Source organism: Runella aurantiaca (genome assembly GCF_003339505.1).
GTDB lineage: Bacteria > Bacteroidota > Bacteroidia > Cytophagales > Spirosomataceae > Runella > Runella aurantiaca.
This window is the reverse complement of the sequence record NZ_QPIW01000025.1, coordinates 1-57671: the sequence shown is the minus strand read 5'-3', so window position 1 is coordinate 57671 and position 57671 is coordinate 1. Positions and strand designations below refer to the sequence as shown.

At 45.1% G+C, this 57671-nt stretch carries 59 protein-coding genes (1 of these 59 running past the window's edge); 32 read left to right on the top strand and 27 right to left on the bottom strand.

The window, feature by feature from the left end; translation table 11 throughout:
- Positions 1–788, bottom strand: partial view of an AI-2E family transporter gene (locus tag DVG78_RS22970; protein WP_114463426.1) — the 5' portion only. Its footprint begins 406 nt before the window's first position; 788 of the gene's 1194 nt are visible here — the first part of the coding sequence; it begins with the start codon at positions 786–788; the stop codon falls past the left edge of the window.
- Between the two features lie 147 nt (positions 789–935).
- Here DVG78_RS22970 and DVG78_RS22965 point away from each other — a divergent pair, with 147 nt between their 5' ends.
- On the top strand, positions 936–1190 hold the full coding sequence (locus tag DVG78_RS22965; protein WP_147277158.1) for a hypothetical protein: 255 nt from the start codon (positions 936–938) through the stop codon (positions 1188–1190).
- Between the two features lie 105 nt (positions 1191–1295).
- Here DVG78_RS22965 and DVG78_RS22960 read toward each other — a convergent pair whose 3' ends face one another.
- The 3 genes from DVG78_RS22960 to DVG78_RS22950 all read right to left on the bottom strand — a co-directional run bounded on the left by DVG78_RS22960 (position 1296) and on the right by DVG78_RS22950 (position 3444).
- On the bottom strand, positions 1296–1955 hold the full coding sequence (locus DVG78_RS22960; RefSeq protein ID WP_158550079.1) for a porin family protein: 660 nt from the start codon (positions 1953–1955) through the stop codon (positions 1296–1298).
- A gap of 155 nt (positions 1956–2110) precedes the next feature.
- Positions 2111–2869: a ThuA domain-containing protein gene (locus DVG78_RS22955; RefSeq protein ID WP_310589134.1), complete on the bottom strand. Its 759-nt coding sequence runs from the start codon at positions 2867–2869 to the stop codon at positions 2111–2113.
- A 131-nt stretch (positions 2870–3000) separates the two neighbouring features.
- Positions 3001–3444 (bottom strand): sterol desaturase family protein, encoded by a 444-nt coding sequence (locus DVG78_RS22950; RefSeq protein ID WP_114463372.1) that lies wholly within the window; start codon positions 3442–3444, stop codon positions 3001–3003.
- 248 nt (positions 3445–3692) lie between these two features.
- Here DVG78_RS22950 and DVG78_RS22945 point away from each other — a divergent pair, with 248 nt between their 5' ends.
- Entirely contained in the window at positions 3693–5417 is a 1725-nt protein-coding gene (locus DVG78_RS22945) for a M3 family oligoendopeptidase (RefSeq protein ID WP_114463371.1), read from the top strand.
- A 63-nt stretch (positions 5418–5480) separates the two neighbouring features.
- Here DVG78_RS22945 and DVG78_RS22940 read toward each other — a convergent pair whose 3' ends face one another.
- On the bottom strand, positions 5481–5903 hold the full coding sequence (locus DVG78_RS22940; protein ID WP_114463370.1) for a PIN domain-containing protein: 423 nt from the start codon (positions 5901–5903) through the stop codon (positions 5481–5483).
- Positions 5900–6130: a hypothetical protein gene (locus DVG78_RS22935; protein WP_114463369.1), complete on the bottom strand. Its 231-nt coding sequence runs from the start codon at positions 6128–6130 to the stop codon at positions 5900–5902. Before DVG78_RS22935 ends, DVG78_RS22940 begins: the two co-directional genes overlap by 4 nt.
- A 142-nt stretch (positions 6131–6272) precedes the next feature.
- On the opposite strand from DVG78_RS22935, the gene DVG78_RS22930 reads away from it, so the two are divergent.
- The 3 genes from DVG78_RS22930 to DVG78_RS22920 all read left to right on the top strand — a co-directional run bounded on the left by DVG78_RS22930 (position 6273) and on the right by DVG78_RS22920 (position 8461).
- Complete coding sequence (locus DVG78_RS22930; protein ID WP_229598296.1) at positions 6273–7637, top strand: M28 family peptidase; 1365 nt, start codon at positions 6273–6275, stop codon at positions 7635–7637.
- Between the two features lie 230 nt (positions 7638–7867).
- Positions 7868–8050, top strand: coding sequence for a type II toxin-antitoxin system HicA family toxin (locus tag DVG78_RS22925; RefSeq protein WP_114463367.1), 183 nt, complete (start codon positions 7868–7870; stop codon positions 8048–8050).
- A 6-nt stretch (positions 8051–8056) separates the two neighbouring features.
- Positions 8057–8461 carry a hypothetical protein gene (locus DVG78_RS22920; protein WP_114463366.1) on the top strand — a complete coding sequence of 135 codons (405 nt, stop codon included), beginning with the start codon at positions 8057–8059 and terminating at the stop codon, positions 8459–8461.
- Here DVG78_RS22920 and DVG78_RS22915 read toward each other — a convergent pair.
- The 5 genes from DVG78_RS22915 to DVG78_RS22895 all read right to left on the bottom strand — a co-directional run bounded on the left by DVG78_RS22915 (position 8458) and on the right by DVG78_RS22895 (position 15486).
- On the bottom strand, positions 8458–9948 hold the full coding sequence (locus DVG78_RS22915; RefSeq protein ID WP_114463365.1) for a DUF1501 domain-containing protein: 1491 nt from the start codon (positions 9946–9948) through the stop codon (positions 8458–8460). The two genes, DVG78_RS22920 and DVG78_RS22915, sit on opposite strands and share 4 nt — an antisense overlap.
- Before the next feature lie 44 nt (positions 9949–9992).
- Complete coding sequence (locus DVG78_RS22910; protein WP_114463364.1) at positions 9993–12728, bottom strand: CHAT domain-containing protein; 2736 nt, start codon at positions 12726–12728, stop codon at positions 9993–9995.
- Positions 12729–12795: 67 nt separating this feature from the next.
- Entirely contained in the window at positions 12796–14094 is a 1299-nt protein-coding gene (locus DVG78_RS22905; RefSeq protein WP_114463363.1) for a S8 family serine peptidase, read from the bottom strand.
- 101 nt (positions 14095–14195) lie between these two features.
- The gene (locus tag DVG78_RS22900) at positions 14196–14888 is read right to left on the bottom strand and encodes a tetratricopeptide repeat protein (RefSeq protein ID WP_114463362.1); all 693 of its coding nucleotides are present in this window, start codon (positions 14886–14888) and stop codon (positions 14196–14198) included.
- A 7-nt stretch (positions 14889–14895) separates the two neighbouring features.
- Positions 14896–15486 (bottom strand): RNA polymerase sigma factor, encoded by a 591-nt coding sequence (locus DVG78_RS22895; protein ID WP_114463425.1) that lies wholly within the window; start codon positions 15484–15486, stop codon positions 14896–14898.
- 260 nt (positions 15487–15746) lie between these two features.
- Between DVG78_RS22895 and DVG78_RS22890 the strand changes: the two genes are divergently transcribed.
- From DVG78_RS22890 to DVG78_RS30415, 10 genes are all read left to right on the top strand, one after another.
- On the top strand, positions 15747–16139 hold the full coding sequence (locus DVG78_RS22890; protein ID WP_147277157.1) for a T9SS type A sorting domain-containing protein: 393 nt from the start codon (positions 15747–15749) through the stop codon (positions 16137–16139).
- Between the two features lie 170 nt (positions 16140–16309).
- The gene (locus tag DVG78_RS22885) at positions 16310–17398 is read left to right on the top strand and encodes an ATP-binding protein (protein WP_114463360.1); all 1089 of its coding nucleotides are present in this window, start codon (positions 16310–16312) and stop codon (positions 17396–17398) included.
- A gap of 196 nt (positions 17399–17594) precedes the next feature.
- Complete coding sequence (locus DVG78_RS22880; RefSeq protein ID WP_114463359.1) at positions 17595–18230, top strand: response regulator transcription factor; 636 nt, start codon at positions 17595–17597, stop codon at positions 18228–18230.
- A gap of 41 nt (positions 18231–18271) precedes the next feature.
- Positions 18272–18661: a hypothetical protein gene (locus tag DVG78_RS22875; RefSeq protein WP_114463358.1), complete on the top strand. Its 390-nt coding sequence runs from the start codon at positions 18272–18274 to the stop codon at positions 18659–18661.
- Positions 18662–18769: 108 nt separating this feature from the next.
- Positions 18770–19672 (top strand): hypothetical protein, encoded by a 903-nt coding sequence (locus DVG78_RS22870; RefSeq protein ID WP_114463357.1) that lies wholly within the window; start codon positions 18770–18772, stop codon positions 19670–19672.
- A gap of 3 nt (positions 19673–19675) precedes the next feature.
- A complete protein-coding gene (locus DVG78_RS22865; RefSeq protein ID WP_114463356.1) occupies positions 19676–20587 on the top strand; it encodes a hypothetical protein in 912 nt (303 codons plus the stop codon).
- Positions 20588–20765: 178 nt separating this feature from the next.
- Positions 20766–21587, top strand: coding sequence for a nuclear transport factor 2 family protein (locus DVG78_RS22860; RefSeq protein WP_114463355.1), 822 nt, complete (start codon positions 20766–20768; stop codon positions 21585–21587).
- Positions 21588–21792: 205 nt separating this feature from the next.
- Positions 21793–22188, top strand: coding sequence for a T9SS type A sorting domain-containing protein (locus tag DVG78_RS22855; protein WP_114463354.1), 396 nt, complete (start codon positions 21793–21795; stop codon positions 22186–22188).
- Positions 22189–22301: 113 nt separating this feature from the next.
- Complete coding sequence (locus DVG78_RS22850) at positions 22302–23030, top strand: collagen-like protein (protein WP_147277156.1); 729 nt, start codon at positions 22302–22304, stop codon at positions 23028–23030.
- A gap of 32 nt (positions 23031–23062) precedes the next feature.
- Positions 23063–23779, top strand: coding sequence for a collagen-like protein (locus DVG78_RS30415; protein ID WP_114463352.1), 717 nt, complete (start codon positions 23063–23065; stop codon positions 23777–23779).
- A 76-nt stretch (positions 23780–23855) separates the two neighbouring features.
- Here the strand turns inward: DVG78_RS30415 and DVG78_RS22840 are convergent, their stop codons facing one another.
- Both DVG78_RS22840 and DVG78_RS22835 read right to left on the bottom strand, forming a co-directional pair.
- Complete coding sequence (locus tag DVG78_RS22840; protein ID WP_114463351.1) at positions 23856–24407, bottom strand: Uma2 family endonuclease; 552 nt, start codon at positions 24405–24407, stop codon at positions 23856–23858.
- Between the two features lie 67 nt (positions 24408–24474).
- Complete coding sequence (locus DVG78_RS22835; protein ID WP_114463350.1) at positions 24475–25590, bottom strand: alkane 1-monooxygenase; 1116 nt, start codon at positions 25588–25590, stop codon at positions 24475–24477.
- 219 nt (positions 25591–25809) lie between these two features.
- Here DVG78_RS22835 and DVG78_RS22830 point away from each other — a divergent pair, with 219 nt between their 5' ends.
- From DVG78_RS22830 to DVG78_RS22815, 4 genes are read left to right on the top strand one after another with little or no spacing between them, the layout of a single operon-like run.
- On the top strand, positions 25810–26559 hold the full coding sequence (locus DVG78_RS22830) for a hypothetical protein (RefSeq protein ID WP_114463349.1): 750 nt from the start codon (positions 25810–25812) through the stop codon (positions 26557–26559).
- A 9-nt stretch (positions 26560–26568) separates the two neighbouring features.
- Positions 26569–26982, top strand: coding sequence for a hypothetical protein (locus tag DVG78_RS22825; protein ID WP_147277155.1), 414 nt, complete (start codon positions 26569–26571; stop codon positions 26980–26982).
- A complete protein-coding gene (locus DVG78_RS22820; protein ID WP_114463347.1) occupies positions 26979–27998 on the top strand; it encodes a sensor histidine kinase in 1020 nt (339 codons plus the stop codon). Before DVG78_RS22825 ends, DVG78_RS22820 begins: the two co-directional genes overlap by 4 nt.
- Positions 27967–28686 (top strand): LytR/AlgR family response regulator transcription factor, encoded by a 720-nt coding sequence (locus tag DVG78_RS22815; RefSeq protein ID WP_229598295.1) that lies wholly within the window; start codon positions 27967–27969, stop codon positions 28684–28686. The genes DVG78_RS22820 and DVG78_RS22815 overlap by 32 nt, the downstream gene beginning before the upstream one ends.
- Positions 28687–28695: 9 nt before the next feature.
- Here DVG78_RS22815 and DVG78_RS22810 read toward each other — a convergent pair whose 3' ends face one another.
- The 5 genes from DVG78_RS22810 to gcvP all read right to left on the bottom strand — a co-directional run bounded on the left by DVG78_RS22810 (position 28696) and on the right by gcvP (position 34143).
- Positions 28696–29019: a DUF5615 family PIN-like protein gene (locus DVG78_RS22810; protein ID WP_114463345.1), complete on the bottom strand. Its 324-nt coding sequence runs from the start codon at positions 29017–29019 to the stop codon at positions 28696–28698.
- Positions 29003–29245, bottom strand: a complete 243-nt coding sequence (locus tag DVG78_RS22805; RefSeq protein ID WP_114463344.1) for a DUF433 domain-containing protein — start codon at positions 29243–29245, stop codon at positions 29003–29005. Before DVG78_RS22805 ends, DVG78_RS22810 begins: the two co-directional genes overlap by 17 nt.
- A gap of 51 nt (positions 29246–29296) precedes the next feature.
- On the bottom strand, positions 29297–30607 hold the full coding sequence (locus DVG78_RS22800) for a cryptochrome/photolyase family protein (RefSeq protein WP_114463343.1): 1311 nt from the start codon (positions 30605–30607) through the stop codon (positions 29297–29299).
- Positions 30608–30667: 60 nt separating this feature from the next.
- Positions 30668–31084: a CBS domain-containing protein gene (locus DVG78_RS22795; RefSeq protein WP_114463424.1), complete on the bottom strand. Its 417-nt coding sequence runs from the start codon at positions 31082–31084 to the stop codon at positions 30668–30670.
- A 179-nt stretch (positions 31085–31263) separates the two neighbouring features.
- Positions 31264–34143: an aminomethyl-transferring glycine dehydrogenase gene (gene gcvP, locus DVG78_RS22790; RefSeq protein ID WP_114463342.1), complete on the bottom strand. Its 2880-nt coding sequence runs from the start codon at positions 34141–34143 to the stop codon at positions 31264–31266.
- 195 nt (positions 34144–34338) lie between these two features.
- Here gcvP and DVG78_RS22785 point away from each other — a divergent pair, with 195 nt between their 5' ends.
- Positions 34339–36018: a GH39 family glycosyl hydrolase gene (locus tag DVG78_RS22785; protein ID WP_114463341.1), complete on the top strand. Its 1680-nt coding sequence runs from the start codon at positions 34339–34341 to the stop codon at positions 36016–36018.
- Between the two features lie 15 nt (positions 36019–36033).
- On the opposite strand, the gene DVG78_RS22780 is transcribed toward DVG78_RS22785, so the two are convergent.
- The 5 genes from DVG78_RS22780 to ygiD form a co-directional block, all read right to left on the bottom strand.
- Positions 36034–37509: a polymer-forming cytoskeletal protein gene (locus DVG78_RS22780; protein WP_147277154.1), complete on the bottom strand. Its 1476-nt coding sequence runs from the start codon at positions 37507–37509 to the stop codon at positions 36034–36036.
- 34 nt (positions 37510–37543) lie between these two features.
- Positions 37544–39061, bottom strand: coding sequence for a 4-hydroxyphenylacetate 3-hydroxylase family protein (locus tag DVG78_RS22775; RefSeq protein WP_114463339.1), 1518 nt, complete (start codon positions 39059–39061; stop codon positions 37544–37546).
- A 170-nt stretch (positions 39062–39231) separates the two neighbouring features.
- Complete coding sequence (locus tag DVG78_RS22770; RefSeq protein WP_114463338.1) at positions 39232–39987, bottom strand: enoyl-CoA hydratase/isomerase family protein; 756 nt, start codon at positions 39985–39987, stop codon at positions 39232–39234.
- A gap of 47 nt (positions 39988–40034) precedes the next feature.
- Positions 40035–41207, bottom strand: coding sequence for a hydroxymethylglutaryl-CoA reductase (locus tag DVG78_RS22765; protein WP_114463337.1), 1173 nt, complete (start codon positions 41205–41207; stop codon positions 40035–40037).
- A 146-nt stretch (positions 41208–41353) separates the two neighbouring features.
- The gene (gene ygiD / locus DVG78_RS22760; RefSeq protein WP_445508810.1) at positions 41354–42178 is read right to left on the bottom strand and encodes a 4,5-DOPA-extradiol-dioxygenase; all 825 of its coding nucleotides are present in this window, start codon (positions 42176–42178) and stop codon (positions 41354–41356) included.
- Between the two features lie 219 nt (positions 42179–42397).
- On the opposite strand from ygiD, the gene DVG78_RS22755 reads away from it, so the two are divergent.
- Entirely contained in the window at positions 42398–43384 is a 987-nt protein-coding gene (locus DVG78_RS22755; protein ID WP_114463335.1) for an aldo/keto reductase, read from the top strand.
- Between the two features lie 47 nt (positions 43385–43431).
- On the opposite strand, the gene DVG78_RS22750 is transcribed toward DVG78_RS22755, so the two are convergent.
- Entirely contained in the window at positions 43432–45636 is a 2205-nt protein-coding gene (locus DVG78_RS22750; protein ID WP_114463334.1) for a glycoside hydrolase family 20 protein, read from the bottom strand.
- Positions 45637–45842: 206 nt separating this feature from the next.
- Here DVG78_RS22750 and rhaM point away from each other — a divergent pair, with 206 nt between their 5' ends.
- Together rhaM and DVG78_RS22740 are read left to right on the top strand one after the other, a co-directional pair.
- Positions 45843–46157 (top strand): L-rhamnose mutarotase, encoded by a 315-nt coding sequence (rhaM, locus tag DVG78_RS22745; RefSeq protein ID WP_114463333.1) that lies wholly within the window; start codon positions 45843–45845, stop codon positions 46155–46157.
- A 47-nt stretch (positions 46158–46204) separates the two neighbouring features.
- Complete coding sequence (locus DVG78_RS22740; protein ID WP_114463423.1) at positions 46205–47554, top strand: Gfo/Idh/MocA family protein; 1350 nt, start codon at positions 46205–46207, stop codon at positions 47552–47554.
- 52 nt (positions 47555–47606) lie between these two features.
- On the opposite strand, the gene DVG78_RS22735 is transcribed toward DVG78_RS22740, so the two are convergent.
- Positions 47607–48365, bottom strand: coding sequence for a DUF547 domain-containing protein (locus DVG78_RS22735; protein WP_114463332.1), 759 nt, complete (start codon positions 48363–48365; stop codon positions 47607–47609).
- 183 nt (positions 48366–48548) lie between these two features.
- On the opposite strand from DVG78_RS22735, the gene DVG78_RS22730 reads away from it, so the two are divergent.
- The 4 genes from DVG78_RS22730 to DVG78_RS22715 all read left to right on the top strand — a co-directional run bounded on the left by DVG78_RS22730 (position 48549) and on the right by DVG78_RS22715 (position 51273).
- A complete protein-coding gene (locus DVG78_RS22730) occupies positions 48549–49337 on the top strand; it encodes an SDR family oxidoreductase (RefSeq protein WP_114463331.1) in 789 nt (262 codons plus the stop codon).
- A gap of 36 nt (positions 49338–49373) precedes the next feature.
- On the top strand, positions 49374–49781 hold the full coding sequence (locus DVG78_RS22725; protein ID WP_114463330.1) for a MaoC family dehydratase: 408 nt from the start codon (positions 49374–49376) through the stop codon (positions 49779–49781).
- Between the two features lie 14 nt (positions 49782–49795).
- Complete coding sequence (locus tag DVG78_RS22720; RefSeq protein WP_114463329.1) at positions 49796–50374, top strand: Maf family protein; 579 nt, start codon at positions 49796–49798, stop codon at positions 50372–50374.
- Positions 50375–50493: 119 nt separating this feature from the next.
- Entirely contained in the window at positions 50494–51273 is a 780-nt protein-coding gene (locus DVG78_RS22715) for a hypothetical protein (protein WP_147277153.1), read from the top strand.
- Here the strand turns inward: DVG78_RS22715 and DVG78_RS22710 are convergent.
- Positions 51270–52634, bottom strand: a complete 1365-nt coding sequence (locus DVG78_RS22710) for an MptA/MptB family glycosyltransferase (protein ID WP_114463327.1) — start codon at positions 52632–52634, stop codon at positions 51270–51272. The genes DVG78_RS22715 and DVG78_RS22710 overlap by 4 nt on opposite strands.
- A gap of 173 nt (positions 52635–52807) precedes the next feature.
- Between DVG78_RS22710 and rpmH the strand changes: the two genes are divergently transcribed.
- From rpmH to DVG78_RS22695, 3 genes are all read left to right on the top strand, one after another.
- Complete coding sequence (rpmH, locus tag DVG78_RS22705; RefSeq protein ID WP_013927159.1) at positions 52808–52966, top strand: 50S ribosomal protein L34; 159 nt, start codon at positions 52808–52810, stop codon at positions 52964–52966.
- 85 nt (positions 52967–53051) lie between these two features.
- Entirely contained in the window at positions 53052–53480 is a 429-nt protein-coding gene (gene rnpA / locus DVG78_RS22700; RefSeq protein ID WP_114463422.1) for a ribonuclease P protein component, read from the top strand.
- A 144-nt stretch (positions 53481–53624) separates the two neighbouring features.
- The gene (locus tag DVG78_RS22695) at positions 53625–54326 is read left to right on the top strand and encodes a response regulator transcription factor (RefSeq protein ID WP_114463326.1); all 702 of its coding nucleotides are present in this window, start codon (positions 53625–53627) and stop codon (positions 54324–54326) included.
- Positions 54327–54399: 73 nt separating this feature from the next.
- Here the strand turns inward: DVG78_RS22695 and DVG78_RS22690 are convergent, their stop codons facing one another.
- The gene (locus DVG78_RS22690) at positions 54400–55620 is read right to left on the bottom strand and encodes an NADH-quinone oxidoreductase subunit D (protein ID WP_114463421.1); all 1221 of its coding nucleotides are present in this window, start codon (positions 55618–55620) and stop codon (positions 54400–54402) included.
- Between the two features lie 252 nt (positions 55621–55872).
- On the opposite strand from DVG78_RS22690, the gene DVG78_RS22685 reads away from it, so the two are divergent.
- Together DVG78_RS22685 and DVG78_RS22680 are read left to right on the top strand one after the other, a co-directional pair.
- A complete protein-coding gene (locus DVG78_RS22685; RefSeq protein ID WP_114463325.1) occupies positions 55873–56439 on the top strand; it encodes a hypothetical protein in 567 nt (188 codons plus the stop codon).
- Between the two features lie 127 nt (positions 56440–56566).
- Positions 56567–57490, top strand: a complete 924-nt coding sequence (locus DVG78_RS22680) for a sugar phosphate isomerase/epimerase family protein (RefSeq protein WP_114463324.1) — start codon at positions 56567–56569, stop codon at positions 57488–57490.
- Positions 57491–57671 lie beyond the last annotated feature (181 nt).

Sequence of the window (57671 nt, the reverse complement as noted above, 5' to 3'; positions counted from 1 at the left end):
AACGCAACAACAATGGGCAGAACAGAACCTATTAAAATACCTATGTAGGGGATAATCAGCAACATTGCCGCCAGAAACCCAAAGAAAATCGCCGACGGAATCCCTAATATCAATAGGCCAACCGAATTGAGCGTACCTACAATGAGTGTCACAATAAACAGCCCTGATAAGTAGCTGTGTACCACTTCGTAGATTTTGTCCAGCACTTCATGGACTTGCGTTTTTTTGGCAGAAACAAACACTTTACAAAAAAACTGACGAAACATATCCCGATAATACAACAGAAAAAAGATGTAAACGGGCAAAATCGACAGATTACCCAGCATAGAAGTTGTTGTAGTGACGGCAGTACCTACCAGCTCACCGCCGCCTTCGGCCATATTTTGATAGTACTTTTGAATTTCTTTCAACTGACGACTTGGTGGAATATTGAACCTATCGTAAGCCCAAAGTTGCAGCTTGTTGAGAGAGGCATTTATTTTTTGAATCAATTGCGGAAGCATCGTTGTAAAATCAGTGACTTGATACACCAATAAAGTAGCAATACCCGCCGCAACCAGCGAAAACGCCAAAATAGACACCGTAATGGCCAGCATCCGGGGAAAGCCCTTTTGCTCAAGCCAAGCCGTGAGCGGATACAAGGCAATCGAAATAATAACCGAGAATAAAAGAAGTGTTATAATCGAATCTAAAACATACATCCAATAGACCAGTATCGTAATACTGATGAGTGCAAAGGCCAACCGGGCCACGTAGGGTAATTGAAAATTTTGAGGAATTGGAGGCATAGCTGTTGACTGTTTTGATGAACCTCCTAATAAAATTTCTATTCCAATGCGAAAAAAAACGAATTTGAGGTAAATGTTCCCCAAAAAGACTGGCATAGGTTTTTGATTTTTCTACACATTTATATCACTAAAATGAACACGAAAACCATGCAAACACCAGCCTCAGGGCAAGAGCCCACTCCGCCACCTGCGCCACCGCACCCGTCGCCCGAGATTAAGCCACATCCGGCCCAACCAGAAATACACCAGCCTGAGGTACCTATTCCCTCCGTACCGCCCGAAATAGACCCCGACAAACAAACAAATCCAAACCCACAAAAACACGAGATAAACGGACAGGAAGAAATCCTAAACAAGCCCGACGAAGTGGTAAATGGGCAAAAAGAAGTTTTTGAGAAATAACCTTTTCAGTAATACAAAAAAGAAGGGTTAAAGGGCCGAAGCAGTTTGTTGCTTTCATCCCCTTTAACCCTTCATCATTAAGCCATTAGGCGTTAACTATGTCATCTAAAAAGCAAAGCCAATGGTGGCTTGCAACAAATTGAGTTTGCGCTCAAATTGCGCCTGTGCCTGCGGATTGTTCAATTTAAGGTTAACGACATCGGTTAAATTTCCCTCGTAGCGCAGGTCAAAGTTTAACTTACCAACGTCTATTCCAATCCCTGCCTGATACCCCAACGATGCGCGACGGAATGCGTCGTCAAACGTATCCTCGTTGGTGTAATCATTAAAAGCATCTTCCAAATTTCCGCTGTTGCCGATATTAAACGCCGCTACTGGACCCGCATTGATACGCAAAAAGCGCGCAATTTTAACCCCAAACATCACTGGAAAATCTATATTGGACATTTTGAAACTCTTGGTAGTGGTGGCCGTACCATCGTACAGGCTAAATTGTCCGCCTTTTTGGGAAAACATAATTTCGGGTTGTACATAAAAAGTACGGCCAATTCGCATAAAAATCCCGCCCGTAGCTCCCCATACCCGGTTGCTTTTATCACTCAATTGCCAGGTGTTGGCGTTATTACCGAGTGATAAATCATTGCCTCTCACCTGCGAAAGATTCGCCCCTGCCCGAAGGCCCAAACTGAAAAATTTTGTTCCATCCTGCGCCCAAGATACCCCCTGAACCAAGAGTAATGCCAGCAGTAATACATTCGTTTTCATGATTTTTACTATTTTGTTTCCATTCATCCTAAAAAATGCATTCCAATGCGTATTACACCTTAAGCTGGGGAATTCTATCCTCAAAAAAACACAGCCGGCCCTTTAGGATAAAGAACCGACTGCGCGTGATTGTACTAAATTACCAACGTAACCCCTTACATCGGTTTCTTTGCGGATTTACGACCCATCGCATACTCTATTCCCCCCAGCAAATGTTGCACAAATAAGGGTTCAACAAACGATTCATCAGTATGGCCCCCTCCGGTATAAAAAGAGCGGCCTCCATCAAACTCACGGTACCATATAAATGGGTGATTTACACCATTTTGACCTCCTTGGTACGTACTCTCATCGAGCGTAGCCAACACTTTAATACCCAATATTATCTTCTTATAACTGTAAAGTTCATCAAAACGCTTCCAACGGTCGGGCAACATCACGGTAGAAGGGTGCGTATGGTCGTGCACTACCACATCCACATTTTGCTGTTTGGGATGGCTCAAAAAATAAGCTCCCACCAACTGATTGTACCAAGGCCAATCGTATTCAGTATCGGCCGCTGCATGGATACCCACAAAACCGCCTCCTCCGCGAATATACTGCTCAAATGCGGCCTGCTGCGTATCGTCCAAGATGTTGCCCGTCGTGCTCAAAAACACAACTGCTTTGTATTTTTTTAGATTTTCAAGCGTAAAAACCGAGGCATCTTCAGTGGTATCTACCGCAAATTTATTCTGTTGTCCCATCAACACCAGGGCTTCTCTTCCCTTCGGAATAGAGGCATGACGATACCCTTTTGTTTTAGAAAAAACCAAAATTGCGTCTTTGGTCGCGGCAACTTTTTTCTTTTTCTGCCCAAACGAACTGATTGAAAGCGCAAAAAGTAACGCGCAGAGATAAAACGTATTTCTCATAATTGTACAGTATTTTCAAATAAAAGAAAGCCGCTGTACAAAACTACTTTTTGACTTTTACAGAAAAAGAATGGATTTGACATTCATAGAAAAAGGGCGGAGGCAAAAAGTCCGACGATTCGGTCCCGCCCCTACGACTTTTCGTATTTTTTGGGGGCGTATAAAAACCCGAAGGCTTCGGCACCGTCGCGCTCATGCACTTTGTGGTGTACATAATGCGCCCGAATGATGCGGTTTAGGTAACGGTTTTTGGTTTTGAACTTGATTTTAACCCGCCGATGCACAATCACGTCATGAAAAATAAAGTAAGAAATACCGTAGAGCGTAATACCGAAGCCCACGTACATCAACCAACGCAGGGATGCTATCTCAGAACCAACCACAATTAGGGCCGTGGCCACAACCCCAAAAATAATCCCGAACAAGTCGTTGGTTTCCCACCATCCTTTGTGGTGCACATGGTGCGATTCGTGCCAATTCCACATCAGACCGTGCATAATGTACTTGTGCGCAAACCACGCAAACCCCTCCATAAAAACAAACGTTCCAACAACAAGAAGAATAGGGAGCAACATAAAATAGGTGAATGAAAAATTTTAAATATAAAATAACAAATGTAAAAATATTGACACAAATAATTAATAATCAGTCATTTACATAGTTTTTTGTTTTTTTAAATCACAATAATCAAACAAAGACCGGTACACTTATACAAATTCGCTTGACGAGCCATTTGCAGCTTCTCAGGTGTCGACTTTCAATAAAACCATTTTTTGGCTTCCTTTGTTAGTGAACAAAACCAAAACATTGCAAAATTAGCTTTATGTCAGCAATAACCATCCCTCAACGTCCCGCACGTACCTTTTTGGGCGAAGAATTTGAATTAACAACGTGGGAGCAACTGCAACCGTTTTACGAAAATCTTAAAAAACGCGCAATTCATTCCGTAGATGACTTGCGCCAGTGGTTTCTGGACAAAAGCGAATTGGAATCCTACCTTTCCGAAAACTTTGCGTGGCGTTATATCCGCATGACCTGCGATACGGGGAGTGAACTGTACCAAAAAGAGTTCAACGATTTTGTGGAAAACTTCCAACCTTACCTCTCCGCTTACGGCAATGAGTTGGACAAAAAAGCGTTGGAAAGCCCCTATTTGGGCGAATTGAAAGACCGCGGCTTCGACATTACGCTGCGGAGTATGAAAAAAGCGATTGAGATTTTTCGTGAAGAAAACATCCCGATTCAAACCCAAATCCAAACCGAACAGGCCAAATACGGGGCCATCGTTGGAGCCATGACCGTCAACATCGACGGCGAGGAAGTTACGCTTCAAAAAGCCTCTGATTATCTCCAATCCACCGACCGCGCCTTGCGCGAATTGGTCTGGAACGAACTTCAGGTACGCCGCTTTGAAAGCAAAGACCAATTGGATGAATTGCTGAATACCTTGCGCGGCTTGCGTCATCAACTGGCGGTTAATGCAGGTTTTGCCAATTTTCGCGATTATATGTTTGCCGCTTTGGGGCGTTTTGACTACACCCCCCAAGACTGCTTCAACTTCCACGAATCGGTGTCCAAAGCCGTGGTGCCTATGCTGAACGACATGGCCGCCGAGCGCAAAGAAGCCCTCCAACTCGATAGTCTGCGTCCGTGGGATTTTAAGGTAGACCCGCAAAACCGTCCGCCGCTCAAGCCGTTCAGCACAGGGGAAGAATTGTTGGAAAAAACCATTACCTGCTTTACGCTTCTTGCCCCCGAGTTGGGCGATTATCTACGCGTGATGAAAGCCATGGGCCACCTCGACCTCGAATCGCGCAAGGGCAAAGCGCCGGGCGGCTATAACTATCCGCTGGAAGAAATCGGTGTGCCATTTATCTTCATGAACGCCACGTCCAACCTCCGCGATTTGGTCACGTTGCTGCACGAAGGCGGCCACGCCGTGCACAATTTCGTCACGCGCGATCTGTTGCTCAACTCCTTCAAAAACCCACCCGCCGAAGTAGCCGAATTGGCTTCGATGAGTATGGAATTGTTGACAATGGATTATTGGAACGTGTTTTTTGACAACGAAGAAGAACTGCGTCGCGCCAAGATTCAACATTTGGAATCCATCATTGAAACGCTGCCGTGGGTGGCTACGATTGATAAATTTCAGCATTGGCTGTACGAAAACCCCGCACACAGTATCGAAGAGCGCCAAACAATGTGGCTTCAAATCTACGAGCAGTTCAGCGATTCCATCACCGATTGGAGCAGTTTTGAGGAGTTCAAGAAATACATTTGGCAAAAGCAATTACACATTTACGAAGTGCCGTTTTATTACATCGAATACGGCATGGCGCAGTTGGGGGCCATCGGCGTGTGGCGAAATTATAAGCAAAACCCTCAAAAGGGACTGCAAGGCTACCTCAACGCCCTCAAACTCGGCTACACCGCGCCTATCAGTGCCATCTACGCCGCCGCCAACATTCCGTTCGATTTCTCAAAAGAATACATTACTGAATTGATGAATTTTGTGCAGGAAGAATTGGAAGGGTTGAAGGGGTAAAAATTCTTATGCCTGTGAGAACGTTCTAAAAAAATTCTCACAGGCTAAATTACAACTCCCTTGTCAGGCATTACGTAAAAAAACATCAAACATTTCTACTTTACGAAACCCTTTTTTGCGTAATCCTGCATAAAGCGGAGCATCACGGGTAAGCAATGGAATATCAAGCTGTAAAGCTAAAGTCACATAAGAAATATCTTTGACATCAATATCATGGACAAGTTGAAACGCTTTGTTATTTGCATCATTATCAATCAAATAACCTGGCATAAAATGTACATGAGTAAACACAAAATATGAAAATTGCTGAAAGCTATCTATTTCTAACCGTGACTTTTGCCTAATGATACGTTGGTATTTCTCAATTTCAATAAAAGCAAAATCACTGCTGAAAAAAGTATAGTCCGAAAGCAGTGTTTTATAGATAGCTTTTCCACTGATCAACATAGACATCAATACATTGGCGTCAACGACTACGTCTCTCATAGCGCCAAATCCTCAAAATTATGTTTATAGGTTTCCCAAGCCAGAAACCTCGCGGTCTGCCACTGTGGGTCGTTAACAAGATCAATGGATGAAAGTTCATCAGCAGCTTCCTGCAACTCCAAACGCTTCTTGTACTGCATTAACCACTCCTGCAATAACTTTTCAATTTGCTCTTTGCCAAGACTCTCAATGAAAGCGTCGTCTATTTTTAAGGTAACTTGTGTCATCTCATTTCCTTTTTTTCAAATGTAACATTTTTCTTTCAAATCCTGTTCCGGGCTTTTTAACATGCTTCCGCATGGAAAAGTTAGGAAACAAAGCCCTATTTTTGTACGCATTCGATTCTCCAACCATAAACCATCAACACCTTTGAAAAAATCTATTTTCCTCCTCCTCTTCATCAGCACGACCGCTTTTTCCCAGACTCGCGAAGATTCCGTCATGATTCGCAAAATCTACAACGAAGTACTTACCAACGGACAGGCCTACGAATGGCTGCGGTATCTCTGCAAGCAGGTCGGGCCGCGTCTCAGCGGCTCGGTAGGTGCCCAAAAGGCCGTTATTTACACCAAAGAATTGATGGAAAAACAAGCTTTTGACCGCGTGTTTTTGCAGGATGTCAAAGTGCCCCATTGGGTACGCGGGGCCAAAGAAGAAGCCTACATCAAAGTCGGTAAGCAAAAAATCAAAGTTCCTATTGCGGCCTTGGGGGGCTCGGTCGCTACCGCTCCCAAAGGCGTGGAAGCCGAAGTGATCGAAGTAAAAAGCTTTCAGCAACTGCGAGAATTAGGCAAAGACAAAGTGAAAGGCAAAATAGTCTTTTTCAACCGTCCCATGGACCCCACAAAACTCAATACCTTTGAAGCTTACGGCGGGGCCGTAGAGCAACGCGCCAACGGTGCTACCGAAGCCAGCAATCTCGGCGCAGTTGGTGCCATTGTGCGCTCAGTCACTACTTTACAGGACGATGTGCCGCACTCGGGCAGTATGCGCTACGCCACGGGCGTGCCGTTGATTCCGACAGCGGCCATCAGTACCAACGCCGCCAACTTATTGAGTGAGAAGCTGAAAGAAAACCCAAGCCTCACGTTCTATTTCCGTCAACATTGCGAAACACTCCCCGACGCTGACTCACACAATGTAGTGGGAGAAATCAAAGGCAGTGAAAAGCCGGAAGAAATCATCGTCGTAGGCGGACATTTGGACTCGTGGGATTTGGCCGAAGGTGCCCACGACGACGGCGCGGGCTGTGTCCAATCCATCGAGGTTTTACGCCTTCTGAAAGCCATTGGCTATACGCCCAAGCGCACTATTCGGGCGGTGATGTTTATGAACGAAGAAAACGGTCTGCGCGGCGGTGTAAAATACGCCGACTTGGCCAAGCAAAACAATGAAAAACACATTGCCGCCGTAGAATCAGACAACGGAGGTTTTACGCCAAAGGGATTTGGTATTGTGGGTAAACCCGAGCAGAAAGCCAAAATAGCCGAATGGAAGAGTTTGTTAGCTCCGTACAGTCTGCACGAGATTGGGCCAGGCGGCGGCGGGGCCGATATTGGCCCACTGGCGCAATCAGGAACGGTACTTTTTGGCTATAAACCTGATACACAGCGGTATTTTGATTATCACCACGCCGCCAATGACAATTTTGAGAACGTCAACAAACGCGAATTGGATCTTGGCACCGCATCTATGGCGGCTATTATTTATTTGCTGGATAAATACGGGATTTAAAACTGTGGGTGCGGCAGGTTGCTCACAACCTGCCGAGGGAACTTGTCAACGCTTTTCGGATTTGAGAATCCAAAGCACATTTCCACTTTAATTTTAAAAAGTAGCAAAAAAGCTACCTGAAAATTTGCAATCAGGTAGCCTTTTTGCTACTTTTGCATCAATAAACCTTGTCACTCCTCCTAATTATGAAACTATGAAAGAAAAAACTAACTTTTACCCCGACATTTTTTATGAACGCCAAACAGGTCATAAGACTTTTAGAAGAAAACGGATGGATTGAAGTAAGACAAAAAGGCAGTCACCGTATTTTCAAACATCCAACGATTACCGACAATATTCCGGTAGCAGATCATGGAAATAAAGATATTCCGATAGGCACATTGAAAGCTATCCTGAAAAAAAGCAGGCATTAAATAAAAATGCGATTAACAATAATTATAGAAAAAGGAGACGGTGAGATCTGGGGACGTGTAGAAGCTCCGGGATTTCTGAACGTCACCGTGGGCAATTCTGAAGCAGAAATTACCCAAAATATGCTTGAATTGATTGAAGATTTTTTAGAAAACGAGGGAAAAGAAGACGAATACTGGAAAGGTGTTACCCTTGAAAGTATAGAATTCGATTATCGCTACGATTTAACGGCGTTTTTCGATTTATTTTCCCCGTTAAAGATCAATTCCATAGCCGAAAAAGCAGGTATCAACAAAGCATTAATGAGACAGTATGTTTCGGGTGTGAAGCATCCTTCCGCCCAGCAGGTTCAAAAAATTGAATCTGCCATTCATGCTTTTGGTCAAAACCTGATGAAAGTATCATTAGTTTAAGCCAAAATCGGCCGAATCACTTTTCCCGCTACATCCGTTAAACGGAAGTTTCTTCCTTGGAAAGGATAGGTGAATTTTTCATGATTGAAGCCCATTAAATGCAGAATCGTGGCCTGTAAATCATGGACGTGCGTACGGTCTTTGACGCCATAATACCCCAACGGGTCGGTTTCGCCGATGGAAAAGCCTTTTTTGACACCCCCGCCCGCCATCCAAACCGTGAATGCCTCCAAATGGTGATCGCGGCCTGAGTAAGGTAGCACCTGTCCATCGCGGTTTTCCTGCATGGGGGTTCGACCAAATTCACCGCCCCACACCACGAGTGTTTCATCCAACAATCCCCTCATTTTAAGGTCTTTCAGCAACGCCGTTACGCTTTGGTCGGAGGCTTGGCACTTTTTATGAAGGCCGATTTCGACGGAACCATCCTCGCTCGTACCGTGGGTATCCCAACCCCAATCAAACAACTGTACAAAGCGCACGCCGTTTTCGACGAGTTTTCGGGCCAGCAAACAGTTCATGGCAAACGAACCTTCACCAGGTTTTACGCCATACATATCCAGAATATACTGCGGCTCTTTGCTCACATCCATCACTTCCGGCACCGACATTTGCATCCGAAATGCCATTTCGTACTGACTGATACGCGTCAAAATTTCGGGGTCTTTAACTTCTTCGTAGGCCTGTTTATTAATTTCGTTGATGGCTTCAATGGTCTGCTTCCGAATGTCGCGGTTCATGCCCTGCGGGTCTGAAACGTACAAAACGGGGTCACCACCCGTGCGGCATTGTACCCCTTGATACACCGTTGGCAGAAAACCACTCCCCCACACCGACTTACCGGCATCAGGTTGTTTACCGCCTGAGGCCAATACAATGAATCCGGGCAAATTTTTATTTTCAGACCCTAATCCATAAACCGTCCACGCGCCCATGCTCGATCGTCCCAATCGGGCACTTCCCGTGTGCATTAATAATTGAGCCGGCGCATGGTTGAATTGATCAGTATACATGGCTTTGACGAAAGAAACATCGTCGGCAACCGTTTGCAGATAAGGCAAATAATCAGAGATCCATGCTCCTGATTGGCCATGTTGGGCAAACTTTCCTTTGGGCCCCAACATCTTGGGAACGCCTTTAATGAAGGCAAACTTCTTCCCCTCCAAAAACTCCGCAGGGCAGTCTTTCCCGTGGTATTTTTCGAGTTCAGGCTTATAATCAAACAGTTCTAACTGCGACGGTGCGCCCGCCATGTGAATATAAATCACCTGTTTGGCTTTGGGTGCAAACTGCGGCAGTCGTACTCCCATGGCATCAGCCAACTGAAGCGGTGCCGATGCAACCTTATCTTTCTCAAAATAACCGCAACTGCTTAGCAATGAGCCAAACCCCAATGACCCGATTCCTGCGCCCAATGTTTGCAGAAAATACCGCCGCGTTTGGCGCTCCAACTCCGCGGCTTGAAGTTCTTTGAGTAGCTTTTCCATAAAAACAAAAGAAAAATTCCAGATAAAGTTACCCAAAATCTTGATTAATGCTTGACGGAAAGATTGCCTTTCATCCAAACTCCCCAAAGGATAGTCAGCATTACCAATCCACCCAATCCCCACCCCCAAAATGTATTGGAAGGTAAAGCGGAGGCATCGCCAATCAATACCAATCCTGCCCAAGCAGATGGAGCGGCGTTGGGGTGGGTGGAAATGTATTGAAATTTAGCCTTTTGCAAAGCTTCATCTTTGGAGAGCCCTTCATTCAAAAACGTATAGAACAACTCCGTCAGCGAATAAGTCTTTTGATCTTCCACACTCCAAAGTGTGGTAATCGTAGAGGGAATACCCGCCATTGAAAAACCTCTAGCTAAACTCAATACCCCCTCCCCTTTGGCTACTTTGCCCACGCCCGTTTTGCAGGCCGATAATACCAAAAGATTGATTTTGAAAGAAGCATTGCCTAAATCGGAAACTTTAAGAGCAGAGTCAGCAAAATAAATATGCGGCTCGGTTTGTGTGCTGTCGGCAAAAGCATGGGTATATACCTGAACAATGCGGTGCCCGGATGCCTGATTCAGAAAAGCATTTTTGGTGGCTTTCAGATGAACCAGTTCGTTTTTCCACAGATAGGCCCCGCCAATGCGCTCGATGGATTCGGCAGAGCCAGTGAGTGTATTGAGTTTTTGTGAGAATTGTACGGGAGCGACCCCCAAAAATGATTTTTGCGGCCAAAAATTAGAAGAAGGTTGGTTTTTGAGCAAAAACTGTGCTGAATAGGTATAAGAAACAGCATATTCGTTGAGCAAATAGAGCGGCTTAGATACCGACCGACTCAACGCTTCAAATGGCAAAAAAGCCCCATCCTGCGAGATAATCACATGGCCCTTGGAGACATTGAGCGGTGCAAACAGGTTTTGATATAATCTGTTACTCACCACCAAAAATTCATTTAATTCGGTCTTAGTCGCAATATCTTTGGCGCAGAGATTCAAGTATTTTTTTGCCTCATTAAGGTCAAATTTAAGTCGTTGAATTTTTACGGAAGAAGGAGAAACCACTATGGCGTAGGTGAGGCTATCGCCTACAAAATACTCAATCAAAGTGTTCCTTTTTGGCTTCATATACTGCTGTATTTGCTTTAAACTAACGGTAGTGGTATCGTATTTAAAGTGATAGTAAGCAGGATTGGTTTTTTCAAGATTTTCAATAAAATCACTCTGCTCGTTTTCTGCCATCAAAAGCTCACTTTTTATTTTGTCAGTGCCAGCTTTACCTGCTTCTGATTTGTTTCTAAGTTCGTCTATTTTGGCTTGCAATTGAGCTTCTTTGACAAGGTCAGCTTTCGAAAGAATTTGCTTGGCCCCCAGTTCGTTGAGTTTGTCGTTGAGCAATACAGCGCGGCTTTTTTCAAAGAAATAAAAGGCTTTTTCGTAATCTTTAAGCAGGTAGCAGGCTTCGATGGCGTTTTCGTAAATAGAGCGGGTTTTGTTCCGCCAAAAGAGTTTTGATTGAGTCCCTTTGTGCTCCCACCGCATCAAGTCAATCATCTGGTCAGCCACCAAAAACGTTTTTTCAGCATTGATTAAGTAAGCTTTGTTTTTTGCCTGTTTGTATTGCGCCAACCATACCTTCCCTTTATTTTCTATCAAATCAAGCAGATAGTTTTTTTCGGCACAGTATTTTATTGTTTTGGGAGACGGATTGCTGTTGATATTAGAATACTCGGCAAATGCGGGCAGAAAGGTATGAATGGCCTGTTGTAAATACGAAATAGCCTGACTGTACTTTTTTTGTTTGTAATAAAGCATGGCTAAATTATCCAGGAGACGTGTCTTGATAGCAGGAGTATCGGCAAGAACCAAGCCTTCTTTGTACAGTTTTTCGGCCTCTTGCGATTGATTCATGGCGTTTTTTAAATAGCCTAAATTAGTTTTAACCATGGCCATCCCATAGTTGAAATCAGCCTTACGAAATACTTCAAAAGATTTATCGAAATAAATATCCATATTTCGATACTCTTTTTTCTCGTAATAAAGTGCGGCAAGATTTGCCAATGCGTTTCCATGATAGATTTGTTTGGACGAAGATTCTGCCAATTGAATAATTTCCTTCATGGCCGTTTCTGCTTCATCCAACCTGCCTAAAGCTCGCAACGCATTTGATTTTTTTTCGAGACAACTTGAGAGTTTTTCGGGATTATTACTTTTTCGGGCCAGGTTTTCAGCCACTGAAGCTACTTTTAACGCTTGTTCATAATCTCCCGTTACATTGAGCACTTTAGCCATATTGCTGCCTGCATCAGCGGCAACGCTATATTTCTGCGGGTATTTTTGGCCAATACTAAAACTTCGCTCATAATGCCACATCCCTTTTGCAATATCCTGCGGCAGTAGTTCATTTTCATACAACAACCCAAGATTCAGATGGCTATTGGCCAGATTGGCCTCACTAACGTTAGGGCGCTTCAGCGAATTGATGGATACTGCTTTTTCTGTGTATTCTATCGCTTTTTTGACGTGATTCTGGTCTTTTTTATCCCATCCCAAAGACCGATGCCGACGGCCTAAATAGTGAAAGATTTTAGCATAAGATGAATCTTGGGGCCATTTGGCTTTCTCCCAAGCGAGTTGGTTTTTTTCAAGTAATTGAAGGGCTACTTCATCTTCCAAACCAGTAGTGGCTTCTACTTCTTGAATCACTTTTGCCATAGAAGCATTTTGCGCCGATAAGCTGCCGGCAAAGTCCATAAAAACGAAAAAGAAAATAATTTTCTTCATGGTTCTTGAAACAAAACATACACTGTACCGCCTGCCTGTGAGTTGCCAATAGAGTACACATAATCAATCACCTAACAAGTACCCCGCTTCTGATAGAGGCATTGATTGGATAGGTTACTGCTTTGAATTTATATCTGTTAGGTATAATACCCGGTGTGGTTGAAAGGATAATATCTTTCTGATTTTGTAATGATAATGGAGGTGTTTGCCCGCTAAAACTAAAAGCGGCCGCAATCGGCGCGGCATAAGATGAACCCCAATCGAAGTCAAGACCAGAGGAGTCCGTTTTAAATTCAAAATGCTCTTCCTTATCTCCCATCACTCCTACATCTACGTATCGCTTGGAGAAGTTCTGATTAGGAGCTATAAGTGTGACATTGTCAACAGTGTAAACCGTTGTAGCCGTAATTACATTGCCAAACTCTTTGGAATGCGAAGCAGGATAAAATTTATACTTTCTTACATCCAGGTCGCGCGGGTTTCCCGAGTTATTGCAGGAATCAGAAGGATCTGCATTGCCTGCCGCAGCGACCAACATAATCCCTCTGTCTTTAAGTTTGCCAATAAAAGTTTCTAAAACATCACTTTTGGGGCCATAATAACCTAAGCTGGCATTAATTGTTTTCAGGTCAGGAATCTTAGTAGAATAGGCCATTGCACAGAGCATCTTGAACAATCTTCCTTCTTTTTTTTCATTTAAAACGACCATAGGCACAATTTTATAACTCTTACCCCGGAGCTCACGTTCAAGTAAGTAAGTTACCATTGTGCCATGAGCTTCATCTACATTAGTAACTATATTATTCCCATTCACAAAATTCCAGCCTTGATAGTCATTGACCAAACCATTACGATCATTGTCTATAGCATCGTTTGCCTTAGGGTCATTTTCATTATTCCAAAAATTATTGGAATGAATCCCTGTATCCATTATTCCTATTAAACCCCCTCCCGGTGGAGTTTCGGGGAAAAGGATTACATTGTTAATCGAATGATCGTTAATATCCGGGCTTCGTACGATATAATCCGGTGAAACCTCAAAACCCATAGTTGGCAATATCTTTGCTCGAATTCTTGAGCCGCTTGCGCCGCCCGGTTTACTGTCGCCATTATTTGCCAGACCGTCGTGCCCAAAAATGGGAATATCTGTTGTATCACCCCAAAGTTGCAGGTTAGAGTCACAAGGACAGGTTAAGGTTTTCTTCAACCCTAAGGATTTAAGCGTATCTATATCTGCCTGCGATAGCCTGTCTTTGTAAATAATGACTGACGTTATATCATTATTATTGGAATTGGAGCAGGGGTCTCCACATCCAACCAATAGTATTGCAGGAAACAATACAATTAAAGAATAGTAGGGTCGCATAGCAGTATGAAGAGGTTTAGGGATTAGTCGCAAAAGCGGGTACTGCACGAACAATAATGTTGATAAATTTTTAAGAAAAATCAAAATTTATCAACCGATACTTATTTAATGGTATTGAGCCATTGCTCGGCCGGGGCTTTTCCTGCTAAATTTTGGGCAATTACTTCTTTTAAGAGCCGTTGGGCGGTATCGGTATCTCCTTTTTTGAGGTAGGCCAGAGCCGCGTAAAATTTACCTCTGTTTTCTAACAACTCAGAATCAGCCGCCATCTGCTCAAAAATAGCAATAGCGGCATCGTAATTTTTGAGTTGCAATTGCGCTAATCCCTCATATTCATAGGCTTTAGCGCTTGGATTGCCGGCGGCCAATCGATTAAAGATGGGTAAAGCTTCTTGGTATTTTTGATGGTTATAGTAATCAATCCCTGTTTGAAGGCTATCATTGGCGGTGTCCATATGAGTATTCAACCGCGTCAAATCCTCTTCAATATAGACTTCTGCGTATTCCTGAAGAGTGAGATTAGAAGGAGTCATGAAATACCAAGCAACTACCAATAACCCAATCGCCGCCGCAATCCCCGAAGCCCACTGCCAACGCAACGGTTGGGCGGAACGCTGTCGGGTCCATTCAGCATGGCGTTTTTGCAGGTTAGCTTCTTTGAGGGCCGCTTTGGTGCTGAGATAAAAAGCTACCTCATCGGCCAGAGCCTTGTCTTGCGCCAGTTTTCTTTCAAAAGCCTCGTGCTCGGTGGCTGAGAGTCGCCCCTCAAAATAATCATCTATGGTTTCATACATAGTTGCATCATTGGCTTGCTTTGTACATAACTCTCAACTTCTCCAAACATCGCAAACGGGTGGTTTGCGCCACCCCATCCGTGTTATAATTGTATTGTAATGCAATTTCACGGTCTGAAAAACCTTCGCTCCACAGGGTCAGAATTTCCTGACATCGTTCTCCTATCCGCGCCAGTAATTGCCGAATACGCTGATGGTCTTGTTGCCGAATGAGATTGGCTAAAGCCGTCTGTTGCAAGTCCGGTACAGGTATCAGCAGGTCGTCGAGTGATACTCGCTGAAAAGCCTGCATGGTATTAGTCGTGCGTTTTCGAATTACATCAACACATTTATTGGAAAAAATTTGATGAATGTAGGTTTTCAACTCAGAACGACCTTCAAATCGTCCCGTAGTGATATGCTCAATGGTGGTTAAAATCGTGTCGGAATAGGCCATTGAAGCATCTTCTTCTTCGATTTTGTGGTTGCGGCTCCCGCTGCGAATCAAGTAACGGTACTTATCGTAGAGTTTGTTTTCAAAATACCTTCGTTGGCTTCCGCCCGTACGGATACCAGCCACTATATCTTGATCAGAAGGTTGGGTACCGAAGATAGTCACGAGTAGCAGAGTTGAGTGAAAATCCAAAAGAAAGTACGGGTATTTCTTGCCCAAAAACAAATTTACAGGGCCTTTTTTTACTCGTTTTGCGGAATCTTGAAAAATAATCAAAAAAATATGTTCGTGTTTTTCAGACTGTTGCGACTAAAGGGTAAAACAGTTTAAACACATGTAAAGCCACAACATCAAGCAATCGTTTGGATGCTGACGGCGGAACACTTTTACCCAACTTTATTTATAAACTCTTAAACAACAAAAACATGAAAACGCTTCTTTTTAGCATCGTCCTCTTTTTCGGAATGGGTATTTACTCGCAGACTATGGCACAGTCAACCGTAGAAACACCGTCGTTTACTGCTTCGATTTATCCCGTAGTCAACACTTCCAAAGTTCGAATTTTGATCAGCAAGGAATACGGAGAGAAATTTTCGCTGTCTATCATTGATGACAAGAAAAACCTGATTTACTTCGATCAACTACCCAAAAAAGCGACCCAACATCGTTTTGATTTGAACCTGACTGAGTTGTCCAACGGCCGATACTACGTTAATTTATCAGATGGCAAACAGCCCGTTGTGACCAAAGTCATTATAAAAGAACAGGTAGTTTTGGCAAAGCCCATTATATCAGATCAAATTTTGTGTGTGAATTGACCAGTTAAAGCATCATGGATGCCAAGTGAAGGAATCCATGGTGCTTTTTTTAGTACCTCATCAAATAAACGTAGGTTTTTCGTGGAAGGAAGGAAAAAGTCTGAGAAAGTTCTCCAAAAATCTTACTTTGCGTTAGCATAACGCTAAGCCTTCTGCGTTTTTTCAAGACCATGAATAAAACTACGATTGGAGCATGGACGTGGGGATTGATTTTTACCGTAATTCTGCAAGCCGTGGCTCAGGAAAAGCCACACATTATCTCCCTTACTTCAAAAGGAAAGGCTAAAACGCTCACCTCCCAAAATACCCTAAAACTGGACGCGCTAGAAAATGATTTGCACATTGAATGGCAACCCTGCAATTGTACCTACCGCTACTATGCAGGCGGTTTGGACGATGATACCGTTACGTTAAAATACCCCAATGCGCATTATACCAATCTCGAAGGCGGCGAGTATCATTTTTGGGTACAGGCACAGCAAAACGGCCGATGGTCAAAGCCTACTCAAATCACGCTTGAAATAGAAGAAAGCATTACTGAAGAAGGGTGGTTTTGGCCCGCCATAGCCGTGTATGTATTGCTGTTGGCGGGCGCGGCGATTTATTTTTTTCTGCTGTATAATTTCCGCCAAAAGCTCAAACTGCAAAGTCTCCGCAACCGCATCGCCGCCGACCTCCACGACGAAGTGGGCGCGACCCTAAGCAGCATTGCTATTTCGACGCGCTTGGTAGAGAAAAAATACGGGAAACAAGCGCCCGAAATGCTTTCGATTTTACAACAAATCAAAACCGACTCCGAAGAAACCATCCAAACCATCCGCGACACGGTCTGGACGCTCAACCCCAGCAATGACTCCGTGGAACAGTTGTTTGAAAAAATGCGTTCGTTGGCTTTCCAACTGCTTACACCACAAGACATTTCGCTGACTTTCAACAATCAACTTTCTGCCGCTGAAACAAACCGACTCCAACTAAGCATGGAACAACGGCAAAATCTCTACCTCATTTTCAAAGAAGCCCTCAACAACATCCTCAAACACGCCGAAGCCAGCAAAGTGAGCGTAGCGTTCAAAATGAACGGACAGGAACTGCTGATGACGATTGCCGACAACGGCAAGGGCTTTGACGCTACCCAACGCTACGAAGGCAACGGCCTTAAAAACTACAAAAAACGCGCGGCCGAGAGCTTTATGGAGGTAAAACTGGACTCAAAAACAGGTGAAGGCACCCAATTGGACGTAACAATTATCTCCATTTAACCCCGCCCCCCTTCCTTCAAAAAAGCGGGAGTGAGCTTGCTACCCAAATTGGGGGGATGACCGTTTGATAACTTTCGGGACTTTTGTAACGAAGTATCAATCATAATATTCTACATTTAACAACCGACAAAAAAGACATACCAAAAAGTCGCATTTGGCTTTAACGGTTTTCTTTTTGTTCCTGACTCCCAAGCCCATGATTCGCGTCGTACTCTTTGAGGATAACAAAAGCTTTCGCCAAAGTCTGTCGCTGTATCTGGCCGGCTCCGATGAGGTATTTATGTGCGCTTCGTTTGGCGATGCCGATGGGTGCGTGGGAAAAATCAAACGCTACAAACCTGACGTGGTGCTGATGGATATTCAAATGCCAGGCATTTCGGGCATTGAAGCATTGCAGGAAATCAAAGCGACGCTACCCGACACGAAGGTGCTGATGCAGACGGTGTTTGACGATGACCACCGCGTATTTGCGGCCATCTGCGCGGGAGCCAACGGCTACGTGCTCAAAAACCCCGACCCAGAAGTGATGTTACAGGCCATCGTAGATGTACACGGCGGCGGCGCTTGGATGACACCCAGTATTGCGGCCAAGGTGTTGCGGATGTTTCAAAATCAATTTGTCAAAACCCAACCGACCTACGTATCCCTCACCGACCGCGAGCGGGAGATTTTGGGTTGCATGGTCAAAGGCATGAGTTACAAGATGATAGCTGATGCCTGTAGTCTGAGTTTTCATACGGTGCATTGGCACGTTAAGCATATTTACGAAAAACTCCACGTCAACTCCGCCCCCGAAGCCGTAGCCAAGGCCATTGAGGGAAGGATGGTGTGAGGCATTACGAGAGATCACTTTTACCCTAAACCTCTAAAATCATGAATACCAAAAATCTATTCACCTTCAATGCCATCACGGCGGTCTTATTTGCTATCCCGATGATGCTTGCCCCTAAAATCGTGGCCGATCTGTACCTCACCCATCCCGAAACGGCCAACGACGCCACTTGGGTACTGATGCGGGGGTACGGCTCCCTGCTTTTGGCCCTTACGGTTTGCCTTTGGTACATCAGACCCGCCGCGCCTTCACGCGCCTTGAAGGGTATTTTATTACTGATATTCGTAGGCGACATTATTTTACCCATTGTGCATATCCACGCTATCCTCAACGGCGTCGAAAACAAACAAGCCTGGGGCATTGTCCTCGTAGGAGTCATTTTGGCGGTGTGGTCGGGGTTAGTGCTGCGTAAAATGGAGGTTGGGGAGTGATACAAAATAGTAGCCTTTCTCTGGAACTATTGCCACAGGCGATTGATGGGGTTGATAGCGCTAGGTAAATAATAAACTGATTTATAAACCTTTTAGACTTTTACGATAATGGACAGAACAATTAACTCCAATGTGCTTGATGTATATTTAGGTTCAGGGAAGTGGCTCATGGACAAAGACCGAAATATAAATAGTGATTTAATTGAAATTCATACCTTTTTTAGACCTATAGATAGGCTTTTCGGTGATTATGAAACCCGAAAAAAATTCAATCTCCACGAAGCGTTATACAGATGTGATTTTGATGGTAAAGAAGTTGCTATTACAAAAATAGACCTCGAAAAATATCGAGAATTACAAGACGATGATTATACGTTAATTTTTTTTACTATTGTTTTTACAAAAGGTGAGTATTTAATTCAACCTTATCCGATAAGTATCCATGAACTTCTTAAAGGTAATTACCCATTATATGGCCAATTTGAAGCAAACGAGGTAAAGGCAAGATATGTCTTAGACCCTGTTAAGTTGTACCATATCATGGATTTAGACGGTGCAAGATTTCAATATTACTACAACCAATTTTGGAGAAAAAACTCTGAGCTAAGAAAAAATACGACTAAGACAAATGAAGAAATTACAGAGTTTATTGAAGCTTATGCACAAGTCAAAAATTTTTTCAAAAAACATAAACGGCATTTTAAAATTAATAGGGGAATGCAATTTAAGTTAGACGAATTGTATTATTTAGATCAGGGGGCTGCCGAATATTTAAAAAATAAATCGGATAATATTAACAATATCAACGAGAATATTAAAATATTAAAAAACGACAATATTAACAATGCACAAGAGATAGTTGATGCTTTAGAAAAAGAAAAGTTAAAGAATTTTGAACGGTTCGACCAAGTAAAAATTCGCTTAGGTCAATACGAGGATGGGCGTTATGTTATCTATTTACACCCCTACGAAAGTGAATCAAATTGCCCCGGACGCATACCTGCTGAATAACGAATGATTTCATTTCAAACCTTTGACCAATGGCAATCCGTAGCAGGCTTTGCTATGATTGCCTTTTTTGGGTTGTTATACCCTCTGTTAGGAGAAAAATCCACTATTTTTAAAATTGTTTTTTTTGCTGGGGTAATACTGGCAATAGTGATTCCTTTTGGAGTAATTGTAGAGCAAGAAGAACAAGACCGGCTTACGACCCGTACAGGAAAAATAGTTCATTCCTTAATTTTTATTTTATTATTTTACTGTTATGTGCACAAAGGAATTTTGCAAAAGCATCTCCCCCATTTTTTTTGGTTTTGTTATTGGTTAGGTTGGTATGGTGTATTGGAATTCTTACTTGTTGATGTTTTATTAAGTAGGAAATACCAATTCGTCGAAGTGTTTTTCCCATGGCTGAGTACAAATTTTGGCATAGAAAATTTAAACTTTACATCCCCTATTAATTACCTCATCAAATTTATTTTCTTAGGTTTATTTTTTCGAGATTCAGTCCAAAACCAAACTTGGAAAAAAGTTTTGCAGTACACAGTTTGGGTTTTGGTAGGATTTGAATTGGTGCAAGTCTTTGTTTTTAAAAGTTATCAGGGATATGATTCATTATCTTCAACGGTTAAAAACATCTTTATTTTAGGCGGGGCGGGACTACTTCTTTATCGCGTATACACCCACAAAAATGTAAGCCTGAGTTTGCAAAAAAACGCTTATTTCTGGATTTGTTTAGGGTTAATTTTACCGGCTCTGGCTGAATTATTTTTAGAATTTATTTTTACCAAGCTTTATGAAACTGACCAATTGAGTTTTTATAAATTGTATCTCGTACGCAACGCTAGCCAGATGGTAGGGTTTACATTGCTGATTATAGGCGTTTGGCAGGCAAAGTACCTGCGTTTTTTACCCAAAGAATTTTAATACCAATACTTCTCTTTCCACAATTTTCTACAAGACCAATAAAATTAGGGGGGGGTAAATCAATTACCCCTCAATTTTTCACTGATCCAGTGCCATATTTTTACAATCAAGGCTCGTAAGCAAACGCAACTTTTACGTTAGTCCAAATCAATTTTAAATCTCAATCCCGACTAAAAGCATGAAAAAAGGATCATTTATCATCGCCTTGCTTTTTTCCCTCGCGGGAAGCACCTACGCCCAAACCGACCTCAAAGCCGCTTTTGAAAAAGGGACGCAAAACTTTAACAATGACCCCGTTGCCGAAGTACAAACCATGGCCGATAACTTGCGCTTTGTGGGCGGTGAAGATGGCGCGGTGCGCACTAAAGCCCAAACGGCCCAAATAGCCACTCGGCTTAATGCAGGTAAACACCAAACCCAAATCACAGATCTCAACATTCGACAATCGGGAACGTTGGGGGTAGCCACAGGTGTCAGAAATCAAAGCCTTAACTTGCCCAATGGCATGGTCATGACTTGGAAAGATGCTTTTACGTATATTTTTGAGTGGAAAAACAACAACTGGGTAATAACCGATTTGCACCACACTAAGATTGACTACCAAACGGGTGAAGAGGCTGCCGTTCGGCAAGTAATTGATACCGAGACCAAAGCGTACCACGAGGCCAACTTGGCTGTGTGGGGTAGCAACTGGGCCACTACTCCCTACATTGAACGACAAGACGAAAAGCTCAGAAAAATGGCCAATACGCCCTATTTGAAAGGCCAAGCTCTCCAAAAGGGCTACGAGGAGTTTGGCAAAACCCACAAACCGACTGGTCTTAGCTCGGTAGTGAGTGATTATGAATCGCATGTAATGGGCAATATGGCCTGGGCCACCTTTACACAAGAAGACCGCAAAGCGGACGGGACAGTGGCTCAAAAACAACGTACCCTGCGTATTTTGGAGCGTATCAACGGTCAGTGGAAAATAGTAATGACAAGTCTTACGGGTTTTTAGAAGCTGGTATAGGGTACCATTTCAGCAATTGGCCACTCCTTCGGGAGTGGCTTTTTTTATTTCTGGGCCTTGAAATACCACCCAAATTGGCGGCAACGGTGCGCCTGAAATATACCGAAATTTGATCAATGCAAACTAGACACCTCAACGGGTGGCATAAGGCACACTTACCCAACTTTATTAATAACTCTTAAACAACACAACCATGAAAACGCCCCTTTTTACCCTCATTTTCTTTTTCGGGATGGTAACAACTTACATTCAGGCCACAGCCCAGTCAACCGTAGAAACGCCTTCATTCTCGGCTTCGATTTATCCCGTTTCAGGTACTTCCAAAGTTCGGGTTGCGGTCAGCAAGGAGTATGGGAAGAAATTCTTTCTGTATGTCCGTGACGAAAATCAGCACCTGATTTATTTCGAACAACTGACCAAACGAATCACCCAGCATCGTTTCGATTTGAACCTCAATGAATTGTCCAATGGCAAGTACTACATCAATTTGTCGGATGGGAAAGAGCCTATGGTGACAAAAATCATCGTCAAAGAACAGGCAGTTTTGGCAACACCCATTTTATCGAATCAAATTCTGTGTTTGAATTAAAGGGCAATCCCCAAAAAAGCCTCTAAAGCCCCCCGAATTGGGGGGCACTCAAAAATAGATTCCAGTCCAATTTTGTAATGTTAAATCAGTAAAAAAACCTTACACTTTAAAAAATGAAAATTAATCGAACACTGACAATGAGCAGCCTATTAATGGCTATTTGTTTTTTGGCCTGTGAAGGGCCTAAAGGCGATTTGGGTCCGCAAGGGCCACAAGGAGTAGCCGGTAAAGACGGGGCCGCAGGTGCCCCAGGTTCACTCGGAGCTACGGGCTCCAAAGGCGACCAAGGCACGGCCAAAGTGGTATATACCGCTTGGAAAGGTTTTCCTACCGATAAAATTGGCCGAGGCACTGGCGGCTCCTTTCTACAATTTAGCGGCACCAATACTTCAGAAACCGCCTTCACCAAAGAAGCCATAGATCAGGGTGTCATTATGACTTATATCAAGTACAACTCCTTGGGATACAACGCCAATACCCAATCCAGTGAATTAGTAGAATCCATAACCACCTCTACCTCACTAAACAGTTACTTTAAAATACCTGGTCGTACACAAAATCGCTCTGAAGACTTTGGCGTATCTAATGCATTCATAACCGGAGGAAGGAGAGAAAACTTTTTTGACCCGGTTATCAATGTTTGGAGCCGAACATTTGCCAGTACTACAGCACCGGCAGTACCGGAGCTACAAAACCTAACCGACGACCAATACCGGGCTCTTATCAAAGATATACCACAGTATAGGCATGTAGTGATTTATGGCAGTACCAAAGGGCGCATAGCCAATCTCAACCTCAACGATTACGCCGCCGTTAAAGCTGCCTTCAATATCCCTGATTAAACGCTCTCTTACCCTCAAAATACGATAAGATAATGAAAGTCAGACAAATCATATATGGATTGCTGCTGTTCTGCGTTGTAGCAGCGTGCAGCAAAGGTCCGAAGGGCGACGTAGGCCCCCAAGGTATAGCAGGCAAAGACGGTACCGCAGGTATAAACGGTCCCAATGGCGCAACTGGCAGCAAAGGCCCTACGGGTGACACGGGCAACAGCAACGTAATTTATACCGAGTGGGCATCGCCTGAAGTAAGTACTGCACCTTATATTGCCGACGGGGTTCCCAATCGGTATCAATTCCCCGCAGTAGAATTTGATTTCCCACTTTACACCAAAGAGACGTTGCAAAAAGATGCCATTTACATCTATGTTAAATACCGCGTCTTTGAGAGTCCCAACTTGGTAGAATATATCTCTAATGGAGCAGTTGGGGTGAGCGAATACCTGATTCCGGGACGCTCAGGCACTTCCGCCAACGACTACGCAAGCCACGGTGTGAACATTGTTCTATCAAATAATATAGGAAAACTGAGTTGTTTTTCCAATGTTTTGCGCTTGGGGCCTGGCGGATCTGCTGTGAGCACCACTGCCCCTGAGTTGGCCAATAAAAGTATTGATTATTACGTGAACTTATACAAAGGGTTGCTCAAATACCGGGTCGTGATCGTGAAAGGGAATGTAGCAGGCCGCTTGGGCGCCATTGATTGGAAAAACTACGCCGAAGTAAAAGCCGCTTTGAATTTGAAAGATTAAGTTAGGTTAAAAATGACAAAAAAAAGCCACCTCTGCTGAAGTGGCTTTTTTTGTAAACACTTTATATTTTCTTCTTTTATTCTGCAAAAATAGCCGCTACGCTTATTTCAAATTCGGGCAGTACAGGTGCCGCTGAGCACGTATCGGTGCCGGTGCAAATCTTCACTTCTTTGTAAGACGTATAAACCTCCACCTCCTGCGCATCAGGATACACCAGCCAAGCCACTTTTACACCGTACTTAAAATACTCACGGAGTTTGTTTTTAACAGAGATAATCTGGTCGTTAGTAGAAATAACCTCCACTACAAATTCCGGTATTACATCTTGGTTTGCACGCCCCTGTCTGATTTGCTCACGGGTAAAGTAAGCAATATCGGGCCGTCTCATTTGGAGACCCGTCAACATCACATCGGGTTCAGCCATGAATGTCCCTGATTTGATGTAGCCCTTCTCAAAAAAAAGATTTTGGAGAATCTCGTAAACGTACCATTGCTGTTGTTTCATTCCTACAAATTTTATCAATTCCCCGTCATTCCATTCATACTTGAAGCCATCGGTAGGCTCCCAGTCCAAGAACTCTTCTAAGGTACGGGGCAGTTGTGCCGCTTGCTGGGTGGTTTGTACCATGACTTTTTGGTGTTTTTTTATCAAATATAACGAAAAATATTCCTTTCTAATTACCGAATCCCTTTTACTACGCCATATCCCGCACTACCTGCGCAATGTGCTGTGAATCATAGACATAGCCTTGCCAGCGCTCCAAACGCTTATCCATGACCGAAAACCACAGCGGCGGAGCCATTGCCATCAAAATCATAAGCGGATAGCCGAAAGGGAGTTGCGGACTTTCGTCAAAATGCCGCAGCACCTGATACGGTCGCGAGGCGTAGGCGTGGTGGTCGGAGTGCCGCTGAAGTTGAAACAGGACCAAATTACTGAATAGATGATTGGCATTCCAAGAATGCAACGGATTGACGCGCTCGTATTTGCCAGGGGCCGTTTCCCGTCGCACAATGCCGTAATGCTCAATGTAATTGACACTTTCCAACAATAAAAAAGCCACAAGGCTCTGCCCGAAGAAAAACGGAATCACCTCCCAAGCGAAACGCCCTACTTGCCAACTGCCCAAGGCGGTCAACAAACCGCAAAAGAGCAACGGTAACACCACCACCCAAATCATGTTGTTTTTGATACTCCAAAACGGAACCTTGGCTTTTTCCAGCAAGCGTTTCTCAATCGCCAAAGCACTCCGAAAACTTCCCGTAACGCTCTGCCACCAAAACGCATACAGCGATTGCCCTTTGCGGGCAGTGGCGGGGTCGTACGGAGTAGCTACCCACACGTGGTGCCCGCGATTGTGCTCAATGAAAAAGTGCATGTAGCACACCGTCATGAGCGTAAGTTTGGCGTGAAACTGCGCCGTTTTGCTGCTGCGATGACCCAACTCATGCGCTACGTTGATCATGGTTCCCGCAAAAATCCCCAATGACAGCACGTAGCCTATCCACTGAAACAGCGTCATCTCATAGGTCAGGATGGCAAATACGGCCAGCCCCAATTGAATCAGGTGGACATACACCAACGAATACACCACCCCGTCAAAAAAACGGTCGTTCATCAGTTGTTCAAAATCTTCTTTGCGGGCGTTGTTTTTATCCTTCCCCATCAGCGCATCCACCAAAGGCACCAAGCCGTAGGCAAACAATACCCCTGTCCACGTAAATTGACCGTGAGTAAATATGAAAATGCCGTTTGAAAGCAGAATCATGAGATAAATAGACAAAAAACCGAGTTTTTTAAAAGCGCTCATCGTTCATCTTTGGTAAAGGTTTGAAGTAGTGCTTATTTATTCAAAGTTAACGAAAACAACCTACTCACCTCAAACTTTTTGACTTAGCCCACAAACTCCGTCGCTTTGGCCACAAACCTTTGCGAAATCATCCATCAGTAGGTTGATTTGTATCGTCTAACCGGCAAGCCTGTTAACAGCTATGAAAATTTTTACAACCTATTTAATTGTAATCCTCTCATGAAACTTTCTTCTCTATTATTACTGATTGTATCAGGTATTTTTCTCCAAAGCAACGCGCAGCAGGATTCGGTGAGCATTCCCGATCCAGATGAGTTTAAATGGCATTCACATATTTACATCGGGGCGCCGTTCGTCAATTTTAACGTAACGCATTATCCACACCTGAGGCAGGCATTTAAAAGTCAGGGGGTTGGGTACTCAGCCGTCCAATTCAACACCATCGCTTCCTACGGCGGTGCTTTGCAGGGGGGGCGTTATAAGTTTGGGGTGGAAGCCATCTATGGGCTTCCAGGAAGCGATACAAAAAAACAAACCAAAGTCACCGGGAGTTATATTGCGTACTTGCTGAATGCTGGCTACGCCGTTTTTTTTGAGCGAAACCGGCAGTATTTTATCAACATAGGCATTGGCAGGGTTGAATCCACCGCCAGCGTATATACGACCGATGCTTCCCAAACACTGGCCTTTAACAATCTCCTTTCTACGCCTATCGTTGGGCAATCGCCCGCGTTAGTACACCAAAACACCTTTTTTGAACTTTCACTGGAGCGAACCATCCGGCCCACTCGCCCCGTCAGCCTGAACTCGGTCTTTCGGATAGGCTACCGCTTGGGAATAAATACCGTGCCCTGGAAAACAGACAATAATATACTCCTTTCCAACGCCCCCGTTGACCGTATACATCAGGTATTTATCCAAAGCATCTTCGTCATCAGCAAAAGCCATAAACGGAAGTCAAAAGTCTGATATACAGCCATGAAACTCCGAACAATTATGCTGCTTTGGCTTTACTTTCCTGGTTTTGGAGAAGAGCCGCCCTCCGCCGAACGGGCAACAGTGGTGCTATACCGAAGAAAAGATTATTTTGGGTCTGACTTTACGGTGAAAATAAACAGTCAGGCGGTTACACAACGATTCAGCAACAACGAATACTTTCGACTGGAAATCCCTGCTGGGAAAATTAGGGTAGAAACCGAAGGCGACTTTATTACCGAAAAGAAAAGCATGACCTTTACCGTTAATGCCAACGAAACGCTCTTTTTGAAAGGTATTGTCGATTATGACTACCTCAGCAATGCCCTCTATTTTAAACGTACCGCCAGTGACCAAGCGGCCAAAGAAATGACCAAATTGAAACCAGACGAAACCGCCCTCAAAAAAGTCGAATGAAATCCTTCCCTTACAGTCGTTTAGTGTTCCTGTTGTTGACGGTTACGTTCAGCGGTTACCTGGGGCTTTTGCTGTACATAAGCCTAAAAACGCAATTCGGCAACGATGGAGAAAGCCTAAGCGGATTCGGTAAATTTTTGGCGAGCTATGTACTTTTGGTCGCGGGAGTTTGGACAATGGGCTGGCTCAATTATAGAGGGCCTTTTCAGTGGTGGTTTTTAGCCTCCGAAAAACGTTGGTGGTATTGGACGTGGATAGTGGCCCTCACCTGGCTGGTGTTTGAACTGCTTCAGTTTCGTCAAGACCGAGAGCCAGAGTTTGTTGATGAAAGCAGCCTTATTACACTGGTTTTGATGGGACTCATCATCGTTTTTGGATACATCGCCGATGCTTTTCGGGCACGTCGGGAACGGTTGGTGTTGCAGCAACAAAAAACAGAAGCCGAACTGACAGCGCTGAAATCACAAATAAACCCCCATTTTTTGTTTAATACCCTCAATACGATCTACAACGAAGCCGCCGGAGCCGACAACGACACCGTTGCTGATTTGGTACAACAATTGGCGGGTATCATGCGCTTTACCTTGCAGGAATCAGCCAAGCCGTATATCAGTATTGAAAGTGAGTTGGCTTTTTTGGACAAATACCTCACCCTGCAACGCGCCCGATTGCCCCACCGTGACAGCATTCGCTTAGACATCCACATTGACTACGACGGCCAGCCTGCCCAAATCGCCCCGTTGCTGTTGATTCCCTTTGTAGAAAATGCGTTTCAGTACGGCATCAGCATGGAGCATCCATGTTTTATTCGTATGAAGCTATACGTTGAAAATCAGACCCTTGATTTCTATCTTCAAAATAGCACAATTGCAAAGGAAGCCCATCGCAAAGGCCACGGCGTGGGCATCGCCAATGTACAACAACGCCTGAAATTACTCTATGCCCACCGACATACGCTGAAGATAAAAGAAGAAACCGGCGTTTTTGAAATACATTTACAACTGGAACTTTACTGATTTTGAAACAATGATTGCCATTGCCCTTGATGATGAACCCGCCGCCCTCGAAATCTTGCGCCGGCACGCCGAAAAAGTACCCTTTATCAGCCTCACACACACGTTTGTAAGTACGGCAGATGCTTTGGCATTTCTGGGCCAAAATACCGTTGATGTTTTGTTTTTGGACGTACAAATGCCCGATATGCTCGGCACAGATTTTGCCCGATTGCTCAATAACAGCAAAACACAAATCATTTTTGTGACGGCCTATCCCGATTATGCAGTGGAAGGTTTTGCATTGCACGCACTGGATTACCTTCTCAAACCCGTCGAATTCGGGCGTTTTTTGCAGGCCTGCAACCGCGCTTTGGGACAGCACGCCAAAAAGACGGGAGAGTCGTCCGGTATCTTTGTCAAAGACGGTTACGATTGGGTCCGGGTCAATGTAGACGAAATTCTGTACATTCAGTCAGACACCAACCTGCTGTTTATCCACGAACGCACCTGCAAGGTCACGACCCGCATGACGCTCAATGAAATGCTGGCCCAGCTGCCAGCCGACCGCTTTTTACGCATTCATAAATCGTATCTGGTGGCGCTCAACGCCATTCAAAAAATGGAACGCCATCAGGTGACGGTAGGCAATGTCACCATTCCGCTGGCGGGGAGTTATAAAGGAGAATTGGAAGCGCGGCTGTTGAAGTGAAGGAAATTTTTAATGACTAATCAGTACCAAACCAACCGAAAAGTCAGCATTTAGAACCTCTTTTATTTGCGGTAAAAATGTCATTAAAGAATCATAGGAGTTATCACGTGTATCAATTACTAAAACACAAATTGGATATTTATCAAAATTCTGTTGATAAGCCAAATTTTTATCAACGGTCAATAATACCCTAATATCTTCAGCAAGCATTAATTTTAGCAACTCTCCATTTTTCTTCCCATTCCATCCCTTTTCCTGCACTGTCAAAACATCAAAGTCTGCCAATCTAAACTTGAATTTACGAGGCACATTTTCATCAAGCAGCACTTTCATATAACTGACGGATTGTCTTTTCGGAAGAAAACGTCTGCTGTACTATTTCCAATAAAGCAACCGCATATTCAGGCTTTACAGTCGGAAAATCATCCAAAAATTCTTCCAGTGATACTCCTTTTTCTAAATGCACAAACAATGACCACACCGGCACACGCGTTCCTGTAAAAACAGGTGTGCCGCCCAATATTTCAGGGTCAATGGTAATAATATCCTTGATTTTCATGCTTTTAATCGGTTTGCTTATGCAATTTAAACAAACGGAACGACAAAACAATTATATTCCCTTCAACGCTTTTTGATACACTTTCAAACACCGCTCCCGCGCAAACGCATGGTCAACGATGGGCTGCGAATACTCAAAACTGCTGAGTTCGGGAACCCATTTTTTGATATATACAAGTTGTGGGTCAAATTTTTGGGTTTGCGAAGTGGGATTAAAGATCCGAAAATAAGGCGCCGCATCCGTTCCCGAGCCCGACGCCCACTGCCAGCCGCCGTTGTTGGCCGATAAATCGTAATCCAATAGTTTTTGGGCAAAATAGGCTTCGCCCCAACGCCAGTCAATGAGCAGATGTTTGGTCAGAAAACTCGCCACCACCATCCGCACACGATTGTGCATAAAACCCGTGGCGTTGAGTTCGCGCATACCGGCATCCACAATCGGGTAGCCCGTGCGGCCTTGGCACCACGCCTGAAATTGGGCTTCATCATGTCGCCATTCAATTTTATCATACTCTGACCGGAAGGCTTTACCCTGCCCTACGTGCGGAAAATGCCAGAGGATTTGCATGTAAAAATCCCGCCAAATCAGTTCATTCAGAAAAGTTTCGTTCAACGTTTGGGCTTTTCGGGCCAATTCTCGAATCGAAATGGTTCCAAAACGCAAGTGTACACTCAACCGCGAAGTACCGGGAATAGACGGTATGTCACGACGTTCTTTATAGTTTTCAATGAGTTCTTTTCGGACTTCTTTCCCCGGAAACGGCTGGCCCACAGCCTCAAATCCCATGCTTTTGAGGGAAGGAATTTCCAACGGCTGCGTTTTCAGAAAAGCATCAAAATACGCCTCAGTCGGGTACGAACGCAGGTAAAATTCATTGACGGTTTCTTTCCACTTGCGACTGTAAGGCGTAAAAACAGTATAAGGCGTTCCCGCGCCGCTAAGTACTTCGCTTTTTTCAAAAATACACTGGTCTTTGTGGGTATAAAAAGCCGTCCCTCGACTGTTCAAAAACTCACCGATGGCTTTGTCGCGGGCAAGGGCGTAGGGTTCGTAATCGTGATTGGTATGGATTTCAGCGATGTCATATTCGTCCGAAAGCTGCTGCCATACCTCTGAGGGCTTGCCGTATTTGACAATGAGTGTACTTCCGAGTTGTGTTAATTGGGTTTGAAGTTCATGGATGGCCAGATGAATAAACTCTACCCGACGGTCTTTTTTGTCCTCAAGTTGGTCCAAAATCTCGGCATCAAAAATAAAAACGGGCAAAACTGGATTGCCTGACTTGAGCGCGTGATAAAGCCCAGCATTGTCGTGTAAGCGCAAATCGCGACGAAACCAAAAAAGCGTAAGAGGAGTATGCATAAAAAAAACGGCGTATTTGTATTGCTACAAACCACGCCGTTTGGTAGATTGTTTTAAAAGCTAGTATTGTTCCAGCATATATTTTATCACGTCGGTGGTGGTCACGATACCCGCCAAATGACCATTTTCAACCACTGGTAAAGCGTGGTATTCTTCGGTCGTAAGGATTTCGGCCACTTCTCTGATGCTCAGAGAAGCCTCCACCGTACGCGGTTTTTGGGTCATCACTTGTTGAATGGAAAGCATTTCTAAAATGGCTTCGTCGGCGCCTTCCTGATTTTCAAACAACGAACTGAATGTTAGCCGATTAATGTCCGTGCTACTTATGATTCCTACCACTTCTGTCCCGTCCAAAACGGGCAAGTGACGAATGTGATTCTTTTTAACTAATTCAATTACTTCGTGTAAATCGTCGGTTACTTTAACGGTAAACACGTTTTTGGTCATGATGTGCGAAACTGGTTCTCTTCTTTTCATTGGGAAATTGTTTTTGTGATGTTCAATATTCACCATTTCCCACCAAACGCTTTATGACCAACAACATCCCCAAAAAATGCTTTTTGTCATTTTCAATAAAAATCCCCCGACCGCCAAAGCAACCGGGGGATTTATTAATTTGTGTCAGCTATCAACAACCAAAAATCTGGTTTATTTGATTATGCTTCTGCCTGCGCGTATTCTTCAATCGGAACACATGCGCACACCAAGTGACGGTCACCATAGGCCGAATCGATGCGGCTTACGCTTGGCCAAAACTTATTGAAACGCAAATGAGGTAACGGGAAAGCTGCTCTCTCGCGAGTGTAAGGACGCTCCCAATTTTCGGTCAATACCACGCGTGCCGTGTGAGGGGCATTTTTCAGAACGTTATCGGCTTTGTCGGCAATACCTTCTTCCACTTCGCGGATTTCGGCACGAATGCTCAACAAAGCATCGCAAAAACGGTCCAGTTCTGCTTTTGACTCCGATTCTGTCGGTTCAATCATCAGCGTACCCGCTACTGGGAACGACAAAGTTGGCGCGTGGAATCCGTAGTCCATCAAGCGCTTGGCCAAATCTTCGGCTTCCACTCCCACGGCTTTGAACGGGCGACAATCCACAATCATTTCGTGCGCACAACGATTGTTTGCTCCCGTGTACAGGATTTCAAATTGACCGTCTCCCGCCAAGCGTTGCTTGATGTAGTTGGCGTTCAAAATCGCCATTTTGGTGGCATTGGTCAAGCCTTCTCCTCCCATCATGGCAATGTAAGCGTGCGAAATGGTCAGGATGCTGGCAGAACCATAAGGCGCCGCCGAAACCGCCCCCGCCGCTTTTCCATCGGTGAGGGTAACGTGACTTGGCAAATGCTGCACCAAGTGCGCGGCTACACCGATGGGACCCATACCCGGGCCACCGCCACCGTGAGGAATACAGAATGTTTTGTGCAAGTTGAGGTGACAAACGTCCGCGCCAATCGTGGCGGGGCTGGTCAAGCCTACCTGCGCGTTCATGTTTGCCCCATCCATGTATACTTGTCCACCATGATTGTGGATAACTTGGCAAATTTCAATGATACTTTCTTCAAATACACCGTGGGTCGAAGGATAGGTCACCATCAAACACGCCAATTCGTTGCTATACTGCTCGGCTTTGGCTTTGAGGTCAGCTACGTCGATGTTTCCGCGCTCATCGCATTTGGTCACTACCACTTTCATGCCCGCCATCACGGCCGAGGCAGGATTGGTGCCGTGCGCCGACGACGGAATCAAGGCCACGTTGCGGTGGCTGTCGCTGCGCGCCTCGTGGTACGCCCGAATCACCATCAAGCCCGCGTACTCGCCCTGCGCACCCGAGTTGGGTTGCAGCGACATGGCCGCGAAGCCCGTGATTTCGCACAGCCAATCGTTCAAATGTTTGAACAACAATTGATAACCTGCCGTTTGATTTACGGGGGCAAAAGGGTGCATCTTACCGAACTCAGGCCAGGTAACGGGAATCATCTCGGCCGTTGCGTTAAGCTTCATGGTACAGCTACCCAACGAAATCATGGAATGAACCAACGATAAATCTTTGCTTTCCAACGACTTCAAATAACGAAGCATATCGTGCTCGGTATGATAGGTTCCGAAGACGGGATGCGTCAAGTAATCCGACTGACGGGCTAGGTTTTCGGGGAAAGTTACGTCCACTTCGCTCGGAACCGTCATCTCCACACCTTCGCCTGAAACCGTGGCGAACAAATCCAAGATAGCAATCAAATCGCTGAATGACTTTACTTCGTCAAACGAAACACCTACGTGCCCATTAGCGCTGTAACGTAAGTTAATCCAACGTTTTTCGGCTTCTTCACGCAAGTTATCGGCATTGTGCACCTTTACCGTAACGGTATCAAAATAGTTTTGGGTCAACACTTCATAGCCCATGTGCGACACCGCGTCGGCAAAGGCTTTGGTCAAGCCGTGAATTTTGGAAGCAATCGTTTTCAAACCTTCGGGTCCGTGATAGACAGCGTAAGCCGCCGCCATGACCGAAAGTAACACCTGAGCGGTGCAAATATTGGAAGTCGCTTTTTCGCGACGAATGTGTTGCTCGCGCGTTTGCAGGGCCATACGTAGCGCCCGATTCCCTTCGGAATCAATAGACACGCCAATGATACGGCCCGGAATCTGACGCTTAAAGGCATCTTTTGTAGCGAAAAACGCCGCGTGCGGGCCACCGTAACCCATCGGAACGCCAAAACGCTGGGCTGAACCTACGACTACATCAGCGCCCATTTCACCGGGAGCTTTTAATAAAGTAAGGCTTAACAAATCAGCGGCAACGGCCACAAAAATATTCAGTTCGTGCGCCGCAGCGATGAAATCGGTATAATCAATGACTTCACCGTCGGTAGCAGGATATTGCACCAACACGCCATAAATGGCAGGATCCGTCAAATCTACCTTGGTATGGTCGCCCACTATTACATTGATATTCAATGGAGTAGCACGAGTATAAATCAAATCAATGGTTTGTGGATGACAACGGTCTGACACAAAGAACGTTTCCGCTTTTTTCTTGGCCGCAGGGCGAAGGCTGTGGAGCATCGTCATGGCTTCGGCGGCGGCGGTGGCTTCATCCAACAACGAGGCGTTGGCGATTTCCATGCCCGTCAGGTCAATGACCGCCGTTTGGAAGTTGAGCAACATCTCCAAACGTCCCTGCGCGATTTCGGCTTGGTAAGGTGTGTACGCCGTGTACCAGGCGGGATTTTCCAGAATATTCCGTAAAATCACGTTGGGTACATTGGTATCGTAATAACCAGTTCCGATGTAAGATTGAAAAATGCGGTTTTGACGCGCTACTTTTTTCAAATCGTTCAAAAAGTCAAATTCTGACTTCGGGGCGGGTAAGTTTAACGGTTGGGCCAGACGGATAGCCGCCGGCACCGTTTGCTCTATCAACTCGTCGAGCGTAGCTACGCCGACCGTTTTCAGCATTTCCTGTAAATCTTTGGGACTTTGGCCGTGGTGACGGCGCTCGAAGGATTCTTGTTGGTGAAGACTGATTTTCATCCGATTTATCAGAGCGGTATGTGAGTGTAAATTTTCGCAAAAATAGTCAAAAAAGAGGCCGCTTGTTGCCTTCTTTTCTTGGAAAAACAAAATTCAGGAAGTAAAGTTTATTCAATCCTGCTTATTAATAAATAAAGTCACAAAAAGGCTTACTTGAGCCGTCATTACGTTCTCCTTTTAGTAATACTAAAAAAAATGAAAAACATACCCTTCGCCAGAATTTTGATTTTGTGGTTTTGCTGCATAAGTGGTTGGGGACAAAAAGCCACCCTCACCGTTGATTTCAGCCAAGAAATCGGCCCCATGCAACCCGTCTGGGCGTGGTTTGGCTACGACGAGCCGAATTATACCTACATGAAAGACGGCAAAAAATTGTTGACCGAAATCGCCGCCCTCAGCCCCGTACCTGTATACGTACGCGCCCACAACCTGCTCACCACTGGCGACGGAACGCCCGCGCTAAAATGGGGTTCAACCAACGCCTATACCGAAGACGCGCAGGAAAATCCAAAATACGATTGGACGATTGTAGATAAAATTTTTGATACCTACATCGAGCGCGGTATGAAACCGCTCGCTCAAATCGGCTTTATGCCCGAGGCACTTTCGACCAAACCGCAGCCCTATCGGCACAATTGGGTGCCCGGCCAACCTTACAACACCATTTATACAGGCTGGACTTATCCACCCAAAGACTATAAAAAATGGGCTGAATTGGTCTATCAGTGGGTCAAACATTCGGTGGCGCGGTATGGGCAAAAAGAAGTGGAAAGCTGGTATTGGGAATTGTGGAACGAACCCGACAGCCCTTACTGGAGTGGTACAGTACAGGAATACTGCAAATTGTACGATTACTCCGCCGACGCTGTGCGACGGGCGTTGCCCACGGCCAAAATCGGCGGCCCGCACGTAACGGGCCCAGCAGGACGCAGAGGGGGTAATTTTCTGAAAACCTTTTTGAAACACTGCACCCAAGACACTAATTACGTGACGGGCAAAATCGGTACGCCGCTGGATTTTGTGGCATTTCACGCCAAAGGCGCGCCCAAACTCGTGAACGGGCACGTACAAATGAACATGGGAACGCAATTGCGGGATATTTCGACGGGCTTTGAGATCGTGGCGTCGTTTCCGCAACTTAAAAATACGCCCATCATCATCGGTGAATCTGACCCCGAAGGTTGCGCGGCATGCGGCATGAAAACCGACCCGCAAAATGCCTACCGCAACGGCACCATGTATTCGAGCTACACGGCGGCTTCGTTTGCGCGGAAATACGCCTTGGCTGATTTGCACCAAGTCAATTTCAAAGGGGCGGTTTCGTGGTCGTTTGAATTTGAAGACCAACCATGGTTCTACGGATTTCGGGATCTGGCCACCAACGGCGTGGATAAACCCGTTTTGAACGTATTCAGAATGTTTGGGATGATGAATGGAAAACGCGTGGACGTCAAAGGAAACTTCATGTACCCCACACTCGCGGTACGGGATTCCAGCGTTCGCCGCTCCACTCCCGACATCGGCGGATTGGCCACCAAAGACGAAGGCACGGCAGCCGTGATGCTTTGGAATTACCACGACGATGATGTCGCGGGCACGGCGGCTACGGTTGACCTAACCCTCAAAAACATTCCAGCTAAAAAAGTAAAAATCACGCAGTACCGCATTGATAACGAGCACAGTAACAGCTACGAAGTGTGGAAGAAAATGGGCTCACCGCCCAATCCTACGGCGGAGCAAATCACCGAACTGGAAAAAGCGGGACAACTGGCCCGTTACGGCGAGTCCAAGCGCCAAACCGTAAAAGACGGACAATTGATTTTTTCAACCACGCTGCCTCGGCAGGGGGTGGGTTTGGTGATGTTGGAGTGGTGAAGTCTAAGTACTGATTCAGAATAATGTAGGGTATTGAAGTGTCATACTATCAAAAACTGCATCTAATGCTTCCTGTAATTTTTTCCCTGTACCTTGGCTATTGTCACAAATGAAATAGAATAACGTACCTCCCCCAAATACACGTAGAACCATAACTCGGTATGGTAAGAAATCATTTATTACCAATACGTCCCTGTAAAAATTGAATAATTTTCGTCCCAATTTTAATTGGTGAGATGATATATTTAAAGAAAATTCTTCAAATATTGGTAAGCCTAATAATTTTTCAAGAGCGTTTCCAACGGTTTGTTGCTCATGAATTTCTATGGCTACTTTCTTTTCTTTTAGTGCATCTATTAGTGCATAAAACGACAATAACTCATCCTCTTTCTGAATGCTACGCGCCTCACAATCTTGTTTATATTTTAGGATGTAATTGTAGGGGTCATCAATTGCCAATTTGATTTTCTTTCTAATAAATTCTTTGTCTTTAGGGCTTAATACATCCCCTAAATAATCTAAAAACAACTCATATCCTTCTTTCTGTTTACGATTAATCGTCGTTTTTTCGATGAATGCTTTACCTGCTTCTTTTAAGAAACGACATACCCGTCTTACTAAAGGATATTCTGATAAATTAATCTCATTGAATTTTTCTGTGTCTTTATCCCAAATGAAAATGGATATTGTTTCGGAAGCCAGCTTATAAGCAAATTTATCGTTCTCAGTATTAATGATTAAGCATTTATCGTTTTCTGCCGGATTGGTGACTACTTCAAACAAATAAGAACTTTTTTCAAAGCCATACCAATTTGAATTTTGCGTAATCAATTTAGACGATAAAATCGCTTGCAGAATAGGAGCCCGTGCAGATATGATTGGAAACTCAAAATTAACTACCAATGGATTTATGTCCCTTTGTAACAAGTTTATAACCTCTTCAAAATATAATTCTTCAACACCTAAAACCTCATCAATAAATACATCCTCAAAGTTTTCTATATCGGCATCTAACCAAATGCCATTTGATTCATCAAAAAAAGACTGACCGACTTTTTTGCCTGTAAAAACACCATTACAAGAAAATTGATAATCATCTGCTACAATTACTTTCGCTTGAATATCCCCTTTCACTCTCATATCACCGTGGTTATAGGATCCATAAAGTAGATTTTGTACCCACAAATTACCTTCAATATAGATTTCCTGCCCACCGACTACAATATTTTTTGCAGATAAATTACCAATTACAATCAAACTAATTCCACCATCTGTTTCAGAATTCCAAATATTCCCTGTAACAGTTAGATTTCCATTTATGATTATTCCAACGGTTTTCTCATCTTCTCTCCAATCTAAATTTAACTCATCACATTCGTAGCTACCATTGTAAAAATATAATAACGTGTCTTCCGGCTGTTTAAATAGCCATAACTCCAACTCGGGGAATAAAATTTGCACTTTTTGTATTGTGATGACTTGAAGATTCATTTCAAAAAACATTAGGTAGTCGCGAAATATAAACTCAAAGCAGTTCAAACACCCGCCCAAAATAACTTCCTGCCTCTTCCACTACGGTCTCGGTATCAGCCACTTCAATCCCTGCCAATACTTTTGCCAGACGTTTTTTGTATTCCAATTGCATCAAACGCGCAATCTGAATCCGTTGGGCTTGGGGCGAACCGGCCCCGTGCATGGACTCGGTGAGGTAGCCTACGGCGTTGCGTCCCAAAGTCATGTTTTCGATGAGGCGAAACATGCGGAAGCGGTCTTCCGTCGGTACGTTGGGTTTGCCTTTGAGGTATTTTTTGAGGAGTTCGTGGGTTTCGGGGTTGTTGTAATCCTGCTCGGAAGGCAACGTAACCATCAATCCACCCGCCAAATCCTGCGCCAAACGGCTGATTTCGTAAGGGAAACGCGTCACGTGGTGTTTGCAGACATTGGCCAATACATCATCGGGTAAGTACGCCCCCGATTCGGTTGGGTAGCCTTGGTACGAAGCCGCAATGCCCGTGCCGTAAATGGTTTCGTTGAGGTGCGTCATTTCTACCAATTTGTCTTTGATGTGACTCGCTTTTTCGGCTCCGTTCATTTCCACAATGTTTGCTGCCGCCCCAATCAACACATCGCCCACGCCGCTTTTGCATACATAACTCCGACGGTGATAGCAGGTAAAACGCTCCACCAACATCGACGCAAATTCGTATTCACCGTCCATGAAAATCAGGGAATTAGGAATGAATACATCCTCAAAAATCACCATCGCTTCCTGTCCGCCAAAATTGGCATTTCCTGCATCCATGCTGCCGCCTTCCATGCTGCGCGTATCGCACGATTGTCGGCCGTAGATGTACGTAATGCCCGGCGCATCCACAGGCACCGCGCCTACGATAGCGTAGTCTTTGTCTTTTTCGCCCAACCGCATGGTCGGCATCACCAGTAACCAATGCGAATTGAGACAGCCCGTTTGGTGCGCTTTAGCTCCCGTGATGTACACGCCTTCGGAGGTGCGGCGGGTGATGTGCACAAACAAATCGGGGTCAGTTTGCTCGTGCGGGGCTTTGCTGCGGTCGCCTTTGACGTCGGTCATGGCCCCTCCGATGACAAAATTGCGGCGGTGCATTTCGGTCAAAAAGGCCACAAATCGCTCATGATACGGCGTTTTGTGTTTTTTGTCCATTTCAAACGTCGTCGAAAACAGCGCATTGAATGCATCCATCCCCACGCAACGCTGAAAGCACGTACCTGTATTTTGCCCGAGTTTTCGCTGCATTTTGTTTTGCAAGACCAAGTCATGAGCACTCGTCGAAATGTGCAGAAAGCGGTTGATGCGCTCGCCCGTAAAAGGCGAAATCACCGACGCCAATTCAGGCTCCTGAAGCGCCAAATCGTAGGTTTCGGCCACAGCATTTACCGACGGACGAATCATGGGATGCTCGGAAGGTTCTTCCACCAATTCCCCAAACAAATATACTTTCAGTTTGCGGCCTTTGAGACTTTGATAGTAGTCTTGGGAGGTTTGGATTTTGGTTTGAACAGACATTTATTTTAGTAATAAATTAATGACATTATTAATATTACACCATTTAATGCTTTGATTATCAATAGTTTATTCTACCAAAAATTATCTTTATTTATCTTTAATTTTACGAAGCATAAGCTTGGAAAGTTTCGTATTCTTGAGTGTGCAAAACTTTCCAAGTCTTCGCGTATTTATTTATTCTTCTCAAAATTCCTTAAAAATTCCTCCCGGTCCGTGATTTTAAAATCGGCGTCCCATTCGTATTCCAAGCCGCGATGCAGGCCGTGATTGGCGCCGAAATAGTACATCTTTTTCATGGCGGCAATGGTCTGGGCCGAGTTTCCGATGATTTTTTCAGCTACCTGATTTACCGTGGATTCCAGCTCAGTTAAAGGCACTGACTTATTCACCAGTCCAATACGCTCGGCTTCTTTACCCGACACGGGTTGCGCCGTAAACGACATTTCCATGGCCTTCATCAAACCTACTTTTTGTTGCAACCGCTGGGTCATACCCCACTTGGGCGCAATGCCCCATTTGGTGTGCGTATCGCCAATTTGTGCCTCGTCGGCGGCATAGACCAAGTCGAATGCCATCATCAATTCCGTCGCACCCGTATAGCAATGTCCGTTTACCTGCGCGATGGTCACTTGAGGCATGGATTGAAGCGCCAAAATAAAGGCAACGCCCATTTCCATGACCTCAAAATTGGAGAAATGCCCGCCCTGAATGCTTTCGTTGAGGGCTTTTAAATCCACTCCCGCCGACCATGCCCTGCCCGTACCCGTCACGATGAGTACTTTGACGGATTCGTCCAAAGCCACTTTTTGGGTAGCGTCGGTGAGCTCGGCGATGAGATTGGGACTAAGGGCATTGAGCACCGACGGGCGATTGAACGTGATGCGGGCAATGCCATCTGCTTGTGAAAAAAGAATGTCTTGATACATGATTTCAGGAGTTAGAAGTCAGAATTCAGGAGTGAGAATGATGTATTTTAACGATTGCGGCCGTATTGTTCGTGACTGCTGACCCATTCGTTGGCCACGATGGCCGCGCCCAGTGACAACTCACCGCAAAGCACCGTTGCGGCCACAATTTCTGCTAATTTATTCACTTTTCCCGCACCGAAGCAATCCATCATTTGCAAACACTCTCGTTGCGTAGCTAAACCCGTTCCGCCGCCGTAAGTGGCCACAATAAGGGAAGGAATCGTGATGGAAAAATAGTAATCTCCGTTGGGTTTCAATTCTACATAAACGATGCCCGCTGAGGATTCGGCAACGTTGGCAACGTCTTGCCCAGTAGCGATAAAAATAGCCGTGATTCCATTGGCAAAATGAGACCCGTTACTGATGGCATTGGATAACATCGATCCCGCGTTTGAATATTGTCGCTGCTTAAACAGCGCTTCACTGCTTACGTGCATGATGCCTTGCAGCAATTCGTTCGGAAGCGTAATCTCGGCCACTACGCGTTTACCGCGCGTTTGGAGGGTATTTAGGTGCGAGTGTTTTTTGTCGGTATCCATATTGGCGGCCATCGTGAAATGCTCCAACCCTTCGATGTTTTGGTCAAACACCCAATGACAGGCTCGGTGCGTGGCTTTGGTCACCATGTTTTGCCCAGCGGCATCGCCCGTAGAATAGTTAAAGCGCAGCCAATGGAGTTTACCAACGGTATATTGCTCAATATCAAGCAGTTTTCCAGCCGACGTTGTTTCTTCCGCTTTGGTTTTTAATTCGTCAAAATGAGCGGTTACCCATTCTCCGAACGCTTTTGAATAACGGGCATTTTTGAATACAAACAAAGGTGCGCGCTGCATGGCGTCGTCCATGACGGTGGTGGTAATGCCCCCCGCTTCGCGGCAGAGTTTCATGCCACGGTTGTAGCTCGCCACCAATGTACCTTCGGTGGTGGCCAAAGGCACATAAAAATTGCCTTGGGCGTATTCACCAAGCACTTTTAGCGGTCCCGCAAAACCAATCGGTACTTGCGCAACGCCCGCAAAGTTTTCGATATTGCCTTTTAGCACCGACGGCTCAAACGAATATTGCGCAAGGTGCTGAAAATCAACACCCGTCTTCTCCGTCACAAACGCCCGACGCGCCTGTGCTGTTTCAGAAGTATAATTGTCGGTCTTATCAATCGGTAGTTTTGCGTTACTCATGGGTAGAGGGTTGGAATACCAACAAAAATACCTTTTTTCTGTCGAAGAAAATACTGAAATGATAAACCCGTCACCAACCCTTTCATAAACCAGAAATGCGCTCATTCTCTGACAAACGAGCGCATTTTTGGCGATTAATGATGGCATTATCCTACTTTCACCGACGTCATGGAAATAGCCCCTAACATGGTTTTATCGTTGAAGAAACTTACTTTGTCTTTCTCTTCTTTCAGGCCCAAAATATACAACAGCGGCAGATAGTGTTCAGGCGTAGGTATAGACAGTTTTCCTGCTTGCCCCAAACGCTCGTAATTAATCAGCGCATCATGTTCATTCTTGATAATCAATGACTTAAAAGTCTCATTCATTTCAATCGCCCAATCATAGCCTTTATCGGTCAATTGCCAGTCAAGGATACGAAGGTTGTGAACCATGTTGCCGCTACCGATAATCAGCACGCCTTTTTTGCGCAACGCCGCTAGTTCTTTTGCCAACTCATAGTGATAGCGCGGGGGTTTTGTGTAGTCGATACTCAACTGCAAAACGGGAATATTGGCTTTGGGATACATGTGTCGCACCACCGTCCAAGTGCCGTGGTCGAGGCCCCATTCATGGTCGAGGCCTACCTTTGTTTTGTGAATCAGCGACGCGGTTTCTTGGGCCAACGCTGGGCTGCCCGGCACGGGATATTGAACATCAAACAGCGCCTTGGGAAAGCCCCCGAAATCGTGAATCGTCCGCGGAACATTCATGGCCGTGACCTTGGTGCTAGGGATATACCAGTGGGCCGACACAACCAATACGGCCGTAGGTACGGGAATTTCGGTCCCAAATTTCTTCCAGTTTTGGCTGAACTCGTTGTTTTCAATACCATTCATGGGCGAGCCATGCCCCACAAACAACATCGGCATCAGACTGTCTTTAACGGCCAGTTGTTCGTTCCATTTATACAAATCTTTTAACGATTCCATCGCAATAGCCCCTCCCAGGGCAGTTTTTATAAATTCGTTTCTTTTCATTTTGCGGTGCAAAATCAATCCCACAATAAATATATGTAGATACATATAAATTACAAAGTAACGGCCTATTTAGTTCCTAAAAATCCACTCCCGTTAAAATGAGTAAGTAGAAATTTCCGCGACAACCTATTAAATAGTAAACTTGAAGCAGACCATTAAAATTAATTACTGATGAATTATCGAAGATTAGGAAAGACAGGATTTAACATTTCAGAAATCAGCCTCGGCACGTGGCAGGTAGGCGGCAAATGGGGCGACGATTTCAGCCACGACAACGCCGAAAAAATCCTGCACGCCGCCGTTGATGCAGGCATTAACTTTATAGACACAGCCGATGTATACGGGGCTGGCGAAAGCGAGAAAGCCGTAGGTAAGTTTGTCAAGAGCCGCTCCGAGCGGATTTATGTAGCCACCAAATGCGGACGTCAACTCAGCCCGCACGTCAACGAAGCCTATCAGCCAGCGGTGTTGCGCAAATTCGTAGAGGACAGTCTTCAAAACATGGGCCTCGAAACCCTCGATTTGATTCAACTCCACTGCCCGCCCACGGAAGTGTATTACCGTCCCGAAATCTTTGAATTGTTTGACCGCCTGAAAGAAGAAGGGAAAATCCTGAACTTAGGCATCAGCGTCGAAAAAGTAGAAGAAGCCCTTAAAGGCATTGAATACGAAAACGTTACGACGGTCCAAATCATTTTCAACATGTTTCGTCAGCGTCCTGCCGAGCTGTTTTTTGAACAAGCGCAGAAACGCAACGTGGGCGTCATTGTACGGGTACCGCTGGCGAGCGGCCTGCTCACAGGAAAGTTTTCCCAAAGTTCTTCTTTTACCGCTGGCGACCATCGTTTTTTTAACCGAAACGGCGAACGATTCGACAAAGGAGAGACCTTCTCGGGCATTGATTACGAAACTGGCTTAGCCGCAGTAGAAGAACTAAAGGCCGTTTTCCCCGCCTACGCCAACCTCGCACCCGTAGCGCTACGTTGGATTTTACAATTTGCGGCCGTCAGCACGATTATTCCTGGGGCGTCCAATCCCGAACAGGCAACCGCCAACTTGGAAGCATTACGTATCTCCGATTTGAGCGCGGAACAACGCGCGGCCGTCAACGGTATTTATGAAAAATACATCAAGCCGCAAGTGCATCATTTGTGGTAAGAACGGAGTCTTTCCAAGGTTCCAAGACCTCGGAAAGACTTTAATAGTTAGTTAACGACCAATTCATCCGTAAAAAGCCAAGCTTCTCCGCCAGCGCCATTGTGCCCAACGGGGAGTTTACCGTACGGAATAGCTTCTACCCTCAAGTATCTTTTTTGAATCGGCTGCTTCGATTCATAGCCCACCGTTTCTTTCACGATTCCGTCCAATAAGGGCTTCACATCAAAGGTTTTCTCAATAAGGGTTGTAAAAGTTATACCATCGTCAGAAGCGGAGATTTTGACGCTTTTAGGCAATAAAATCCATGATTTTGCTTCCTGAACAAAATCAATTTTTACCGAACGAAACGTTGTTTTTTCGCCCATGTCAACCACTGCATCCACGGGCCGCCCCGACCAACCCATCCAAACTCCGTCGCCAAAAGATTCTCCTCCTTTCAAGCCATCCACCAAACCGTATTCACCGGGTTTGGCGTATTGCGCATCGGGTTTACTGTTCCAAATGGTCTTTTTGGCTACGGCCTTATTTTCAATGATTTGGTAGCTTTGCGCGTCGCGGTACTGCTTATCTCCCCTAAACGGCGCAAACGTAATCTTGCCAGGCTTCGTTACCGTCAAAACTTCCTGCGCTTTGGGCGACTGAGCGGTGGGTTTGGTGCCGTTGAGGGTGTACCGAATGGCTAAGTCTTTCATGCCCAAATAACTGCGTAGCGACCATGATTTATGAGCCGCATCAAATTCTATTTTGGTATCAATCAAGCTTTTGTCTTCGGCGCCGTAGGCTACTTTTAGGGTCGTCAGAATGGGGTAATGCTGCTGCACTCGGGCCCGAAACTCCTCAAAATTGCGCGTACCGTTGTTCCAAAGGCTTTCGCTAAATGCCAACATTCTAGGATACAACATATATTCGGCGTTGTAGGTCGTGACGCGCTCGGTCCACAACGGACACTCCGCCCCCCAAACCTGAGTGCTGTTTTGTCGGTAGGCTGGGTCGCTTAGGTTATCGTACTCGTAGACTTTTTTGAGGGTCAGATTGGCGTTTGGAGAATCGAAATAATAAGGCCCTGCGTGAATAATCCGATTACCGTTTGCCAGTGCTTTTCGACCTTCAGCTTCGCCTCGCCATACTTCCACAATGGCATCTTTGTCGGCTCCGCCTTCCAAAATTTCGTCCCACCCAATGAGCGTTTTTCCTTTCGATTGCAAATATTTTTGAATACGTTTTATGAAATAACTCTGCAATTCGTGCTCATCTTTTAAGCCTTGGGCTTTCATCAACGCCTGACATTCGGGCGAAGCCTGCCACGCAGTTTTGGGCACTTCATCGCCACCGATGTGAACATAACGACTCGGAAACAGCGGCATAACTTCATCCAATACGTTTTGTAAAAACACGTACACATTCTCTTTACCAACACAAAACACATCCCCAAAAACACCCCAACTGTTGGGAACCACCCGTTTTTCATTGGTACAGGCCAATTCGGGATAAGCCACCAACGCCGCAACGCAATGGCCCGGCATTTCGATTTCGGGAATCACCGTGATGTTCCGCCGACGGGCATATTCTACCACTTCTTTAATTTCGGCTTGGGTATAAAAACCACCGTGTATGCTACCATCGGGCTCTTTTCGCCACGCGCCTACGGAAGTTAGTTTAGGATATTTTTTGATTTCGATGCGCCAACCTTGGTCGTCGGTCAGGTGCCAATGAAAAATATTGAGTTTATACAACGACATCAAATCCAGTTGCTTTTTGATAAAACTTACGGGAAAGAAATGCCGTGCTACGTCCATCATGTGCCCGCGCCACTGAAAACTCGGCGCATCTTCAATCATCAGGCAAGGGATTTTGGCCGAGGCCGTTTTCTGAAAAGGCAACAATTGGCGCAATGACTGCACCGCCCAGAAAAACCCCCGATTGGTTTTGGCCTCAATCAAAATGCGCTCAGCAGTAACGGTGAGGCGATAGGCTTCGTCGTTTTGCAAAGAGGCATCCGATTTAAGATAAATAAAAGGCAACGATTTGGCATTGGGCAAGAGTTGAACTCCCGTTTGCGTCTTGACCGATTCGACCAAAAAACGAACCACTTCTTCCGCTTTCACCTCAGGGGCGGTCTGAATCGCCGTGGAGGGCGTCAGGGTAAATTCTCCCGTATGAAGTTGGAGGAGTTGCGGTTTGGGAATGATTGAAACTTGAGCATTGAGTTGGACCGTCAACACAATCAATAATCCGACAAAAATCTGCTTCATTGTTAGGTAGTATGGTTTAAAAACAATGCGATTTTATAAAATATTTTTTATTTAAACCTGTATTTTATAAAATATATTACAAATAAGATTTTTTACGCATAGAATTTAATTTCAAGCCATATAAGTACAGGAGGGTTGGTTCAAAACATCCTTTTCTATTTGTGTCATAAACGACTTGCCAATTTTAAAGTAATCCATCCGATACCATGCAAAAAATTGCCTTTTTGATGAAACTCAAACCTGGTTTTGAGGAAGAATACAAAAAACGTCACGACGAAATCTGGCCCGAACTTTCGGCAGCACTGACTGAAGCTGGAGTAAGTGACTACTCCATTTATCTCGACCGCACTACAGGCGTGCTGTTTGCCGTTCAGAAACTAACGGAAAACAATACCGCTGATGGTTTGCCTCAACTCCCTATCGTAAAAAAATGGTGGGCTTACATGGCCGATATTATGGACACCAATCCCGACAACTCGCCCGTGAGCACGTCTTTGGAGTGCGTTTTTCACATGGATTGATTCAAATAACCAAAATAATAACCTATTGTAAATCAAAACTTTCAAACATGAATAATCTTCAAGAAACCCTTAATCGACGGGAATTTTTACAAAAATCAACCTTGGCTGGCGCGGGCGTGCTGGCCTCAGCCTCCGTCTTTGCGAGCGGTACTTCGGCCAAACGTAAAGTAGCAATGGTAGGTACTGGACACCGTGGCACGAGCATGTGGGGCGTAGCAGTGGTCAAAGAATTTAGCGACGTCATCGAATTTGTCGGACTTTGCGACATCAACCCTGGCCGCGCCGAAACCGCCCGCAAAATGCTGAATGTGAACTGTCCGTTGTTCACCGATTTTGAAAAAATGATGCGGGAAACCAAACCTGACATCCTCATCGTCACCACCGTTGACGCCACCCACGACCAATTTATCATCAAAGGTATGGAAATGGGGGCCGACATCGTGACGGAAAAACCTATGACCACCGACGAAGGTAAATGCCAGGCGATTTTGGACGCAGAAAAACGCACGGGCAAAAAAGTAACGGTGACGTTCAACTACCGTTATTCTCCACACCGCCAAAAACTATACGAACTGCTGCGCGAAGGAGCCATCGGGAAAGTTACTTCCGTGGATTTTCATTGGTACCTCGACACCAGCCACGGAGCCGATTATTTCCGTCGTTGGCACCGTTTGGAAGAAAAAAGCGGTTCGCTTTGGGTGCACAAAGCCAGTCACCATTTTGACTTATTGAACTGGTGGCTAGAATCTGAGCCCGAAAGCGTGTATGCCCAAGGAGCGTTGGAACATTATGGAAAAAATGGCACCATAAGAGGCACAAACTGCCGCAGCTGTGCGCATAAAGCCGAATGTAAGTTTTATTTTGACGTGACCAAAGACAAACGACTCACCGCGCTGTACGTGGACAATGAAAAGCACGACGGCTACCACCGCGACGGCTGCGTATTCAAAGAAGACATTAACATTTATGATAAAATGGCGGCCACGATTCACTACGCCAATGGCGTAAACGTGAGCTACTCCCTAACGACCTATTCGCCGTATGAAGGCTACAGAATCGCGTTCAACGGTACCAAAGGGCGTTTGGAAGCGTGGGTTAAAGAATCAGGAAAAATGACGCGTGAACCCTACGATGAATTGATGCTTTCCAAGAATTTTGGTGAAGTAGAATACATCAAAATTCCGCAAGCCGAAGGGCACGGCGGCGGCGATGCGCGCTTACGAGATAAAATTTTCCGCAATCCCAACGCGGCGGATACCTTCCGCCAATCGGCAGGAAGCCGCGACGGAGCAATGGCCATTTTGGTAGGAATCGGTGCCCGTAAAAGCATGAAAACGGGCCAACCCGTCAAAATCGCTGACCTTACCGACTTAAAACCCGTAGCGGTAAAAGCCTAATCCAAGATTTAGCTTCCCGAAAGTTTACCACTTTCGGGAAGCTATCTATTTATTATTTTCCGTTCAAATCCCAGTCGTAATCCATGTGCGTAACGCTGGCTTTTTTGTCGGCTTTTACCGTTGAATATTTATTTACCCAATCAATAATGGGCATTGTCTTCGTAAAATCTCCCCCGTACCAAGACAAAATTTTCGATAAATCTGCCTTGTTTTTAGTGACGTTATTCTTGGTTTTGTCATTGATAAAATCCCGTCCCTGCTCATCCAACTGCTTATCCAAACGCTCCGCCACGAATGCTTCGTTGCGCAATGGTGGGCACGATTTGGCCGCGCACACCAGCGCAAAGTGAATCCGAGGCTCATCAAATTTTTTACGGATAATCCCGTGTTCGATGTTATTCAAATCCATTTTTGTACCGCCAATGGTAATAAATTTTATATCCCAAGGGGTATTGACAAACGGAATCTTGATTTTTGAGCCAATGTCTTTGATGCTTGTGATACCCGGATAATGGTCTAGTATCAACTGAATCGTAAATGCATTATAGGCATTAATCCAGTACGCCAACTGTTCATCTTTGCTCCATTTGTCGTTGGGAGCGCTCGCACTGAGCATATCTAGGTATTTTTTAAGCTCGGCGTAATCTTTTTTGAACGCAGTGTAATTGACAAAACCTTTGTCGTTTACGTGTTTTTTTAGAAGTTTGTCCCAAGCCGCGTGGTCAACGGGGGCCGCAGTAGACGTGGGCGTAGCGGTACAGCTACTAAATACTGCCGTCACCAAAAAAACAATTAAAGCAAAACAACGCATAGTTTTAAGAAGTTGAGAGGTACAATTGATATGATGTTAGTACAATGTCACAAAGCAAATAATTCACCATCAGCAGAAAACGTTTTTAGGAATCAAACCAGCATACGTTTTAGAATACATACTTAATTTTTAGCCAAAAGGATTTCCACCCGTAAAACAGCCTAAAAAATTGGGCCACTATCTATGAATCTTGATTTAACCCAAAAAACCGCCATTGTCTGCGGCAGTACGCAAGGCATCGGGCGCGCATCGGCGGTAGAATTGGCCCTTATGGGTGCCAATGTAACGCTTATGGCGCGCAATGAAGCCGCATTACAACAAACACTCAGTACGTTGGACGTGAGCAAAGGGCAAACGCACCGCTATATTGTGGCTGATTTTTCCAATCCAGAAAACGTAAAAAGCGCCATTGACACCTATTTGGCGACGTTTCCAGAAGTCCACATTCTCATCAACAATACAGGAGGTCCAACGGGCGGCCCCATCATTGATGCGACTCCAGAGCAATTTATGAAGACCTTTGAAATGCACCTCGTCAATAATCAGGTATTGGCGCAGGCGGTTGTTCCAGCCATGAAAAAAGCGGGTTTCGGGCGCATTGTAAACATCATTTCGACGTCGGTCAAACAGCCGATTGTGGGGTTAGGGGTTTCTAATACCATCCGCTGGGCCGTGGCGAGTTGGGCCAAAACACTATCATTGGAGATTGGCAAATTCGGCATCACGGTCAATAACGTTTTGCCGGGCTACACCAAAACGGGGCGTTTGGACACCGTCAATAAATTGCGGGCTGAAGCAACAGGAAAAACCGTTGACGAAGTGGCAGACCAGCTCCAATCCGAAATTCCAATCGGGCGCTTTGCTGAGCCAGAAGAAGTAGCCGCCGCCGTGGCATTTTTGTGCAGTCCAGCCGCCGCTGCCATCAGTGGCATCAATATTCCCGTTGACGGCGGAAAAACGGGGTCGTTATAAAACCATATTTTTATCAAACGCTAAAACCTAACTTCTATGAAACTTTCCCTGGGCGATACCTACGAATACGAATTCCGTTTTTCTCAAGATGATGTTATTGCCTTTGCCCAACTCACAGGCGACGACAATCCGTTGCACTTAGACCCTGAATACGCCGCCACGACGCCCTTCAAACGACCCATCATTCACGGAATGTTAGGCGCGAGCGTATTCACCAAGGTCATCGGCACAAAGTTTCCGGGCTACGGCTCCATCTACGTCGGACAAACTTTCCAGTTTTTGCGACCGATGTTTGTGGATACCGATTATAAAGTAAAATTTACGGTCATCACGCTGAATCCCGAAAAACATACGGGTGAGATTTTGGGCGAAGTTTTTGATGTAACTACCAATAAAATCACCACCAAAGGCGTGGCTACGCTGATGCACAAGGAGAAAATCTAACGATCACTATTTAGATGCTGTTGCTCACCCACCCCCTCATTCTCGCCTCCAACTCTCCGCGCCGTCAGCAATTATTGCGTGAGTTGGGGTTTGATTTTATCGTTGAGGTTCGCCCCACCGATGAGCTTTTTCCCGCCGATATGCCCGCCGCCGAAGTGGCGGGGTATTTGGCAAAACACAAAGCATCACAATTTGAGTCAGATTTGAGCGACCGCCTCGTCCTCTGTGCCGATACCATTGTGGTGGTAGACAACGTGATTCTCAACAAACCCGCCGATGCCGCCGAAGCCCAAGCCATGCTCCAGCAACTTTCAGGACGCAGCCACGAGGTCATCACGGGCATTTGTCTGTTGAGTCGCCTTGGTTACCAAACCGTCAGCGATGTAGCCAAGGTGGAGTTTAAAACCCTTACCGGCGCCGAAATTGAGTATTATATTCAGCATTATCGCCCTTTCGACAAGGCTGGTGCTTATGGTGTGCAAGAATGGATTGGCATGATGGGAATCAATCGTATTGAAGGTTCTTTTTACACCATTATGGGATTGCCTTTACACAAAGTATATGAACTGTTGCTGCCCTTTGTGCAGTCGTAACCGCTTATCAAAAAATTGTTTGAAACGGCTGAATGAATATTTATTTTTGTAAAACAGCAGTACGATTGATTTTGAAACCGTCAATCGTCCATCCAGAACAAAAAAGTATCATTCCTGCCATGAAAAACAAACTGACCTTTCTTTTGTGCGCGAGTCTTGTCTGGCTCGCGGGTTGTACCCCCAGCTTTTATCATTTACGCCCTGCTTCGGGCGACATCGCCTGGATTGATGGACGTGAGGTGACGCGGGTGGAGCAAAACGGGGTGGTATTGGTGGCTTCCTACGAGTTTGAAGACCCGCATCATTTGGTATTGGATGTCGAAATCAAAAACCGAACTGCCGCCCCATTGTTGGTTGACCCCAACGATTTCACTTACTTTCCTTTTGAAGAAAAGGGCGACACCTTACGCAAAAAAACGAATTCTCCGTACGCCGCCACTTACCGCGCTACCGACCCAGAGCAAAAAATTGAACAGTCAACCTTTGAAATAAAACGCCAAAAGCAACGCTTAGTCGCGGCATCTATTTTTAATGGGGTGATGTTGGCGGCTACCATTGCGAGCGATATTCACAGTTCAAATCGCAACGACCGCTCATGGCAGCAACAGGCCAACAATCGCTACAATCATGCGCAGGCGTACAATTTTATCATTCAAAAGCAGATTGCTGATGTACAGCTTCAAAAAATACGCACCGACCAACTGCAACACGAGCGCGCCAATTGGCAAGACATGGCACTCCGCAAAACCACCTTGCCCGTGGGCGAATCGGTACGCGGTTTGCTGTTTTTACCCAAAGATACCCGCGCGTCTTACCTGTGGCTCAATTACGAAACCCCCGCTGACTCAACGAATTTACGGGTCAAGTTTTTACAGGAAAAAATCGCACCTGAACGCTAAACATCTTTTGTTGGAGCATTCCAATCAATCCCTTTTACGAATAGCTCATACGTCAGGCAGCCAATCACGAGGATATACTCCAGCGCTACAATCCGCAGGTTTTCTTCATAAGGCTGCGATGCATACGCAACGTAAGTAAGCGGCAACAACGCCGACCAAACCACGGGGTACCAACGCCTAGTAAGCGCCCCCAAAGCCACCAAGGTAGTGATATACCAAGGATGGACGGTCGTGGCGCACAAAAAATAGACGGTCAGCACCAACAGCATTTTTTCGAGTAAGCTTCGACGTTGAAACGCTATTTGGGCAATACAAACCAACGATACCAGCGACAGCAACGGGCCCAATAAATAGATGATATTGTAACCCGTAATCCAATAACCCACCTTCCGGAACAAATAGTAAAAGCTGGCGTTAAATTCAAATTTCTGAAAGTACAAATCAAGGCTTTTGCCGAAGTTGACAACCAGTTCATGGCTCAGGAACGGAGCAAACAACGTCAATAAAATCAAGCCTACGATTACACAATAGACAAGGCCTTTACGAAATCCAAGTCGTTTGAAAATAAGCGGTAGGAAAATCAATGGCAACAGTTTTACGGCGGCTCCCATTGCCAATGCCCCTGCAGACCTGACATAATATTTATCTCCACGAAACGGCCTATCAATCCACCTAACTGCCAACAGAACACAAAACAGCGTAACCGCTTCAAAATGCAAATTTCCCGTCAATTCAATGATAACGAATGGATTGAGTGCATAAATCAGCACCGCATTTTGCATCCCCTTTTCTTTATATTTAGGAAGTCTGAAAGTAGTTAATAGGTAAATAGTGCCGAGCTCGGCCATAAGAATAAATGACCGCAACGCCACAATGTTGAGCAGGACACTATCGCCCGCAATCCAAGCCGACAGCCCGAACATCCATTGATTCATGGGTGGATAAACCGTGAAGTAATTCGGAGAATTAAGCCCCTGAAAAAGCACTTCGCTTAGGTGCGCATCAGCCGCAAGGGACGTAGTGATTATTTCAGAAGGCAGATACAAATAGGGGTTGTAACCTGCTGATAACAAACGTCCATCCCAAATAAATCGAAAATAATCGTCGGACAGTGCAGGTACCGAAAACAGCAGTAAAACACGGAAGCCAATGCCACCCCAAATCCACTTTTGGGTTTGGATTTTGTCCCATTTTTGGCTAATAACTAAACCATACATCAAAAATAATCCCCCAAAGGTCAGAATAAGTTCTCCCGCTTGGGGTCGTTTCCAATGATACCCTACCAAGCCATATCCCGCCGCACTGACAAGAATAAAAATAAGAAACCACAGAATAGAGGCATTTTTGGGGGCTTTTTGCATAGTAAGCGCGGTATTTTGCCGCTCAATTAATACCCGTGAAATAACAATTAATTCACAGCCCTTCCAAATTTCGCCCGTTCAATCAAAAAATAGTTTGTAAACTTTTGGAAGTTTCCGTACCTTTGCGGACTCTTTTGAAATCAAGGATTTACAAGAAATAAAAGGTCAAAAAAATGAAACGTACATATCAACCTTCAAACCGCAAAAGACGTAACAAGCACGGTTTCCGTGAGCGGATGGAATCAGCCAATGGCCGCAAGGTGTTGGCCGCTCGTCGCAAAAAAGGCCGTTGGAAACTTACAGTTTCGGACGAAAAGCGTCACAAGCAATAATTTGTTTGCGTGTTTGGGGAGTTTGTTTGTTTGAAAGTTGAAGAAAACTTCTCAAACAAGTGCAGTAGTTCAAACGATTCAAACATTGAGACAGACATTACAAAAAATAGAACGGTTAAGTAGCCCAAAAGTAATTAGCCGTTTGTTTGAGAAAGGTAGCACGGAAACCCAAACGTCCTACCTTTTTCCTTTTAAGGTATTTTACCTTTACGAACTTTCTCCTTCTGCACAGGCACTTCCTCAAGTGCTGTTTACGATCTCGAAGCGAAATTTTAAGCGGGCTGTTGACCGCAACCTCCTGCGCCGCCGCTGCCGCGAAGCTTATCGCAAAAACAAACATCTTTTTTTTGAAACACCCGCGCACCGTGCTCCTTCCTACATTGCGTTTGTATTAATTGCCAAAGAAAAAGTAGAATATGAAGTCATTGAGCGCTCGATGCAAAAACTCATTGGCCGGATGACAAAAGTGACGAATGAAGCGGTAAATCCTTCCGCTGAGCGTTTAGATGCTTAAAAAGTGAAGAAATTACCTTTTATAACCTTTTTTCAACCTTCCATTTATACAAATCTACTGTTAACTTTGTGTTAAGAATGAATAAGCGGTGTTAAAATTCCTGACACGTCTCGTACTTTCGTCCTCGAAATCAACTCCCATGCCATGAGCGCAGCTAAATCGGCTCAAATTGCACACAAAGTATTAGTCGTCGACGACGACCCGGATATTGTCGAGCTTCTTGCTTACAATTTGGAAAAAGAAGGCTACGAAGTAGCTACGGCTTCCAACGGAAAAAATGCGTTGGAAATCGCCCGTACTTTCATTCCCGAACTTGTCGTACTCGACATTATGATGCCCCAAATGGATGGCATCGAAACCGCCCGCCTGTTGCGGGATATTCCCGATTTTCGGAATACGTATCTCTTGTTTCTGACCGCTCGCTCGGAAGAGTATTCGGAGGTAGCCGCCTTTGAAATCGGCGCCGATGATTACATTACAAAACCCATCAAACCACGGGCCTTGATGAGTCGTATCAATGCGTTGTTTAGAAGAGAAGCCCAAAAGGCCGAGCCTGAGTCGCAGATTGAGATTGCGGGTCTGTCTATCAACCGAAAAAACTACACGGTCACCAAAGCCGATAAATCGGTGGTTTTGCCTAAAAAAGAATTCGAATTACTCTTTTTCTTAGCCAACCACCCCAACAAAGTATTTAATAGAGAAGAATTGCTCCAAAAAATCTGGGGTGCCGATATTTACGTTCTCGAACGAACGGTAGACGTTCACATCCGAAAAGTGCGGGAAAAAGTAGGCGAAACCTACATCAGAACACTCAAAGGTGTGGGGTATATGTTCACAGACGAATAGTTTTAGCGTAAGCAGTTTGCAGTAGGTAGGTAGTAATTATATCATGTTTAAATTGCCTACTGCAAACTGCCACTTATCTATCTACCTCCCCCATCACTACATCAATGGAGCCAATAATCGCTACCAAATCGGCGAGCATGGCGCCACGGGAAATTTCGGCAATCACCGAGAGGTTATTAAATGAACAGGCCCGGGCTTTGCAACGAACAGGAATATCTGATTTACCATCGGTACGGAAGAAAAAGCCTAGTTCTCCTTTAGGGTTTTCGGCCCGGACATAATAATCCATCGCCTGCGGACGAATTTTTTTAGGAACAAAAGCCTGCGGGTCAAAATCAGGCGTGCGGCGGTGTTCACCCAGCAATTTCTCCACGCATTGCTTGATGATTTTAACAGATTCTCTACATTCTAGCACCCGCACATAGTTTCGGTCCCAACAATCTCCGACGGTTCCGACGAGTCCTTCTCCCATCGGTACGTCAAAATCCAGTTCGGGATAAACCGAATAACCATCTACTTTGCGTAGGTCCCATCGCAACCCCGAACCACGCAATACGGGTCCTGAGCAGCCATAATTTATCGCAACTGATAAAGGCAGTACACCTACATTAGCCGTGCGTTGTACAAAAATTTTATTGTCAATAACGAGTTGTTGAAGTTCTTCTAGTTTGGGTTTAAGATAGTTGACAAATTCCAAACAACGCTCCTCAAAACCCACGGGAACATCATAAAACAAACCGCCCACCCAGATATAATTGTAGAGCATTCGTGCACCTGAAAGCCATTCCAGCATCCGCAGAATATGCTCACGGTCGCGCATCATCCAGAGGAAAGGCGTATACGCTCCAATATCCATGGCGTAGGTACCTATAGCTACAAAATGCGAGGCCAAGCGGTTGAGTTCAGCCACCAATACCCGAATGTATTCGACGCGCTTGGGTAGGTCTTTATCAATGCCTAGCATCCGCTCCACGCCCATCACGTAGGCGTGCTCGGAGTTCATGGCCGCCACATAATCCATACGGTCTACGTAAGGAATAATTTGATTGAATGGCAACGACTCCGCGTGTTTTTCAAAACAACGGTGTAGGTAACCAATATGCGGCACCACATCGACAATGATTTCTCCATCCGACACCACCTCCAGTCGCAGCACGCCGTGCGTAGACGGGTGCTGCGGGCCAATATTAATGACCATTTCTTCCGTACGAAGATGCTCGGAGGTATATTTGCCAGGTTCCGAAACCTGTAAATGTTCGGGACTGTACGTATATTGAATAGAATCAGTAGGCATCTCAAAAAACAATTCAAACTGCTTTGTTAAGCCAAAAGTAATAGATTTTACCCAAGAATAGGCCCAATTTTTTAACTTGCTTTTGACTATTGGCAGAAAAACAATGCCTCCCAAAGTAAGTGTCTACGCCTTTTTTACAGCAACTGGCTTTGAAATAAATAAGCCCTTCTACCAGTTATCCATTCCTTCTCAGATTGTATATTTGTTATTATTTGTTGGTCTGCCAACCTGAGACTTTGACCGTGGTGAACTATGCATGAAATTGAGCCTTTTTATAACTGGGAAAAACACTATGTAGCCGCTGAAGACCGTAAATCCCCTTTTTATGGCCGCGACTATAACATGAATCAATACGAACACGACATTTACGGTTATTATATTCATCCTCTTTGGGATGACATCGACTCTGAAACACTCTACGTAAAAATTCTTTTTGCCGACTATAAAAAGACCTTTGCGGTCATTGAGTTGTTTGGCGAATGGAACGATACCCTCCACAACGACATCATGTATTTCAAGCGTAATGTCATTGACCATTTATTGGCCGAAGGTATCAGCCAATTTATTTTGATTGGCGAAAATATTCTTAATTTTCACGGCTCCGACGACGAGTATTATGCCGAGTGGTTTGAAGAAATTGAAGACGGATGGATTGCCGTGGTTGGCTCCCGCGACCACATCGAACGCGAATGGAAGCGTTATCGCTTAGATTATTATCTCAATTTTGGCGGCACACTCCACTTAGAAAACTGGCGTACTATGCAACCACAACCTTTTTACGAACTAGTCAAAAGTTTGATTATAAGGCGGCTAATGTAATTTTGCTCAAAAAATACACTTCAATTTTTGGTAAATTAACAACGGCCACGGCCAATGGAAACAGCTTCTTTGTAGCATTCTAAAGTAAGTTTAGGTGCATGTAGGCCTTTTTCTTAAAAATACGCACATGCATTACAATCGTCGTCATTTTATAGAAACCCTTGCCGCCAGCAGCGCGGTCTTGTTGACCAACTCGGCCGCTACTTTTGCTGCTAAAGCGAGCCCTATTTCTTCCAACCAATATGCGTGGATTACATTTTATAACCGCGACAAACGCGATTGGAACGCCGATTTGGATGCGTCTTTGGCCGAATACGTCAAATCGGGACTAACGGCTTATGAGCCCAGTTTCTCCAACGTAGATGAGGTGAAAAGACTGGCTCCGTTGCTCAAAAAACATAATTTGACCATGCCTTCGGCTTACGTAGGTAGTGTTTTGCACGACCCCACAGAGGGGAAACGTTCTATCGAAACTGCCTTGGCCATTGCTGAAGCTGCGCAACCTTTAGGGCTGAAAATATTAGTTTCTAACCCCAGTCCGTTGAAATGGGGCAGTAGCGATATTAAGAATGATTCTCAACTGATTGAGCAAGCCAAAAATCTGGAGTTTTTAGGTAGCGAACTCCGCAAACGGGGCGTGACCCTCGCCTATCATACCCACGATGTGGAGCTTCGCGCTGGTGCCCGCGAGTTTCACCACATGCTTCAAAATACCGACCCAAAAAATGTAGGCTTCTGTCTGGATGCACATTGGGTGTACCGGGGCGCAGGCAACTCACAAGTAGCCCTTTTTGATGTCGTTAAAATGTATGGCAAGCGCGTAGTAGAGTTGCACATACGACAATCTGTAGGCAACGTTTGGGGAGAGACTTTCGGTGAAGGCGACATTGATTACCCACGTCTAGTACGTGAGCTGAAAGCACTGAAAGTGAAGCCGTTGCTTGTGTTGGAGCAATGTTTGGAGAGTCAATCGCCCAATACCGTAAAAGCGGTAGAAGCACACCAACGCGATTTGGCCTACGCAAAACAGGTTTTTGCGGACTGGTTGTAAACCAACGTCGGCGAGGCTAAGAGCCTCGCCGACGTTAAATTGCGTCAATATTTCGGCTTCCCTTTAAAGGGTTAAGATATTAAATATCAGTACTTTGCATCAAAAAATAATCCCCGAATATGCGCGTATTTGGCATAATTCGGGGATTTTCGTATTTTAGTTGTGCTAACAAACCTAAAAT

Excerpts from the sequence above, each read along its gene's own strand:
- ygiD (WP_445508810.1), bottom strand. The coding sequence starts at position 42,178 with ATGGAATCGTTAAAAGATTTGTATAAATGGAACGAACAACTGGCCGTT.
- DVG78_RS22950 (WP_114463372.1), bottom strand. The coding sequence starts at position 3,444 with ATGTTGCTCCCTATTCTTCTTGTTGTTGGAACGTTTGTTTTTATGGAG.
- DVG78_RS22795 (WP_114463424.1), bottom strand. The coding sequence starts at position 31,084 with ATGAAAAGAAGAGAACCAGTTTCGCACATCATGACCAAAAACGTGTTT.
- rhaM (WP_114463333.1), top strand. The coding sequence starts at position 45,843 with ATGCAAAAAATTGCCTTTTTGATGAAACTCAAACCTGGTTTTGAGGAA.
- DVG78_RS22730 (WP_114463331.1), top strand. The coding sequence starts at position 48,549 with ATGAATCTTGATTTAACCCAAAAAACCGCCATTGTCTGCGGCAGTACG.
- DVG78_RS22710 (WP_114463327.1), bottom strand. The coding sequence starts at position 52,634 with ATGCAAAAAGCCCCCAAAAATGCCTCTATTCTGTGGTTTCTTATTTTT.
- DVG78_RS22695 (WP_114463326.1), top strand. The coding sequence starts at position 53,625 with ATGAGCGCAGCTAAATCGGCTCAAATTGCACACAAAGTATTAGTCGTC.
- DVG78_RS22935 (WP_114463369.1), bottom strand. The coding sequence starts at position 6,130 with ATGACACAAGTTACCTTAAAAATAGACGACGCTTTCATTGAGAGTCTT.
- DVG78_RS22870 (WP_114463357.1), top strand. The coding sequence starts at position 18,770 with ATGGACAGAACAATTAACTCCAATGTGCTTGATGTATATTTAGGTTCA.
- DVG78_RS22945 (WP_114463371.1), top strand. The coding sequence starts at position 3,693 with ATGTCAGCAATAACCATCCCTCAACGTCCCGCACGTACCTTTTTGGGC.
- DVG78_RS22750 (WP_114463334.1), bottom strand. The coding sequence starts at position 45,636 with ATGAAGCAGATTTTTGTCGGATTATTGATTGTGTTGACGGTCCAACTC.
- DVG78_RS22755 (WP_114463335.1), top strand. The coding sequence starts at position 42,398 with ATGAATTATCGAAGATTAGGAAAGACAGGATTTAACATTTCAGAAATC.
- DVG78_RS22940 (WP_114463370.1), bottom strand. The coding sequence starts at position 5,903 with ATGAGAGACGTAGTCGTTGACGCCAATGTATTGATGTCTATGTTGATC.
- DVG78_RS22780 (WP_147277154.1), bottom strand. The coding sequence starts at position 37,509 with ATGAATCTTCAAGTCATCACAATACAAAAAGTGCAAATTTTATTCCCC.
- DVG78_RS22860 (WP_114463355.1), top strand. The coding sequence starts at position 20,766 with ATGAAAAAAGGATCATTTATCATCGCCTTGCTTTTTTCCCTCGCGGGA.
- DVG78_RS22720 (WP_114463329.1), top strand. The coding sequence starts at position 49,796 with ATGCTGTTGCTCACCCACCCCCTCATTCTCGCCTCCAACTCTCCGCGC.
- DVG78_RS22785 (WP_114463341.1), top strand. The coding sequence starts at position 34,339 with ATGAAAAACATACCCTTCGCCAGAATTTTGATTTTGTGGTTTTGCTGC.
- DVG78_RS22735 (WP_114463332.1), bottom strand. The coding sequence starts at position 48,365 with ATGCGTTGTTTTGCTTTAATTGTTTTTTTGGTGACGGCAGTATTTAGT.
- rpmH (WP_013927159.1), top strand. The coding sequence starts at position 52,808 with ATGAAACGTACATATCAACCTTCAAACCGCAAAAGACGTAACAAGCAC.
- DVG78_RS22805 (WP_114463344.1), bottom strand. The coding sequence starts at position 29,245 with ATGAAAATCAAGGATATTATTACCATTGACCCTGAAATATTGGGCGGC.
- DVG78_RS22880 (WP_114463359.1), top strand. The coding sequence starts at position 17,595 with ATGATTCGCGTCGTACTCTTTGAGGATAACAAAAGCTTTCGCCAAAGT.
- DVG78_RS30415 (WP_114463352.1), top strand. The coding sequence starts at position 23,063 with ATGAAAGTCAGACAAATCATATATGGATTGCTGCTGTTCTGCGTTGTA.
- DVG78_RS22840 (WP_114463351.1), bottom strand. The coding sequence starts at position 24,407 with ATGGTACAAACCACCCAGCAAGCGGCACAACTGCCCCGTACCTTAGAA.
- DVG78_RS22765 (WP_114463337.1), bottom strand. The coding sequence starts at position 41,207 with ATGAGTAACGCAAAACTACCGATTGATAAGACCGACAATTATACTTCT.
- DVG78_RS22910 (WP_114463364.1), bottom strand. The coding sequence starts at position 12,728 with ATGAAGAAAATTATTTTCTTTTTCGTTTTTATGGACTTTGCCGGCAGC.
- DVG78_RS22905 (WP_114463363.1), bottom strand. The coding sequence starts at position 14,094 with ATGCGACCCTACTATTCTTTAATTGTATTGTTTCCTGCAATACTATTG.
- gcvP (WP_114463342.1), bottom strand. The coding sequence starts at position 34,143 with ATGAAAATCAGTCTTCACCAACAAGAATCCTTCGAGCGCCGTCACCAC.
- DVG78_RS22725 (WP_114463330.1), top strand. The coding sequence starts at position 49,374 with ATGAAACTTTCCCTGGGCGATACCTACGAATACGAATTCCGTTTTTCT.
- DVG78_RS22830 (WP_114463349.1), top strand. The coding sequence starts at position 25,810 with ATGAAACTTTCTTCTCTATTATTACTGATTGTATCAGGTATTTTTCTC.
- DVG78_RS22715 (WP_147277153.1), top strand. The coding sequence starts at position 50,494 with ATGAAAAACAAACTGACCTTTCTTTTGTGCGCGAGTCTTGTCTGGCTC.
- DVG78_RS22825 (WP_147277155.1), top strand. The coding sequence starts at position 26,569 with ATGAAACTCCGAACAATTATGCTGCTTTGGCTTTACTTTCCTGGTTTT.
- DVG78_RS22875 (WP_114463358.1), top strand. The coding sequence starts at position 18,272 with ATGAATACCAAAAATCTATTCACCTTCAATGCCATCACGGCGGTCTTA.
- DVG78_RS22685 (WP_114463325.1), top strand. The coding sequence starts at position 55,873 with ATGCATGAAATTGAGCCTTTTTATAACTGGGAAAAACACTATGTAGCC.
- DVG78_RS22810 (WP_114463345.1), bottom strand. The coding sequence starts at position 29,019 with ATGAAAGTGCTGCTTGATGAAAATGTGCCTCGTAAATTCAAGTTTAGA.
- DVG78_RS22890 (WP_147277157.1), top strand. The coding sequence starts at position 15,747 with ATGAAAACGCTTCTTTTTAGCATCGTCCTCTTTTTCGGAATGGGTATT.
- DVG78_RS22820 (WP_114463347.1), top strand. The coding sequence starts at position 26,979 with ATGAAATCCTTCCCTTACAGTCGTTTAGTGTTCCTGTTGTTGACGGTT.
- DVG78_RS22920 (WP_114463366.1), top strand. The coding sequence starts at position 8,057 with ATGCGATTAACAATAATTATAGAAAAAGGAGACGGTGAGATCTGGGGA.
- DVG78_RS22960 (WP_158550079.1), bottom strand. The coding sequence starts at position 1,955 with ATGAAAACGAATGTATTACTGCTGGCATTACTCTTGGTTCAGGGGGTA.
- DVG78_RS22855 (WP_114463354.1), top strand. The coding sequence starts at position 21,793 with ATGAAAACGCCCCTTTTTACCCTCATTTTCTTTTTCGGGATGGTAACA.
- DVG78_RS22690 (WP_114463421.1), bottom strand. The coding sequence starts at position 55,620 with ATGCCTACTGATTCTATTCAATATACGTACAGTCCCGAACATTTACAG.
- DVG78_RS22850 (WP_147277156.1), top strand. The coding sequence starts at position 22,302 with ATGAAAATTAATCGAACACTGACAATGAGCAGCCTATTAATGGCTATT.
- DVG78_RS22680 (WP_114463324.1), top strand. The coding sequence starts at position 56,567 with ATGCATTACAATCGTCGTCATTTTATAGAAACCCTTGCCGCCAGCAGC.
- DVG78_RS22775 (WP_114463339.1), bottom strand. The coding sequence starts at position 39,061 with ATGTCTGTTCAAACCAAAATCCAAACCTCCCAAGACTACTATCAAAGT.
- DVG78_RS22885 (WP_114463360.1), top strand. The coding sequence starts at position 16,310 with ATGAATAAAACTACGATTGGAGCATGGACGTGGGGATTGATTTTTACC.
- DVG78_RS22915 (WP_114463365.1), bottom strand. The coding sequence starts at position 9,948 with ATGGAAAAGCTACTCAAAGAACTTCAAGCCGCGGAGTTGGAGCGCCAA.
- DVG78_RS22835 (WP_114463350.1), bottom strand. The coding sequence starts at position 25,590 with ATGAGCGCTTTTAAAAAACTCGGTTTTTTGTCTATTTATCTCATGATT.
- DVG78_RS22865 (WP_114463356.1), top strand. The coding sequence starts at position 19,676 with ATGATTTCATTTCAAACCTTTGACCAATGGCAATCCGTAGCAGGCTTT.
- DVG78_RS22925 (WP_114463367.1), top strand. The coding sequence starts at position 7,868 with ATGAACGCCAAACAGGTCATAAGACTTTTAGAAGAAAACGGATGGATT.
- DVG78_RS22770 (WP_114463338.1), bottom strand. The coding sequence starts at position 39,987 with ATGTATCAAGACATTCTTTTTTCACAAGCAGATGGCATTGCCCGCATC.
- DVG78_RS22955 (WP_310589134.1), bottom strand. The coding sequence starts at position 2,869 with ATGAGAAATACGTTTTATCTCTGCGCGTTACTTTTTGCGCTTTCAATC.
- DVG78_RS22740 (WP_114463423.1), top strand. The coding sequence starts at position 46,205 with ATGAATAATCTTCAAGAAACCCTTAATCGACGGGAATTTTTACAAAAA.
- DVG78_RS22965 (WP_147277158.1), top strand. The coding sequence starts at position 936 with ATGCAAACACCAGCCTCAGGGCAAGAGCCCACTCCGCCACCTGCGCCA.
- DVG78_RS22800 (WP_114463343.1), bottom strand. The coding sequence starts at position 30,607 with ATGCATACTCCTCTTACGCTTTTTTGGTTTCGTCGCGATTTGCGCTTA.
- DVG78_RS22900 (WP_114463362.1), bottom strand. The coding sequence starts at position 14,888 with ATGTATGAAACCATAGATGATTATTTTGAGGGGCGACTCTCAGCCACC.